Annotated in this window: 51 protein-coding genes and 1 pseudogene (1 of these 52 running past the window's edge); 36 read left to right on the plus strand and 16 right to left on the minus strand. The window is 51.9% G+C overall.

The genetic code is table 11. From position 1 onward, the window contains the following. Positions 1-132 precede the first annotated feature (132 nt). Positions 133-528: a NirD/YgiW/YdeI family stress tolerance protein gene (locus JJB97_RS07930; protein ID WP_238713491.1), complete on the minus strand. Its 396-nt coding sequence runs from the start codon at positions 526-528 to the stop codon at positions 133-135. 638 nt (positions 529-1,166) lie between these two features. On the opposite strand from JJB97_RS07930, the gene JJB97_RS07935 reads away from it, so the two are divergent. From JJB97_RS07935 to JJB97_RS07940, 3 genes are all read left to right on the plus strand, one after another. After that, positions 1,167-2,561, plus strand: a complete 1,395-nt coding sequence (locus tag JJB97_RS07935) for an MFS transporter (RefSeq protein ID WP_238713492.1) — start codon at positions 1,167-1,169, stop codon at positions 2,559-2,561. Between the two features lie 93 nt (positions 2,562-2,654). Then, positions 2,655-2,780, plus strand: a complete 126-nt coding sequence (locus JJB97_RS18555; RefSeq protein ID WP_263457906.1) for a hypothetical protein — start codon at positions 2,655-2,657, stop codon at positions 2,778-2,780. Positions 2,781-2,782: 2 nt separating this feature from the next. After that, positions 2,783-3,757, plus strand: coding sequence for a nucleoside hydrolase (locus JJB97_RS07940; protein ID WP_238713493.1), 975 nt, complete (start codon positions 2,783-2,785; stop codon positions 3,755-3,757). Positions 3,758-4,063: 306 nt separating this feature from the next. Here the strand turns inward: JJB97_RS07940 and JJB97_RS07945 are convergent, their stop codons facing one another. The 3 genes from JJB97_RS07945 to JJB97_RS07955 all read right to left on the minus strand — a co-directional run bounded on the left by JJB97_RS07945 (position 4,064) and on the right by JJB97_RS07955 (position 7,952). Continuing rightward, positions 4,064-4,846: an SDR family oxidoreductase gene (locus JJB97_RS07945; RefSeq protein ID WP_238713494.1), complete on the minus strand. Its 783-nt coding sequence runs from the start codon at positions 4,844-4,846 to the stop codon at positions 4,064-4,066. 833 nt (positions 4,847-5,679) lie between these two features. Next, complete coding sequence (gene gorA, locus JJB97_RS07950; protein WP_238713495.1) at positions 5,680-7,032, minus strand: glutathione-disulfide reductase; 1,353 nt, start codon at positions 7,030-7,032, stop codon at positions 5,680-5,682. 77 nt (positions 7,033-7,109) lie between these two features. Then, the gene (locus JJB97_RS07955) at positions 7,110-7,952 is read right to left on the minus strand and encodes a 23S rRNA (adenine(2030)-N(6))-methyltransferase RlmJ (RefSeq protein WP_238713496.1); all 843 of its coding nucleotides are present in this window, start codon (positions 7,950-7,952) and stop codon (positions 7,110-7,112) included. Between the two features lie 182 nt (positions 7,953-8,134). Here JJB97_RS07955 and prlC point away from each other — a divergent pair, with 182 nt between their 5' ends. The 4 genes from prlC to JJB97_RS07975 all read left to right on the plus strand — a co-directional run bounded on the left by prlC (position 8,135) and on the right by JJB97_RS07975 (position 13,069). Then, positions 8,135-10,177, plus strand: coding sequence for an oligopeptidase A (prlC, locus tag JJB97_RS07960; protein ID WP_238713497.1), 2,043 nt, complete (start codon positions 8,135-8,137; stop codon positions 10,175-10,177). An 8-nt stretch (positions 10,178-10,185) separates the two neighbouring features. Continuing rightward, on the plus strand, positions 10,186-10,947 hold the full coding sequence (rsmJ, locus tag JJB97_RS07965) for a 16S rRNA (guanine(1516)-N(2))-methyltransferase RsmJ (protein ID WP_238713498.1): 762 nt from the start codon (positions 10,186-10,188) through the stop codon (positions 10,945-10,947). 275 nt (positions 10,948-11,222) lie between these two features. Beyond that, positions 11,223-11,843 carry a carbonic anhydrase gene (locus JJB97_RS07970; RefSeq protein ID WP_238713499.1) on the plus strand — a complete coding sequence of 207 codons (621 nt, stop codon included), beginning with the start codon at positions 11,223-11,225 and terminating at the stop codon, positions 11,841-11,843. After that, complete coding sequence (locus JJB97_RS07975; RefSeq protein WP_238713500.1) at positions 11,840-13,069, plus strand: SulP family inorganic anion transporter; 1,230 nt, start codon at positions 11,840-11,842, stop codon at positions 13,067-13,069. Before JJB97_RS07970 ends, JJB97_RS07975 begins: the two co-directional genes overlap by 4 nt. Here the strand turns inward: JJB97_RS07975 and JJB97_RS07980 are convergent. Next, positions 13,066-13,338, minus strand: coding sequence for a hypothetical protein (locus JJB97_RS07980; protein WP_238713501.1), 273 nt, complete (start codon positions 13,336-13,338; stop codon positions 13,066-13,068). The genes JJB97_RS07975 and JJB97_RS07980 overlap by 4 nt on opposite strands. A 41-nt stretch (positions 13,339-13,379) precedes the next feature. Continuing rightward, positions 13,380-13,814 (minus strand): universal stress protein UspA, encoded by a 435-nt coding sequence (uspA, locus tag JJB97_RS07985; RefSeq protein WP_238713502.1) that lies wholly within the window; start codon positions 13,812-13,814, stop codon positions 13,380-13,382. Between the two features lie 411 nt (positions 13,815-14,225). Here uspA and uspB point away from each other — a divergent pair, with 411 nt between their 5' ends. Beyond that, positions 14,226-14,561, plus strand: coding sequence for a universal stress protein UspB (gene uspB, locus JJB97_RS07990; protein ID WP_238713503.1), 336 nt, complete (start codon positions 14,226-14,228; stop codon positions 14,559-14,561). A gap of 168 nt (positions 14,562-14,729) precedes the next feature. Here the strand turns inward: uspB and pitA are convergent, their stop codons facing one another. Further along, entirely contained in the window at positions 14,730-16,229 is a 1,500-nt protein-coding gene (gene pitA / locus JJB97_RS07995; RefSeq protein ID WP_238713504.1) for an inorganic phosphate transporter PitA, read from the minus strand. A gap of 226 nt (positions 16,230-16,455) precedes the next feature. Here pitA and JJB97_RS08000 point away from each other — a divergent pair, with 226 nt between their 5' ends. From JJB97_RS08000 to JJB97_RS08095, 20 genes are all read left to right on the plus strand, one after another. Beyond that, entirely contained in the window at positions 16,456-17,658 is a 1,203-nt protein-coding gene (locus tag JJB97_RS08000) for a BaiN/RdsA family NAD(P)/FAD-dependent oxidoreductase (protein WP_238713505.1), read from the plus strand. Positions 17,659-18,959: 1,301 nt separating this feature from the next. Continuing rightward, on the plus strand, positions 18,960-21,548 hold the full coding sequence (locus tag JJB97_RS08005) for a two-partner secretion domain-containing protein (protein WP_238713506.1): 2,589 nt from the start codon (positions 18,960-18,962) through the stop codon (positions 21,546-21,548). A gap of 882 nt (positions 21,549-22,430) precedes the next feature. After that, the gene (locus tag JJB97_RS08010; RefSeq protein ID WP_238713507.1) at positions 22,431-24,983 is read left to right on the plus strand and encodes a two-partner secretion domain-containing protein; all 2,553 of its coding nucleotides are present in this window, start codon (positions 22,431-22,433) and stop codon (positions 24,981-24,983) included. A 58-nt stretch (positions 24,984-25,041) separates the two neighbouring features. Further along, complete coding sequence (locus JJB97_RS08015; protein ID WP_238713508.1) at positions 25,042-26,694, plus strand: ShlB/FhaC/HecB family hemolysin secretion/activation protein; 1,653 nt, start codon at positions 25,042-25,044, stop codon at positions 26,692-26,694. A 15-nt stretch (positions 26,695-26,709) separates the two neighbouring features. Continuing rightward, positions 26,710-27,078, plus strand: coding sequence for a holo-ACP synthase (gene acpS / locus JJB97_RS08020; protein ID WP_238713509.1), 369 nt, complete (start codon positions 26,710-26,712; stop codon positions 27,076-27,078). Positions 27,079-27,099: 21 nt separating this feature from the next. Continuing rightward, positions 27,100-27,855, plus strand: coding sequence for an SDR family oxidoreductase (locus JJB97_RS08025; RefSeq protein ID WP_238713510.1), 756 nt, complete (start codon positions 27,100-27,102; stop codon positions 27,853-27,855). Positions 27,856-27,858: 3 nt separating this feature from the next. Beyond that, on the plus strand, positions 27,859-28,407 hold the full coding sequence (locus JJB97_RS08030; protein WP_238713511.1) for a hotdog family protein: 549 nt from the start codon (positions 27,859-27,861) through the stop codon (positions 28,405-28,407). A gap of 21 nt (positions 28,408-28,428) precedes the next feature. Beyond that, the gene (locus tag JJB97_RS08035) at positions 28,429-28,713 is read left to right on the plus strand and encodes a phosphopantetheine-binding protein (protein ID WP_238713512.1); all 285 of its coding nucleotides are present in this window, start codon (positions 28,429-28,431) and stop codon (positions 28,711-28,713) included. Positions 28,714-28,743: 30 nt separating this feature from the next. Next, the gene (locus JJB97_RS08040) at positions 28,744-29,904 is read left to right on the plus strand and encodes an aminomethyltransferase family protein (RefSeq protein WP_238713513.1); all 1,161 of its coding nucleotides are present in this window, start codon (positions 28,744-28,746) and stop codon (positions 29,902-29,904) included. A 144-nt stretch (positions 29,905-30,048) separates the two neighbouring features. After that, a complete protein-coding gene (locus JJB97_RS08045; protein ID WP_238713514.1) occupies positions 30,049-32,610 on the plus strand; it encodes a beta-ketoacyl-[acyl-carrier-protein] synthase family protein in 2,562 nt (853 codons plus the stop codon). A gap of 4 nt (positions 32,611-32,614) precedes the next feature. After that, entirely contained in the window at positions 32,615-33,835 is a 1,221-nt protein-coding gene (locus JJB97_RS08050; RefSeq protein ID WP_238713515.1) for a beta-ketoacyl synthase N-terminal-like domain-containing protein, read from the plus strand. Between the two features lie 10 nt (positions 33,836-33,845). Beyond that, on the plus strand, positions 33,846-34,820 hold the full coding sequence (locus tag JJB97_RS08055; RefSeq protein WP_238713516.1) for an ATP-binding protein: 975 nt from the start codon (positions 33,846-33,848) through the stop codon (positions 34,818-34,820). A gap of 22 nt (positions 34,821-34,842) precedes the next feature. After that, complete coding sequence (locus JJB97_RS08060) at positions 34,843-35,550, plus strand: ABC transporter ATP-binding protein (protein ID WP_238713517.1); 708 nt, start codon at positions 34,843-34,845, stop codon at positions 35,548-35,550. Continuing rightward, the gene (locus JJB97_RS08065) at positions 35,534-36,169 is read left to right on the plus strand and encodes a hypothetical protein (RefSeq protein ID WP_238713518.1); all 636 of its coding nucleotides are present in this window, start codon (positions 35,534-35,536) and stop codon (positions 36,167-36,169) included. The genes JJB97_RS08060 and JJB97_RS08065 overlap by 17 nt, the downstream gene beginning before the upstream one ends. After that, a complete protein-coding gene (locus tag JJB97_RS08070; protein ID WP_238713519.1) occupies positions 36,170-37,483 on the plus strand; it encodes an ABC transporter permease in 1,314 nt (437 codons plus the stop codon). Positions 37,484-37,532: 49 nt separating this feature from the next. Next, the gene (locus JJB97_RS08075; protein WP_399198297.1) at positions 37,533-38,276 is read left to right on the plus strand and encodes an outer membrane lipoprotein-sorting protein; all 744 of its coding nucleotides are present in this window, start codon (positions 37,533-37,535) and stop codon (positions 38,274-38,276) included. Further along, on the plus strand, positions 38,273-39,634 hold the full coding sequence (locus JJB97_RS08080; RefSeq protein WP_238713521.1) for a hypothetical protein: 1,362 nt from the start codon (positions 38,273-38,275) through the stop codon (positions 39,632-39,634). The genes JJB97_RS08075 and JJB97_RS08080 overlap by 4 nt, the downstream gene beginning before the upstream one ends. 10 nt (positions 39,635-39,644) lie before the next feature. Then, the gene (locus JJB97_RS08085; protein WP_238713522.1) at positions 39,645-40,583 is read left to right on the plus strand and encodes an ACP S-malonyltransferase; all 939 of its coding nucleotides are present in this window, start codon (positions 39,645-39,647) and stop codon (positions 40,581-40,583) included. Next, entirely contained in the window at positions 40,580-41,575 is a 996-nt protein-coding gene (locus JJB97_RS08090; RefSeq protein ID WP_238713523.1) for a hypothetical protein, read from the plus strand. The genes JJB97_RS08085 and JJB97_RS08090 overlap by 4 nt, the downstream gene beginning before the upstream one ends. 271 nt (positions 41,576-41,846) lie before the next feature. Next, positions 41,847-42,272, plus strand: coding sequence for a DcrB-related protein (locus JJB97_RS08095; RefSeq protein ID WP_238713524.1), 426 nt, complete (start codon positions 41,847-41,849; stop codon positions 42,270-42,272). Between the two features lie 190 nt (positions 42,273-42,462). Here JJB97_RS08095 and JJB97_RS08100 read toward each other — a convergent pair whose 3' ends face one another. The 4 genes and pseudogenes from JJB97_RS08100 to JJB97_RS08115 all read right to left on the minus strand — a co-directional run bounded on the left by JJB97_RS08100 (position 42,463) and on the right by JJB97_RS08115 (position 45,116). Then, entirely contained in the window at positions 42,463-43,512 is a 1,050-nt protein-coding gene (locus JJB97_RS08100) for an NAD(P)H-dependent flavin oxidoreductase (protein ID WP_238713525.1), read from the minus strand. A gap of 238 nt (positions 43,513-43,750) precedes the next feature. Beyond that, a pseudogene (locus JJB97_RS08105) lies at positions 43,751-43,825 on the minus strand (hypothetical protein); the annotation flags it as partial. A 3-nt stretch (positions 43,826-43,828) separates the two neighbouring features. Beyond that, on the minus strand, positions 43,829-44,386 hold the full coding sequence (locus JJB97_RS08110; protein WP_238713526.1) for a DcrB family lipoprotein: 558 nt from the start codon (positions 44,384-44,386) through the stop codon (positions 43,829-43,831). A gap of 64 nt (positions 44,387-44,450) precedes the next feature. Then, a complete protein-coding gene (locus tag JJB97_RS08115; RefSeq protein ID WP_238713527.1) occupies positions 44,451-45,116 on the minus strand; it encodes a 7-cyano-7-deazaguanine/7-aminomethyl-7-deazaguanine transporter in 666 nt (221 codons plus the stop codon). Between the two features lie 193 nt (positions 45,117-45,309). Here JJB97_RS08115 and tusA point away from each other — a divergent pair, with 193 nt between their 5' ends. Further along, positions 45,310-45,555 (plus strand): sulfurtransferase TusA, encoded by a 246-nt coding sequence (tusA, locus tag JJB97_RS08120; protein WP_238713528.1) that lies wholly within the window; start codon positions 45,310-45,312, stop codon positions 45,553-45,555. Between the two features lie 18 nt (positions 45,556-45,573). Here tusA and JJB97_RS08125 read toward each other — a convergent pair whose 3' ends face one another. After that, positions 45,574-47,763 carry a zinc/cadmium/mercury/lead-transporting ATPase gene (locus JJB97_RS08125; protein ID WP_238713552.1) on the minus strand — a complete coding sequence of 730 codons (2,190 nt, stop codon included), beginning with the start codon at positions 47,761-47,763 and terminating at the stop codon, positions 45,574-45,576. 75 nt (positions 47,764-47,838) lie between these two features. Continuing rightward, on the minus strand, positions 47,839-48,465 hold the full coding sequence (locus tag JJB97_RS08130) for a lysoplasmalogenase (RefSeq protein WP_238713529.1): 627 nt from the start codon (positions 48,463-48,465) through the stop codon (positions 47,839-47,841). A gap of 137 nt (positions 48,466-48,602) precedes the next feature. Here JJB97_RS08130 and JJB97_RS08135 point away from each other — a divergent pair, with 137 nt between their 5' ends. Then, complete coding sequence (locus tag JJB97_RS08135; protein ID WP_238713530.1) at positions 48,603-48,968, plus strand: DUF2500 domain-containing protein; 366 nt, start codon at positions 48,603-48,605, stop codon at positions 48,966-48,968. On the opposite strand, the gene JJB97_RS08140 is transcribed toward JJB97_RS08135, so the two are convergent. Both JJB97_RS08140 and rsmD read right to left on the minus strand, forming a co-directional pair. Beyond that, the gene (locus JJB97_RS08140; RefSeq protein ID WP_238713531.1) at positions 48,965-49,228 is read right to left on the minus strand and encodes a DUF1145 family protein; all 264 of its coding nucleotides are present in this window, start codon (positions 49,226-49,228) and stop codon (positions 48,965-48,967) included. The two genes, JJB97_RS08135 and JJB97_RS08140, sit on opposite strands and share 4 nt — an antisense overlap. Further along, complete coding sequence (gene rsmD, locus JJB97_RS08145; protein WP_238713553.1) at positions 49,218-49,814, minus strand: 16S rRNA (guanine(966)-N(2))-methyltransferase; 597 nt, start codon at positions 49,812-49,814, stop codon at positions 49,218-49,220. The genes JJB97_RS08140 and rsmD overlap by 11 nt, the downstream gene beginning before the upstream one ends. A 223-nt stretch (positions 49,815-50,037) precedes the next feature. Between rsmD and ftsY the strand changes: the two genes are divergently transcribed. From ftsY to JJB97_RS08170, 5 genes are all read left to right on the plus strand, one after another. Beyond that, entirely contained in the window at positions 50,038-51,636 is a 1,599-nt protein-coding gene (gene ftsY, locus JJB97_RS08150; protein WP_238713532.1) for a signal recognition particle-docking protein FtsY, read from the plus strand. A 2-nt stretch (positions 51,637-51,638) separates the two neighbouring features. Next, complete coding sequence (gene ftsE, locus JJB97_RS08155; RefSeq protein ID WP_238713533.1) at positions 51,639-52,307, plus strand: cell division ATP-binding protein FtsE; 669 nt, start codon at positions 51,639-51,641, stop codon at positions 52,305-52,307. Continuing rightward, on the plus strand, positions 52,300-53,361 hold the full coding sequence (ftsX, locus tag JJB97_RS08160) for a permease-like cell division protein FtsX (protein WP_238713554.1): 1,062 nt from the start codon (positions 52,300-52,302) through the stop codon (positions 53,359-53,361). The genes ftsE and ftsX overlap by 8 nt, the downstream gene beginning before the upstream one ends. Positions 53,362-53,621: 260 nt before the next feature. After that, positions 53,622-54,479 carry an RNA polymerase sigma factor RpoH gene (gene rpoH / locus JJB97_RS08165; protein WP_238713534.1) on the plus strand — a complete coding sequence of 286 codons (858 nt, stop codon included), beginning with the start codon at positions 53,622-53,624 and terminating at the stop codon, positions 54,477-54,479. 323 nt (positions 54,480-54,802) lie between these two features. Beyond that, a complete protein-coding gene (locus JJB97_RS08170; protein WP_238713555.1) occupies positions 54,803-55,906 on the plus strand; it encodes a branched-chain amino acid ABC transporter substrate-binding protein in 1,104 nt (367 codons plus the stop codon). A 186-nt stretch (positions 55,907-56,092) separates the two neighbouring features. Here JJB97_RS08170 and panM read toward each other — a convergent pair whose 3' ends face one another. Continuing rightward, on the minus strand, positions 56,093-56,479 hold the full coding sequence (gene panM, locus JJB97_RS08175; RefSeq protein ID WP_238713535.1) for an aspartate 1-decarboxylase autocleavage activator PanM: 387 nt from the start codon (positions 56,477-56,479) through the stop codon (positions 56,093-56,095). 410 nt (positions 56,480-56,889) lie between these two features. On the opposite strand from panM, the gene livK reads away from it, so the two are divergent. Next, on the plus strand, positions 56,890-57,671 hold the 5' portion of the coding sequence (gene livK / locus JJB97_RS08180; RefSeq protein WP_238713536.1) for a high-affinity branched-chain amino acid ABC transporter substrate-binding protein LivK. 325 nt of this gene lie beyond the right edge of the window; 782 of the gene's 1,107 nt are visible here — the first part of the coding sequence; the start codon lies at positions 56,890-56,892; its stop codon lies beyond the right edge, outside the window.

Raw genomic sequence — 57,671 nt, forward strand, 5'->3', positions numbered from 1 at the left:
TCACAGGTAAAGGGCAAAAAGTTAGCGGAATATGGCTTATCCGTCATGTCTCCCGGGATGGCTTCACCGATCATGTCTTTGCCCTGATGCATCTGCTGGGTTTTGACCTCTTGCAGGACTGGCGCGGCTGGATTAGCGTTTTTCGACGCGGTAGACCCGCAGTTGCCAGGGCGTTTGTTTTTTATCAAGCGTGCCTTCCACCGTGATGGTGTCTGACGGTGCGACAGCGGCCGCCTCCAGCACGGCGATGGGGATTGTGGCGCGAATTTGCCCGCTGCTGTCGCGCAGGAGATACGTATCGCTTCCCAGCTTTTGCGCCTGTATATCGCGCACTTGTACGCTGCTGGCGTCGGCCAATTGTTTGGCCTGTGCAAGGGTCGCCACGCGTGCAGCTTCAGTTTCACTGCGGCTGGCCTCGTGATTAAGCTGATGCGGGGTTGGCGTTTCGTGCGCCCCAGGCCCGGCGGCTTTCGCCGCAATAAGCGGGAGTAGTAACCCTGCTGCGATAATAGCTGTTTGCCTTTTCATTCTTTGCTCCTGTGCCATGTTGAGCATTAAGCCTGGCACATGGCGCTTATCCTTTGCGTATCCGCGTAATGCAATAGCGAAATTATTGTGGCTAAACACTGGTAGCAATACTGTGGGTATACAGTTAGCACAGGCGACAATTATTTATAACGGTCCGTATCGTTGGCCGGAGTGATGAAGGCGCCATGTTTAACGTCACAGCGATAACGCTTTTAGCCGTTTTATATATACATACGCAGTCGATGCCTGAAATTTCACAATCGTATAACTTAACGGCAAGGATGACGATAAAGCGCCGCCTGCCCGGCGGGCGTTTCGCCATTAACGCATCGGGTTAGGCTTGTGATATAACTTTTTGTTTTTAAAAACGTTAAGTGGGCGACAGGAGCCGGGGAATTAAGCGATGCGTGGGAAATATTAGTGCTTAATTATGATAATAAACGCGATTTATTCATACGTTACCCCTAATTTTAATGCTATTTCATTAACATATTGTGATCATATACTCAAAACTGATTATTTTCATTGCCAGTTCTACGTGAGTGGATAAAGATATTTTTCAACGCAGTAAGAATTTACGCGTGACGGAATGATTTTTTTAAAGATAAAACGGATATTCCAATACCAGGGAATTTTTAATGAGTATAAGTACTTCCGCTGTGCCGAACCGCGAGGTTGCGCATGCAGCCCAGGCACGCCTGGCGACGGATGAAGGACGCAGAGACTTCCGGCGCGCCACGTTTTCCTGCTGGCTTGGCACAACAATGGAGTATGCTGATTTTGCGCTTTATGGCCTTGCCGCCGGTATCATTTTTGGGGATGTGTTTTTTCCTGAGGCAACGCCGGTTATGGCGCTTCTTTCCAGTTTTGCCGCCTGGTCGGTAGGGTTTATCGCCCGCCCTGTAGGCGCGCTGCTGTTCGGCTGGATTGGCGATCGACATGGCCGTAAGGTTGTGATGATCGTCACGATTGCTCTGATGGGCCTGTCAACAACGCTGATTGGCCTGATCCCGGGCTATGCGACAATTGGCGTGTGGGCGCCCGCCTGCCTTGTTTTTTTACGTTTCGCCCAGGGGCTGGGCGCGGGGGCTGAGCTGTCAGGCGGTACCGTCATGCTGGGCGAATACGCTCCGCCAAATCGCCGCGGGCTGGTCTCTTCCATTATTGCGCTGGGCTCTAACAGCGGCACGCTGCTGGCGTCACTGATTTGGCTGCTGGTTCTGCAAATGGATAAAGCAAGCCTGATGAGCTGGGGCTGGCGCATTCCGTTTCTTGGCAGCATGCTGATTGCAGTCGTAGCCCTTTTCATTCGCCGCCACATGCGCGAAACGCCGGTGTTCGAACGCCAGAAAGCGCTGCTGGAAGCGCAGCGTCGCGAGGCGCTGGAGCGCGGTAATGCGGCCCGGCAATACGATAATCGCAGCTTTTGGCGGCGTACCCGGGCATTCTGGACGATGGTCGGCTTGCGTATCGGTGAAAACGGCCCGTCTTATCTGGCACAGGGGTTTATCATCGGTTATGTCGCAAAAGTGCTGATGGTGGATAAATCGGTGCCGACAACCGCCGTGTTTATCGCTTCTGTTTTAGGGTTTGCCGTCATTCCGCTGGCAGGGTGGCTGTCGGATCGCTTCGGGCGTCGTGTGACCTACCGGTATTTTTGCTTTTTGCTGATTCTTTATGCTTTCCCGGCGTTTATGCTGCTGGATTCGCGTGACCCAATAATTGTGATTCCTACGATCGTAGTCGGCATGTCGCTTGCGTCGCTGGGCATTTTTGGCGTGCAGGCAGCGTGGGGCGTGGAGCTATTCGGCGTTACAAACCGTTATACCCGCATGGCGTTTGCTAAAGAGTTGGGGTCGATTATTTCCGGCGGCACGGCGCCGCTGATAGCAGCCGCGCTGCTTTCCTGGGCCGGACACTGGTGGCCGGTGGCGGCCTATTTTATGTTGATGGCGACAATTGGCTTTGTGACCACTTTCTTTGCGCCGGAAACGCGCGGGCGCGATCTTAATTTGCCGGAAGATGCGATTTAACCGTTTTCGTCTGCACTTGGGGGTTTTTACGGGGCAGGAGGCACGCCAGGTACCGCGTATTTCTGGCGTTCAGGCCGTCAGGGCCGGTACCGAATGCGTGTTTTGCGGCGGCGGCTGGCGCTGGCCGGTTCTGCGGGCGTGGTTTACCGCCAGTGTGACGTAGGCGGCTGGCCGTCTGTTGGGAAAAAGCCGGAAGTTTATTACCAGAAGCTGTGCTGAATATGCGAATAATTATTGATTGCGATCCCGGAAATGGGATACCCGGCGCGAACGTGGATGATGGTCTGGCGCTTGCCCTGGCGCTGGCCGCGCCACAGATGAGCCTGGAGCTTATTACTACGGTGGCGGGAAATACGACCAGTGAAGTGGGCTATGCGGTAGCATGCGATATGCTTCGACAGCTTGGCTGTACTGTGCCGGTATGCCGGGGAGCCGCGCATGCGTTGCTGGAGCCTGCCGGCCCCTGGCGTGAACGGATGGATACATCGGTAGACGATGTGGGGTTGCGCTATCTCTGGCGTGGCGTAACGCCTGCGGCGAAGGCGAAAGTTAGCCCGCCGACGGCCGCGAATGCCATTGGCGAACTTATCTGTAATAACCCTGGCGTGATTACGCTTGTGGCCGTTGGGCCGCTGACAAATGTCGCAATGGCGTTACGTCTGTTTCCGGATATGGCGCAGATGGTGAAGCGAATCGTGATTATGGGGGGCGTATTTAATGTACCGGGCTATCTGAAAGATACCAATTTCGGTATCGATCCTGAGGCGGCGCACGTCGTGCTGACCAGCGGCGCGCCGATTACGGTTGTGCCGATGGATACCACCACCCAGACGCAAATGACGCATGCCGATCTTCAACGGCTGGCCGGGGTGGATAACCCGATTACGCGCTACCTGAATGTGACCATGCGCCCCTGGATAGACTATTCAATGCGTACACGCGGGTTGCCTGGCTGCTGGATCCACGATGCGTTAACCATTGCCTGGCTGCTTGATCCGACACTGTGTGATAGCGAAAGCGACTACCTTGACGTGGCGCTGGAAGGCGTGGCGCGTGGCGCGACCTGCCGCTACGGCAAGCTGAGGGTCAATGTAGGCGTTGCCGCTCCCCGCGGCGCGCCGGTACAAATACTTACGAAGGTTGATAATGCCCGGCTGCTGGCGCTGATTGAGCGTTACCTGCAAAAGAGAGCATAGCGCCCCATGTTTTCACTAATAACCGCTCTGTCGTAAGAAGACATCGCCGGAATTATCGGAATAACGGTTATATCGCGCCTAATGACAATGAGCGCTGCCGGGGCTGAATGAATGGCGAGGCAGTGCGTTCAGTTTCTGTTCATATTTCTGTCGTCCCCGGCCGCTCGCTGACTTTTATCTAAGTAAAGAGCGAAAAGCGCGTTCGGGGGGAGAGGAGCGCCCATCGGGAAATGCCCGGCTGCTTTAATAAACCCGTAGCGTATTTACCGGTTTTTTGACGCCTGTTGTTTGCGTTGCGTCTATTTTTTAGCGTACGGAGTAACCGCCATCCACAACCAGGATATGACCGCTAACATAGTCAGAAGCCCGGCTGGAAAGAAAGACAGCCGCCCCCATAAGATCTTTAGCCTCGCCCCAGCGTTGGGCAGGTATATGGTTGGTAATTAAACTTTTAAGTTTAGGATTGCCGTGAAGTACCGTCGTCATATCGGTTAAACAATAACCGGGCGCGATACCGTTTATTTGGATATTGTATTCTGAAAAATCATCAGCATAAGATCGTGTTAAACCCACTAAAGCATGCTTGGTAGCAGAATAACCAGGCGACCATCTGCCGCCAAAAAAGGATAAAATAGAACAAACGTTGATTATTTTCCCCTTTCGTTGCGGAATAAAAAATTTTATGGCCTCTCTACTCATTTCAAAGGCTGCGGTTAGATTGAGATTTATCATTGGATCCCAGTCGGTACGGTCAAATTTTAGCGGGTTGTTAATTTTACATATGCCTGCATTATTGATAAGTATATCGATCCGGCCGAATTTATTCATACAGCGGCGGAAGATTTTTTCCGCAGCGCCGTTCTCGGTTATATCAATACACATAAACTCGACGCTGACGCCGCTTTTTTCAATATGAGAAATATAATCTTCATCCGGTTCTTTGAGATCGACAATGAATAAGTTCGCACCCGCTTTAGCGAGGGCCGCAGTAAGCGCTCGCCCTAACCCGCCGCAACCGCCTGTGATGATAGCAACCTCTTTCTTTAGAGAGAAAAAATCCAGCGAAAAGTCATCAAATAATCCATGCATAACTATATCCTACAAATCATTTTGTTAGTAAAAAATTTAACGCAGCTTGCCAGACTAACTTGTGGTTAAATAATCCACTGAAATTGTGATGGCTTAGATAGTATTATTGCTATATCCGCCTGGTTGAGGGAAGTTTTAGCTGCATCAGGCTGTTAGTGCGCTATTTTCCCAAAATGATACGTGAAAATAGTTGTCTTTAAATCATAGAATTTATGAATTTAGCATTTTAACAATAAGAAGTTAACTTGTCTGTTTTAGTCAAAACGTTAAAAGTTACCCTAATGGTACCGATTTAACAGACGCACGGCATACAGGATAGCGACAGCGTTTAGTTTATTGCGGCTATCAGTGAACTTAATTTTGTTATCGCGGCGATATCTACCCGCCAGCCCCGTTTCATGGGTAAAAATTTATTAATGCGCTGTATCTGTTGAGTAAATAATGCCGTCAGGCAATTACGTTATCAGGCGTATCGCTGGGTCTGTTTCTCCATCCTGCACGGTAAAAAGCGCCGTTGATTTTTCGTTATAGCTTGCGGATAAACGGAAGTATGGGCATGTAAAGCGAAGGGGCCGATAGCGATGCGCCCGGTCAGGCGTCAGGCAGGAAAAAACGGGGCCGTCCGGCTCTGAGACTGCTGACAAACCCTATCCTGTCGCAGGCAGGAGGGATGAAAGACAATAAAAAATAAGCAAAATCAACGCATTGATTTTCGCCTGCTTACTACAAAGAAGGAAAAACTCCGTTTTTTCCTTCTTTGTCAACAATCCGAGGGGCCGTCCGACCCCTGGTTTTTAATTGCAATGAATAACGATAAAGGTTGCTACGCGCGGCTAGCGCATGGTCACAAACTCTTCTGCCGCAGTAGGGTGAATGGCGACGGTATTGTCAAAATCTTTTTTGGTTGCGCCCATTTTTAGCGCCACGGCAAAGCCCTGCAGCATTTCATCCATGCCAAAGCCAATCCCGTGAATGCCTACGATTTTCTGCTCCTCGCCCACGCAGATAAGCTTCATGCGGCAAGGCTGGCGATGTTGAGTGACGGCGGTATACATTGCGGTGAAGGCGGACTGGTATACCTTCACGGCCTCATCGCCGTACTGCTCGCGGGCCTGCGGCTCAGTCAGGCCAACGGTGCCAATCGGCGGGTGGCTGAATACCACGGTCGGCACATTGTTGTAATCAAGGTGTTCGTTTGGCTTATTGTTGAACAGGCGCTCGGACAGGCGACGGCCTGCGGCAACGGCCACGGGCGTCAGCTCAATATGGCCGGTGTTATCGCCTACAGCGTAAACGCCAGCTACGTTGGTCGCCTGATATTTATCGACGATAATGTAGCCCTTTTCGTCGGTTTTCACACCCGCAGCCTGTAGGTTGATACTGTCGGTTGCCGGTTCGCGGCCAATGGCCCAAATGAGGCAGTCTACGGTCTGTCTGCGGCCATCTTCCAGCGTTAGCGTGAGGCTGCCGTCAGTGTTTTTTACCACGGATTCGGGAACTGCCTGGGTATGCAACTGCGGGCCTTCAGCGGCCATGATCTCAACCAGCGTGTCGGTAATGATGGGATCAAAACTGCGCAGCGGCGCATGTTTGCGTACAAACAGATGCGTTTGTGCGCCCAGGGCATTCACCACCCCGGCAATTTCTACGGCGATATAGCCTGCGCCTACGACCGCAACACGGTCTGGCAGCGCATCAAGCTCAAAGAAACCATCAGAATCAAGACCATATTCCACACCCGGAATAGCCGGCCGACCAGGGCGGCCGCCGGTGGCGATCAGGATGTGATCGGCTGTTAACCTGTCGCCGTTAACTTCAATGGTATGGGCATCGACAAAACGGGCGAAGCCGTGGATAACGTCAACGTTGTTTTTACCTAATACCCTGTCGTATGAGGCGTGGATGCGGTCAATATAGGCGCTACGGCTGGCGATCAGTTTGCCCCAGTCGAGATGATTTAACGTAGCGTCAATACCATAGTCCGGGCCATAAAGTCGGATGGCTTCGGCAATTTGCGCTGCATGCCACATCACTTTCTTGGGTACGCAACCTACGTTCACGCAGGTGCCGCCCAGCAGTTTGGCCTCAATCAGGGCGCATTTTTTGCCATACATGGCAGCGCGGTTAACGGAGGCAATGCCGCCGCTGCCGCCGCCAATGGCGATATAGTCATAATGTTTTGTCATGGTCGTTACCTTGCATCAGTCCGTAATAACGTCATTATCGCCCATCCTACAAAGCGTGTAACGGGCTCAGGCGCGGCCTATTCCGGCACGAGCCAGCTAAGCGAAACATGGCCGGTACCGCCTGGCGCCAGTTTGCGGTGCAGCCAGGGAAGTAATGCCGCCATTTGTTTCTCCAGCTTCCACGGCGGATTAATCACAATCATGCCGGAGGCGGTCATGCCGCGTTGATCGCTGTCCGGGCGTATTGCCAGCTCAATTTGCAATATGCGGCGAATGCCTGTGGCCTCCAGCTCATGGAACATACGCTTAATTTGCTGGCGCAGAACGACCGGATACCATAATGCGTAAACGCCGGTGGCAAAGCGCCTGTAGCCTTCGCTGATGCCGGTAACGACGGCCTGATAATCCGTTTTCATTTCATAAGGCGGATCGATAAGTATCAGGCCGCGACGCGATGTGGGCGGCAGTTTCGCCTTCAGTTGCTGATAACCGTCGCCGCGCGCTACCGTGGCGCGTTTATCATTCTGGAATTCGGCGCGCAGTAGCGGGAAATCGGAAGGATGCAGCTCGGTTAACTGGAGCATGTCCTGTGGGCGCAGTAGCTCGCGGGCAATCAACGGCGATCCGGGGTAGTAACGCAGTTGGCCGCTGCGGTTAAATGCCGCAACGGCGTTCAGATAGGGCTCTAGCTGCGCCGGGGTATCGTCCTGCTGCCAGATGCGGGCGATACCCTCCAGATATTCACCTGTGCGTTCAGCCCGCGCGCTGGCAAGCTGATAGCGCCCGGCGCCGGCGTGAGTATCGAGGTAGAGAAACGGCTTTTCTTTCTCTTTCAGCGCTTCCAGAATCAGGCTCTGAACAGTGTGTTTGAGGACGTCGGCGTGGTTGCCGGCGTGAAAGCTGTGGCGGTAACTGAGCATGCGGGCTGCGTTTTCCAAAAAAGTGGGGGAACGGGTAGGGGGCCAGTATATACCCAAACGGCGCCGAGTTGCAGGCAGCCTGCCGCCGCGCCCGCCATTGAAATTCACTACACTAACCCCCATGCTACGACGTATTGTCACTGCATGATGCGCTAAACAAACAACATTTCAGGACCGAGCCTATGACGAATCCATTGTTATCTCCGTTTACTCTACCGCCGTTTTCGAAAATTCAGCCTGAACACGTGGTGCCCGCCGTGACCGATGCGCTAAAGGCGTGCCGTGAAAAAGTAGAAAGCGTGGTGGCGCAGGGCGCGCCCTATACCTGGGACAACCTGTGTCAGCCGCTGGCAGAGGTAGACGATCGTCTTGGCCGTATATTTTCGCCAGTCAGTCATCTGAATGCCGTCAAAAATAGCCCGGAGCTGCGCGCGGCCTATGAGCAGACGCTGCCGCTGCTGTCGGAATACAGTACCTGGGTTGGGCAACACGAGGGGCTGTACAGGGCATACCGCAACCTGCGCGACGGCGACAGCTACCCGACGCTCGACGTGGCAAAGAAGAAAGCCGTGGATAACGCGCTGCGCGACTTTGAACTATCGGGCATCGGGCTTGCGGCGGATAAACAAAAACGTTACGGCGAAATTGCAGCGCGCCTGTCTGAACTGGGTTCTGCTTATAGCAACAATGTGCTTGACGCCACAATGGGCTGGACAAAGCTGATTAGCGATGAGACCGAACTGGCCGGGATGCCGGAAAGCGCGCTGGCCGCCGCTCATGCTCAGGCGCAGGCCAAAGAGCAGGAAGGGTGGCTATTGACGCTGGATATCCCAAGTTACCTGCCGGTAATGACGTATTGTGATAATCAGGCCCTGCGTGAGGAAATGTACCGCGCCTACAGCACCCGTGCCTCCGATCAGGGGCCGAATGCGGGTAAGTGGGACAATGGCCCGATTATGGAAGAGATCCTGAGCCTGCGGCATGAACTGGCCCTGTTGCTGGGTTTTGGCAGCTATGCCGAAAAATCGCTGGCGACCAAAATGGCCGAAAATACCGGACAGGTGCTGGACTTCCTGACCGATCTGGCAAAGCGCGCTCGCCCACAGGGGGAAGCCGAGCTGGCCCAGCTTCGCGCTTTCGCGCAAAAAGAGTATGGCGTCCAGGCGCTGCAGCCGTGGGATATTGCCTATTACAGCGAAAAGCAAAAGCAGCATCTGTATAGCATCAGCGATGAGCAGCTACGCCCGTATTTCCCGGAAGACCGCGCTATCAACGGCCTGTTTGAAGTTGTAAAACGCATTTACGGTATCAGTGCGAAAGAGCGCAAGGACATTGATGTCTGGCATTCTGACGTGCGTTTTTTCGAGCTGTTTGATGAGCAGGGCGAACTGCGCGGCAGCTTCTACCTTGATCTTTACGCCCGCGAGCATAAGCGCGGCGGGGCATGGATGGACGACTGCGTCGGACAAATGCGCCTGGCCGACGGTTCGCTGCAAAAGCCGGTCGCCTACCTGACCTGTAATTTTAACCGCCCGGTCAATGGCAAACCGGCGCTGTTTACTCATGATGAAGTGATCACGCTATTCCATGAGTTTGGCCACGGTCTGCACCATATGCTGACGCGTATTGAAGCTGCCGGCGTGGCAGGCATTAGCGGCGTGCCGTGGGATGCGGTCGAACTGCCGAGCCAGTTTATGGAAAACTGGTGCTGGGAGCCGCAGGCGCTGGCCTTTATCTCCGGTCATTATGAAACGGGCGAACCGCTGCCGCAGGCGCTGCTTGATAAAATGCTGGAAGCCAAAAATTACCAGGCGGCCATGTTTATCCTGCGCCAGCTTGAGTTTGGCCTGTTCGACTTCCGTCTGCATGCTGAATTTGATCCGACGCAGGGGGCGAAAATCCTTGAAACGCTGCGTGAGATTAAAAGCCAGGTGGCGGTCGTGCCAGGGCCTGCCTGGGGGCGTTTTCCGCATGCCTTCAGCCATATTTTCGCTGGCGGCTATGCCGCGGGCTACTACAGCTATTTGTGGGCCGATGTGCTGGCGGCGGATGCTTATTCGCGGTTTGAGGAAGAGGGTATATTTAACCGCGAAACCGGGCTGTCGTTTCTGGAAAATATTCTTAGCCGCGGCGGTTCCGAAGAGCCGATGGCGCTGTTCAAACGTTTCCGTGGACGTGAGCCGGAACTGGACGCGATGCTGGCGCACTACGGTATTAAGGGCTGATACCCCACGTGAAGATCTGTTTGATTGATGAATCAGGCGCCGGTGACGGCGCCTTAGCTGTTCTGGCCGCCCGCTGGGGGCTGGAGCAGGATGCGGATAACCCGATGGCGCTGGTATTAACGTCGTCCCATCTGGAGTTACGCAAGCTTGATGAGCCAAAACTTGGCGGTATATTTGTGGATTTTGTCGGCGGCGCGATGGCGCACCGGCGTAAATTCGGCGGCGGACGCGGCGAAGCCGTGGCGAAAGCGGTAGGCGTCAGGGGCGACTATTTTCCGGATGTTGTGGATGCCACGGCGGGCCTTGGGCGCGATGCGTTTGTGCTGGCTTGCGTGGGGTGTCGCGTGCGAATGCTGGAGCGCCATCCGGTCGTGGCTGCGTTGCTGGATGACGGCCTGACGCGTGGTTATGCCAGCCCGGAAATCGGTGGCTGGCTGCGCGAGCGTCTGACGCTGATTCACGCTTCGAGCCTGTCGTCGCTGCAAACCCTTCGCCCGCGCCCGCAGGTGGTGTATCTCGACCCGATGTATCCACATCGCCAGAAAAGCGCGCTGGTAAAAAAAGAGATGCGCGTGTTCCAGACGCTGGTAGGAACGGACGGGGACGCCGATGGGCTGCTGGCGCCGGCGCTGGAGCTTGCGACAAAGCGCGTGGTAGTTAAACGCCCCGATTATGCTGCGCCGCTGGCCGGGCGGGTAACGCAGTCTGCGGTTGTCACTAAAAATCATCGCTTTGATATTTATCCGGGCACGCCAGACCAGCCTGTATGAGCGTCGATTATCCCGCAGGATAAATTTAATTTTCTTTATTGTATTATGGTTATTTATGTGGTTATTTTCGTTATTTGTACTTTAAATTAATGCTCGCGCAGGGAAGTTATTATTTTTCAGTCTATTGCTTTGCTTTTGCGACGGGCGTTTACTGGTTTTCGCATTCCCCTTTTTCCTCTGTTCTTATATTTCATAAGTATTCTTTAAGAATTTCTTAAGAAAATCCTTTTACGTTGATTCAACTTTGTTGCTTAACAGATAAAAGGACGCTTATCGTGAACCCCGTTGAAACGCTTTTTGCCCGTAACAGAAGCTGGGCCAACCGACACGTAGCGGGCGATCCCGCTTTCTTCCGCCGTCATGCTCAGGGGCAGCAGCCTCATACATTGTGGCTTGGGTGCTCTGACAGCCGTGTCGCGCCCGAACTACTGACAGGCTCGCGTATCGGTGAGCTGTTTGTACACCGCAATATTGCGAACATGATTGATGAAAATGATGAAAGCCTTATGAGCGTCATGCTCTATGCCATCGATGAACTAAAAGTGACCAATATTATCCTGTGCGGCCATTACGGCTGTGGCGGCGTACTGGCTGCGTTAAAGCTGGGAAAGCCGGTTAACCACTCCGGTAATCCGCTGACGCGTCGCGTCAGCGCGCTGCGCCAGGGGCTGGAAATGGATATTTCAGGTTCTGGCGGCTGCCAGAGCCATGCCGATGTGGCCGACAGGTTGGTAGAAGCGCACCTTCGCATACAGTTTGCGCGCCTGCATGCTTTGCCGGTTGTGCAGGAAGCCTGGGCGCAGCAGCAGCCGCTGACGCTATGGGGCTGTGTATTCGATATCGGTTGCGGCCATTTGAAAGAGCTGATGCGCATGGATGGGAGGGATGATAAATGAGTCTGGCGGGTGTTCGTAGCGATGTACTGGCCGGTATTATTGTTTTTCTGGTTGCGCTGCCCATGAACCTGGGGATAGCGCAGGCGTGCGGGTTGCCGCCTGTGCTGGGCGTTGTCACCGGCGTGACCGGGGGACTGATGGTTGCGGTTCTCAGCCCGTCGCGCTTTGCCGTGAGCGGGCCTGCGGCCGGACTGGTTACAATTATACTGGCGTCTGCGGCGCAGTTGGGTTCGTATCCGCAACTGTTGACCGCCATTGTGTTGGCAGGCGGTATACAACTGTTGATGGGGTGGTTAAAGGCAGGGCGCTGGATTGCACTGGTGCCGGGTTCGGTGATTGCCGGGATGCTGGCCGCAATCGGCATCATGCTGATAGTTCAGCAACTGCCCGTGGCGCTGGCGTTTGATAAAACGCACGGGCAGTTTTCGTTCCTTTCGCTGGCGTTGACCATCGTGTCGCTGACGATTTTGTTTGGCTGGGATATGTCCGTTGTGAAGCGCCGGCGTATGTTGAGCATGATTCCGGGGCCACTGCTTGCCGTGGTATGCGCAACGGCAGTTCTGTGGTTGGCGGCGGATGCCCGGAGCACGGTAAAAACGGTTATGCTGCCGGAGCTTGCGAGCGTAACCGCGTGGCAGGCGGTAATGAATCATCCTGACTGGCAGAGCGCGCTGATGAATCCGCGCGTGTGGACCGTCGCGCTGACAATTGCACTGGTGGCCAGTCTTGAAACGCTGCTGAGCCTGGAGGCGCTTAAGAAACTGAAAGATCAGCGCCCGGAACCGTGCGCAAATCGTGAATTGTACGCCCAGGGCGCAGGCAATATTCTGAGCGGCCTGTGCGGCGGGCTGCCGGTAACGTCGGTGATAGTGCGCAGCTCAGTAAACGTTAACGCTGGCGCGCGCACTCGCCTGTCGGTATTGATCCACTGTCTGCTGCTACTGGCGGCTGTAGTATGGTTTAGCGGGATTATCAGCCTGATTCCGATGCCGGTACTGGCGGCGATTCTGATTGCGACCGGCTATAAGCTGGCAGCGCCGAAGGTATTCCTGCAGCAGTGGCGGCAGGGATTATTCCGTTTTGTGCCGTTTCTGATAACGCTCTTTGGGATTATAGTTGTGGATATGTTGAGCGGCATTGCGCTGGGTTTTGTTACTCAGTTACTGTGCAATATGTTGGCGCGCTCCGCCAGCAGCTCGCCGCTTCGTCGGAAGAAAGCCAGCTAAATTGTGTGAAGCCGTTCGCCGCGTTCTGAAAATAAAAACGCCTGATAGCAGGCGTTTGAGACGGCCGACAAACCCCATCCTGTCGTGGACAGGATGGATGAAATACAATAAAAAATAAGCAAAACCAAAGCATTGGTTTTCATCTGCTTACCACAAAAAAGGAAAAATCCCCCCGTTTTTTCCTTCTTCGTTAGCGCTTGCTGGTTTAGCGCGTGCAAACCCAATAAAAAAGCCAGCCAGTAGCGTACGGGCCGGCTTTCGGGCATCACACTAAGGTTGCCTCTGCATTGCCTTTGGCGCGTTTTCTCCGTTAATCTTCTTCGTCACGCAGCGGTACAATCAGCATATCAATATGGACTGTGTTGATAAGCTGGCGCGCAGACGACATCAGCTTGCTCCAGAAATCCTGATGGTGACCGCAGACGACGAGATCAACATCATATTTTTTTATCGCATCAACCAGTACCTGCCCCAGATCGCCGCTGCCGCTCAGGGTTTCGGTAATCGGATAGCCTGCGCCGGTGGAGAGTTCGGTCAGCGCGCTGTGGGTTTCTTCAGAGATGCGCTTTTGCATATCGCCCAGGTTAACGTCAATTAATCCGGTATAAAGATCGGAATAGTTTACATCAACATGAATCAGTGAGATTTTGGCGTTGTAAGGCCGCGCCATCGATACCGCTTTGTCTACCAGCACCTTGCTTTCCGGCGACAGATCGACGGCGATGAGGATATGTTTGTAAGCCATAGTGTTACTCCTTCCATAAGATGTCGATGACCAGATGGAGCGGATTGCGACTGCTGCTTTTATGCTGACTTCGCGCCCGCGCTCTGCGTACCTTATTAGCTATAACGCAATTCTACGTAAGGACTTAATTATAGTTAAATTTTTCGTAATATGGCGTGAATGCGCATTCATGCTAACCCCTTACCCGCAGGCTGCGCAAACCCGGCGTATGCTGTTTTTGATATGTGGCAAAAAAATTCACTCATCTCCTACACTATGAGAAGGCGGCGGCGTAACAGACGTCGCCGTAAGCCGACAGAACCTGTAGCCATGCGTCGGCTGGTTTTATCTGTCGCCTGCTGCTGAAGTGAGGCGGGGTATGTGGAAATGCCCTGGCGCGCGGCATTGTGGGCAGAACCGGGGGGATGACGTATGATCAGCACTATCGCGCTGTTTTGGGCTTTGTGTGTTGTTTGTGTTGTGAATATGGCGCGTTATTTCTCATCATTGCGCGCGCTGCTGGTAGTTCTGAGGGGCTGTGATCCACTGTTGTATCAGTACGTTGACGGCGCCGGCTTTTTTACCTCCCACGGGCAGCCAGGCAAGCAAATACGCCTGGTTCGCTATATTTACGCGCAGCGTTACCGCGATCATCATGATGATGAATTTATCCGCCGCTGCGAGCGGGTCCGTCGCCAGTTTATCCTGACCAGCGCCCTTTGCGGGCTGGTCATTGTCAGCCTTGTAGCGTTGATAATCTGGCGTTGACATTCAGTTATATAAAAGCGTGTGGTGTGAGTTTATCGGCACGTTAAAGCGGGGGAATAAGTACGTTGATTTTAGGCTGTTAACCACAAAGAGGGCAAAACCGCGGTTTTGCCCTCTTTGTTATTACCCTGTGGCGAGCCGTTATGCTCGCCATTTTTCAGTCTTCGCTTAGACCAGGTGCAGCGCCAGCCAGTACAGCCCGCTCGACAGGCCAATTGCCGCTGGCAGGGTGAACACCCAGGCCATCAGGATACTGGTGACTGTTTTACGCTGCAGGCCGCCGCCGTCCACGATCATCGTGCCCGCCACAGAGGAGGAAAGCACGTGGGTGGTGGATACCGGCATACCGGTATAGCTGGCCACGCCAATAGAAACAGCCGCGGTCATCTGCGCCGACATACCCTGTGCGTAGGTCATGCCTTTTTTGCCAATCTTTTCGCCAATCGTCGTCGCCACGCGGCGCCAGCCAATCATGGTGCCAATGCCGAGCGCCAGCGCGACCGCCATAATGATCCAGACCGGGGCATATTCAATGGTAAGCAGCAGGTCATTTTTCAGCTCTTTCAGATAGCGCTTATCATCAGCTTTCGCTCCCGGCAAGCTTGCCGCTTTATCGGCGGTGTCGGAAATGCACAGCAAGAGGCGACGCATGTGGCCACGCTCTTCCACCGAGAGGCTGTTATAGCTTTCCAGCCCGTTGAGCAACTGGCGCGAGCGTTCCAGCGCATGCATCGCGCGTGCGGCATCGCAGTGGAAGTCGTGCGGTTTATCCGCGTTGTTTTCTTCCGGCGTCGGAATGATCGGATTCATATCAATAACCTGGCTGAGCGCATCGCGGTGCTGCTGAAAATACAGCTCAACGTTATTAATAGCGTCGCGGGTGCGCGCAATGTCGTAACCGCTGGCGTTCATGTTAACGACAAAGCCCGCAGGCGCCACGCCGATAAGTACCAGCATGACCAGACCAATGCCTTTTTGCCCGTCGTTAGCGCCGTGGGAAAAACTGACGCCGATGGCGGAAAGGATGAGAGCGATACGTGTCCAGAACGGCGGCTTTTTCTTACCGTCTTTCTTTTCACGCTCGGCCGGTGTGAGATGAATACGACGACGCTTTTTGGTGCCGCTCCAGAAGCGGCGCAGCAGGAAGATCATGCCGCCGGCAATGACCAGGCCGACGACGGGAGAAATTATCAAAGACGCAAAGATACCCATTACTTTCGGGATATTCAGCGCCTCCACAATGGAAGTGCCGGTCATCAGAGCGTTAGTCAGGCCGATGCCGATGATAGCGCCGATAAGGGTATGAGAACTGGAAGCCGGCAGGCCGAAGTACCAGGTGCCGAGGTTCCAGATTATCGCGGCCAGCAGCATGGAGAAAACCATAGCAAGCCCATGCGCTGAACCGACATTGAGCAGCAGGTCGGTAGGCAGCATATGGACAATGGCATAGGCAACGCTCAATCCGCCAAGCAGCACGCCGAAAAAGTTAAATACCGCCGCCATGATAACGGCAAGCTGTGACCGCATCGCACGGGTATAGATAACCGTCGCTACGGCATTTGCGGTGTCGTGGAAACCGTTAATGGCTTCGTAAAACAGAACAAAAACCAGAGCAAGTATTAATAGAAGCCCGGTATAGAGATCCAGGCCAGCAAAAAGATGTAGCATAGACGTTACGCCATTTTATAAGGACATGAACGCGGCGCATTATCCGGGACAATGCGGGTATGGGCAAAGTGAAATATAAACTTTTTTGGCATTAACTTTGGATAATGTCATTAGCTAAAATAATTTATCTTTATATTTCAGTGTATTGAACGTAGGTAAGGTATTTGTCGCTGGTGCGTTCAGCGCGTAAACCTTACAATCCGGGCCTCAAAAGCGGGGGCTTAGCGTGGAAATGTTTGATGTCATTATTGTCGGCGCCGGCGCCGCAGGACTGTTTTGCGCCGCTCAGGCGGGCCAGCAGGGGTTAAACGTGCTGCTGCTTGATAATGGTAAAAAGCCGGGGCGCAAAATCCTGATGTCCGGCGGCGGGCGCTGCAACTTCACAAATCTTTATATCGAGCCTGCCGCGTACCTGAGCAACAATCCGCATTTTTGTAAATCAGCGCTGGCGCGCTACACCCAGTGGGATTTTATTGACCTGGTGGGGCGTTATCATATTGGCTGGCATGAAAAAACGCTCGGTCAGCTTTTTTGCGACGAATCTGCTCAGCAGATTGTCGATATGCTGTTGAGTGAATGCGATAAGGGCGGCGTTACTGTGCGTATGCGCAGTGAAGTACTAAACACTGAGCGTAGCGAAGCGGGCTATCGTCTGACGCTAAATGGCGGCGTGGTACACGCGCCCGCGCTGGTGATTGCCAGCGGGGGGTTGTCCATGCCCGGCCTGGGGGCATCGCCGTTTGGCTATAAAATTGCCGAGGCGTTCGGCCTGAACGTGCTGCCAACGCGCGCCGGGCTGGTGCCGTTTACGCTACATAAACCGCAGCTTGAGCAGTTGCGGACGTTATCGGGCGTATCGGTGGAAGCAATGGTGAGCGCTGAAAACGGCGTTAGCTTTCGCGAAAATATTCTTTTTACTCACCGCGGCCTTTCCGGCCCGGCGATTTTACAAATCTCCAGTTACTGGCGACCGGGCGAGAAGGTGATAATTAACTTGCTACCGGACCAGGAGGTGGATGCGTTTTTGCAGACTCGGCGTGCCAGCAATCCTGACCAGAGCGTGAAAAACGCGCTGTCTCAGCTATTGCCAAAGCGTCTGGTGGACATTCTACAGGTTACCGGCGATATTCCCGATATCACGTTAAAACAGCTCAGCCCTCGCGATCGGGTCGCAATCGCGCAGCGATTGCACGGTTGGAAAGTGCAGCCGAATGGCACCGAAGGGTATCGTACTGCGGAAGTGACGCTTGGCGGCGTTGACACGCGCGCGCTTTCTTCGCGCACGATGGAAGCGCGGGACGCGCCGGGGTTGTTTTTTATTGGCGAGGTGGTGGATGTAACCGGCTGGCTTGGCGGCTACAACTTCCAGTGGGCATGGAGCTCCGCCTGGGCGTGTGCGCAGGCGTTAGGTGCGCGTAAGCGCGACTAAATGGGTTCGACAATAATATTTTCCGTAAATCCAGCCATAAATTATCCCTTCACCGTTAAGCATTTTCTGGCATTTCGATGATGCCAGGAAATGTCATTACGCATACGTAAAGCACGATACACAAAGCTATCGCCCGTTACGTCTTACGCTTGCCGAAGCGAGCTTAAGCGCGAAATGGTTTTTTAGCGTACCGGCATAACGAAGGTTCAAATAGTCGCCGGAGCGATAAACATTTTGAAAGCATGCGTGGCGACGATGGTGTGCGTTTTTCGTTTTGTTATGAATATCTCTGGCTTTATGACCCGGGGCAGTCGACGCCATTGCGGCGCCCGGTGTTTTGCCGGCGGTTGGATTCTGCTTATTGTTGCCAGACTCACTGGTTGCTTACAGGCATAGTTAAAAAAGCAGCACAGGTGTTTACCTGATATCAATATAAAGATTATTAAATTATTGTGATCTCTGTCAGGTTGATAAGTCGGTTTGAGAAGTATAGCAATACTAAAATCACTGAATTTATATTAAAATAGTTCGGAACGTTCTGTATAATATTTTTTTAATGAAAGAGAAAGTGGAAACTTATATTCTGTGCTGCGCTGAAACTCAGACGATTACTTGCTTTTTTTAAATGAAAATGAATTAGTAATCTTTGTGGGTTGTGTTGAAATATTTTGTGTTTTCGTTGAAAACTAATAATAGCACGATCTTTATAGTAGGCTTAATAATTCCAGTAAAAATAACATGCCGATTGACATAGCGCTATGTCCGGAATTAGCCAGATGAAATAACAAATTGCTTGTTATGTTACAATTATATAACAAATGGGAGATGGAGTTTTCCCTGCGTAAGCGCTACATGCCTTATTGGCTGGGCTTTATGTGGCGTTGACTTTACTTTTCTTTAAGGGATGGCATTTTTTTGTTGTGATGATGTTAATTTTGCGTGTTGAATAAATATGTATTTTGTTTGTGCAACTACTCTGTTACTTATGGAGAATAAAGGAAGGTGGTTTTAATAATGGCGTTAATTATCCACCTGTTTTTTCCTGAAACTATTAATAACAATATGATTTATTAAATCGCCTTGTATATATACGTGGTATGAATCGTATAATTTCTGACTTTCTATATATTCTTAACGCCTTCCATTCGTATTTGCTTTGTGTTATTGATATAAACAACGGGCTTGTTTTTGTGAACTGTATTAAAGTTAATATAGTTTTCGTTCTGAATAGTACGCCCGGATAGCATCGGTGAAGCTGATAACCACCCCCAAAAGATGTCTGATTGTTAGCCGGAAATATTATGGTGACGCGTCCTGTGACATCTGTTTTTTATACTAAAGGAAATTTGTATATGCAGAAACGGAAGTGTAAGGTTTTAAATTTTAACCCTATCGCTGCAACTATTATTCTGTCCCTGCCTGTCGCGGCACATGCTGATATCGTTATGAAAAACGGTAGCGCCGCTATGGCTAATGGCGTACCGGTCATTAATATTAATGGCGCCAATGCGAATGGCATTTCACACAATGTTTATGACCGACTCAATGTCGGTAAAGAAGGTTTGGTTTTCAATAACAGTAAAGATGGCGTCACTTCCCAGTTAGCAGGGCAAATCGCGGGCAACAGCAACCTTTCGGCTGGCGCCGCGAAAGTGATTCTCAATGAAGTCACTTCAAATAACAGAAGCACCTTAAATGGGATGATGGAAGTCGCAGGTGATAAGGCACAACTTATTATTGCTAACCCTAACGGTATAACCTGTGATAGCTGTGGCTTTATTAACGCCGATAAAGCCACGCTGACAACCGGAACACCGGATATGAAGAATGGCCAGCTGCAGGGATATTCGGTTAACGGCGGCACTATCGCCATCAATAACAAAATGGCGAGCGATTCCCCGACTTCAATACTGGCGCGTTCCGTTGCTGTGGCTGGCGAGCTGCGCGCTTCTGGTCAGGATTTGACTATCGTGACTGGAAACAACTACGTCAATACCAGCGATCAGGTAACCGGTTCGGTAACCGCCAGAGGTGGAAGAAATGCCTATAGCCTGGACGTGGCCAGGCTGGGGGGGATGTATGCGGGTAAAATTACGCTGGTAAGCACCGAAAGCGGCGTAGGGGTGCGAAATCAGGGAATTATCTCTGCCGGTAAGGATATCCTGCTGGATGCTAAAGGCAACCTGCTCAATACCAACGCGACCCTGCAGGCAACGGGTAATATCGGTATTAACCTTACCAACGGCATCAATAATGTTACAGGTAAGATCCTGAGTGCAAAATCAATTTCAATTGATACCAACCGTAATAGTATTGATAACTCACTTGCCGGTAATATTATGGCGACGGGTGATATAGGGATCAGCAGCGGTAACTTTAACAACAGGAATGGTAAACTTGCGGCGTCCGGCACTTTAGGCATCAATACTAACAACAATACGCTGACAAACTATGGCCAGGGTAATACGGTGGGTATAGAAGCTGGCGTCGTATTATTGCAAACGGGACAACTTAATAACGAGAATGGTCAGATCAAGGGTTATTATGTTGGCACACAGTCCGCAAGCGTGAATAACAGCAACGCTATTATCGATTCTGTTGGCGATGTCGTCATGTTGAGCAATGGCGACGTGAATAATCGCGGCGGGTTGATTCGTTCTGGTAGTGGTAAGGTGCAGATTGATGCTACCAGAGGGCGTTTAACAAACAGTAGCACCAGAACGGCCGATCTGGACAGTGAAGATTCTAAAGGCATTGTCGCTGGTGACGGCGGTATTCAGATAGCCACGAATTATCTTGCCAACAATGGGCAGATCCAGTCCTCCGGCGATATCGGTATTCAGAGTAATTCGCACATCTCTAACCGGTCGGGAAAAATCATGTCTGTGAAAAGCGTGGCAATTAAGTCTAATACCCTGGATACAGGCACAGGTTCTATTACCACTGAAGAAGGCGGTATTCGCCTCGAAACAACGGGAGCGCTGCAAAATAATATTGGCTGGATTTCTTCACGAGATGATTACGTTCATATCCAGGCTCAGCGCATTGATAACGGTGGTATAATTACCGCTGGCTCCGATATTAATTTGATCTCAGGGTCGAACGTTGATAACAGCTATGGTTTAATTTCCGCCGATCGCAATGTAACGGTCCAGGCGAAAAATAACCTGCAGAATAATAACGGATTGCAATTTGGTAGTGTTAATGGTCGGTACCTCGGCATGGTTGGCCAAAAGGGCGGCATCATCGGGCGGGATTCAGTTGAGATTTCTGCACAAAATGTTTATTCAGAAAACAGCCGCATAATTGCGAATTCCGGAACGCTGAAGCTGAATTCGGATAATAGAATCAATAACCGTAATGGACAATTAGTAGGGCGTGGTGGTTTGTCTTTGGTAGGTAAGCAATTGTCTAATAACTACGGTACTGTATATACAGCTAACAATGCAGATATTAACGTCGAATCATTAGACCTGGCAGCCTCTGGTACTGTTATTAACAACAATGCTAAAGGGCTTATCGTTGCAGATAACGATCTTAATCTCAACGTTAAAAATAGCTTCAGGAACTACGGGTGGATTACCGGCGGTAACAGCGCTAATGTAACTTCGGATAATATTATCTATAACTATAATACTATCCACTCTAAAAATGCGGTTACTGTAGGCGCCAGTTCCGTTTACAACTATAAGGACCTGGTAGGTGAGAAGTCTTTAAATGCGACAGCCCGAAATACCATTTACAATAGCGGCAATTTGTTTAGCTATGGTTTAGCGGATATTAAGGCTAACCGCCTTGAGAATACTGCTGCGGGTCTGCTGGGAGGACGTGAAGGTACGCAAATAGAGGCCTCCAGCCAGACTAATCGCGGTAGAATAGTCGGTTTGTAAGCTGCGTTAGTTAACAGGCAGCACGACGCTGCTGCCTGTTATGCAACGGATGTTGCGAGCAACCCGTGTCTTCTTTACTTACCGTAACGCAATGCGGGCTTTTAAGGGGGAAGTCACGGCTTGTCAGGGCAGACGTTGTACTGGTGTACTAAAGAAGGCGTTAAGCCGTTTAAAGCAATGTATGCCGCTGACAGATTTAGTGTGTAGCCATAGCGGTATTATTAGGGCAGGCGTTCGTCGTGACTTTGACGGGGCTGCATCGTATGGTTTCTTATGATTAACCCCGTTTGGCATGGCTGGCAGTGGAGTAGAGCCATTCATTTTCGTTTCCCCGTATTGAGCAATACCGGATACGTTATTGTTTATGCTCTGCAAAGCGAATTATTAAATAATATTAATGTGCCCGTCAGTAAAGCCACATTCTGACTATGCATTTAAAACATTCAGGAGAACTTATCAAGATAATAAAATAATAACTATCAGCGCTAATTATATTCGTAAAGGATATCGATGTAATAAAGAGCCTTTTAAATATAAGGTTAAAAGGAAAGTTAAAGTTACGCTGATATGTTTTTACTAATGCCGCTAGTATCTTTACTATATATATTAGTAATTCACGCTGATTACGCTTGAAGTTTTCATTAAATTAAATGGCATTGTGGTGCCGGGGCCGCTTTTTTATAGTCAAAATTCTTAATTTGTGTTATTTATGTGTGTATTATCAATCAACGTCAGGGAGAATGCCTGTTTTGTAGTGTTCTTTCTGGTTGACTTTACAATTACAAATCGCGTCAGAAAGTTTAATTACTCTGCTGCGAGGATTTATTGTGGTTGTAATAGCGAGTGTAGTGCATGTATTAATTTCACTAAAGGTCAATGGAAATGAAAAAACGGACGTATAACTTTTTAAAAATTAATCCTATAGCGGCATCAATTATTTTATCGCTACCCCTTGCTGCACATGCTGATATAGTTATGAAAAATGGCGCTTCCGTGATGGCGAACGGCGTGCCGGTCGTAAACATCAACGGAGCCAACGCTAACGGCATTTCGCATAACGTTTACGATAAGCTGAATGTAGGGAAAGAAGGTCTGGTTTTCAATAACAGCAAGGACAGTGTCAACTCCCAGTTGGCAGGGCAAATTGCGGGTAACGGTAATCTTTCGGCAGGCACTGCAAAAGTCATTCTGAACGAGGTTACTTCAAATAATAGAAGCAATCTTAACGGAATGCTGGAAGTGGCGGGTGATAAGGCCCATCTTATCATTGCTAACCCAAGCGGCATCACCTGTGATACGTGCGGGTTTATTAACACTAATAAAGTCACCCTCACTACGGGTACGCCTGACATGAGTAATGGCGAGCTGAAAGGCTATACCGTGAGCGGCGGCGATATTAAGGTTAATAATAAACTGACGAATGATTCTCCCACTGCGATCCTGGCGCGTTCTGTCGCGGTAACTGGCGAAATCCGTACTCCGTCTGATTTAACTATTATCACGGGCACGAATAAGGTTGATACCCAGGACAATGTAACGGCACCGGTAAATGTTAGCTGGTGGGATAGCCTGTGGAAAGAGCAGTACGGTGTGGATGTATCAAAACTTGGTGGTATGTATGCCGGCAAAATTAAGCTGGTCAGTACCGAAAAGGGCGTTGGGGTCAGAAACCAGGGGGTTATTTCCGCTAACAGCGAATTGCAGATTAATGCTAACGGCCAGTTAATTAACTCCAATGCGAGTTTACAATCTTCTGGTAACCTTGATATGCAGCTTGCGGGCAGCCTTGATAACGTTACCGGCAAGATTTCCAGTGGCAAAGCCATTAATATTGATACCAACAAAAACACCATTAATAATTCTCGCTCCGGCAATATTCTGTCTTCTGGCGATATTAATATTGGCAGTGGATATCTTGACAATACCAACGGTAAGATTGCAGGTGCAGGCACTGTAGCCATTAATACTAATAAGGAAAGGTTAAGAAACTACGGTAAGGGCAGCAAAGTTGGCATTAGCGCTAATGTAGTTCTGCTTGACACAGGGCATCTTGAAAACTCTAATGGCCAGATACAGGGCAATTATGTTGCAACGCAGTCTAGCTATGTAAATAATAATAATGGTATGATCGACTCTTATACTGACGTTGTCATGTTGAGTGAAGGTAATACCGATAATACCAGCGGCCTGATTCGTGCAGGTGAAGGTAAAGTTCAGATTGACAGTAGCAGGGGTACGTTGTGGAATAATAAAACCCGGACGCCAGCCGTTGATACCTCTGACTCAAAAGGTATTATTGCCGGTGACGGTGGTATTGAAATAAAATCCAACAAACTTGACAGTAACGGTCAAATCGTTTCTTCCGGTAATATCAGTATCCAGAATTACGACCATGTTTCAAACCGTGGCGGGCAAATTAACTCATCGAATGCTATCTCTATTTCGAGTAAGTCTCTGGATACAGGTACGGGTGCCATTACTGCAATGAACGGTGATGTTAAAATCCTGGCGTTAAATGGCGCCGTGGAAAACAGCATCGGCTGGATTTCCAGCAATGATGGATCTGTAAACATCACAGCCCAGCGTGTTAATAATCAGGGTGGGCTGATTGCCGGCGGTCTGGACGTAAATATCTCGTCTGGCTCAGAAGTTAATAACAGCTATGCATTAATTTCTGCGAAGCGCGACGTTACTATTAATGCCAGAACGGATGTTAAGAACGATCATGGGCTGCAGTTTGGTGCGGAATATGGGCGTTATCTCGGTATGTCTGGCCAGGTAGGCGGCATTATCGGTCAGAATGCGGTTACTATTACCGGTGAGCGTATCCATGCCGATCAAAGCCGCATCATTGCCAATAATGGCGTTTTGTCAATGAATGCCATTGATAGAATTAATAACACTGATGGTCAGTTAGTTGGCCGGGGCGGCGTAGTTATTGATGGCGGCTGGCTGCAAAATAACTATGGCACTATCTACTCTGCGAAAGATACAGATATTAAGGTTAAATGGTTAGATATGGCCAGCTCGGGAGAAATCATTGACAACAATGCGAAAGGTATTATCTCCTCTGATAATAACCTGAAGCTTAATGTCTCTGACAATTTCACAAACTATGGCTGGATCACTGCAGGTAATGACTTGACATTAACCTCAAACAGGACCATTAATAACCACAACACTATTTCCGCAGGGAATACGGTTAACATCAATGCTAATTATGTTAATAATTTCAAGGACATAGTGGCTGATAAAGCGCTTAATGCAACAGTGGCGGACAAGATTTATAATACCGGTAATCTGTTCACTAAAGGCACGGCCAATGTTCAGGCCAGACACATTGAAAACAGGCCTTCTGGTTTAATCGGCGGGCGTGAAGGTACAACTTTAACGACCTCAAAGCTTGACAACAGGGGTTCAATCGTTGGTCTGTAACCGACATTAAAATTAAAGGCGGCAGCCAATGCTGCTGCCTTTTAAATAAAAAATTAATATGAAAAATGAAATTAAGTTACTGGCACTGATTTTAATTTGTTTTAGTACACTGCCGGTTAATGCCCAGGACGACTTAAGCCGTTTTGTTAAGACCCAGGAAGAAATTGATAAGAATACGCGGCATGAAAACCGGGTGTCTAAAAAAGATGTATTTGCAGATAAGAAAGCTGACGGCCCCGGTGAGTTGGTTTTACCGAAGGAAGAGAATTGCTTTGTCATAAATAATATTATACTTGAAGATGATTTCCTGCAGGACAGGAAACTCAATAAGTTACTTTCTCAGGCCGATGGCCAGTGTGTCGGTAGCGAGGGAATTCGGGTTCTGGCAACCTATGTTCAGGATTATATTATTAATGCCGGGTACGTGACGACGCGTGTTGAGGTACCCGATCAGGATTTATCGACAAAACAGCTTCGTTTACGTATTGCAGCGGGAAAGATTAATAAAATTCTCATTACGGGCGGCAACGTCAGGCAGTGGATACTACCTTTTAATCAGGGCGATATCCTGAATTTGAGAGATATAGAACAGGGGTTGGAAGTGCTTCAGCGGATCCCCGGCGTTGATGTTAAAATCAATATTGCTCCTGATGAAAAAATTAACTACAGCGATATTGTTATTAATATGGCGCCAGGGAAAAAGTGGAACCTGCGCACGTGGATGAATAGCTGGGGCGATAAAAGTACCGGTAAGGTACTGGCAGGCGTTGCAGGATATCTTTATAATCAGGCAAGAATGAACGATATTTTTTACACTTCAGTATCGTCTGATGCCTCACGTGGCGACGGTTCATATAAGAACGTAAGCGTTTATTATTCGGTGCCGTGGGGCTACTGGGATTATGAATTATTTTTTAGCAACAGTAAAACCAGCCAGGGCCTCAATATTGAAAAATATAAATTTAACTATGTAGGAAAAAACCGTTATTTAAGCTTCAAAGGCGCCAGAACATTTTACCGCGATCAGAATAAAAAACTTAGCGCCAGCGTGGAGCTAATCAAAAGAGACGTTGCTTACAGGCTTGATGATATAGAGCTGGCGCTACAAAAGCGGGATATGTTCAATACAAAACTGGCGCTACGTTATAAGCAGAATTTCCCGGGAGCCATGTTGGATGGCGCGCTATCCTACCAGCGATTTGTGCCGTGGTTGGGGGCTAAGTATACGCCTGATATGGCGTCGGGGGATGTAAGCCAGCAGAGTCATATTATTAACCTGGATGTCAATTACATTAAGCTATTTAATATTAAATCGCTTAATGGTTATTATGATATGAAGTTTTCGGCGCAGTATTCTCCTGACGCATTAACGTTGCAGGATCAGTTTTCCATTGGCAATCGCTGGAGCGTGAGAGGGTTTGAATACAGCGGCGGGCTTAATGGCAATAAAGGCTTTTATGTACAAAATAACGTCAATTTCGCTACCGGGATCCCGGGGCTGGAGTGGTATGCCGGCGTGGATTATGGGCAAATTGCAGGCGCTGCTAAAGGTGCGTATAGTGATAATAAACTGATGGGGGCTGCAACCGGCTTTAAAGGTAATATAAAATCCTTCTCCTATGATGTTTCTTTATCTACGCCTCTGCTCTACCCTGACGAGTTGGAGGTGGATAAGGCCACTGCCAGTTTTAATGTATCCTGGCAATTATAACTGGTAGGGATGATAATGTTTGTTGGTACGGATATTGTAGAGGTGAATCGCATCAGGGATGCGATTCAACGAGGGAATATGGATTTTCTGCGGCGTGTTTTTACCGAACGGGAAATTTTAAAAATTCGGCTGGAAAATCCTGACTATGAACGCGCGTCCGGTTTTTGGGCAGCGAAAGAATCGATCGTTAAAGCGGTTGGGCTAGGGTTTCGTAACGGTATCCTTTTTCATGATGCTGAAGTCACACATGATGAATACGGTTGTCCCCGGTTTCTGCTGACGGGAAAACTTAAAGAAATACTGGAAGAAAGAAAGTTAACCAAAATAACGCTCAGTATTTCACACTGTCGTACACATGCAGTGGCTGTTACGATTATTGCTTAATAAAGGAATAAGAGCATTAATATGTATAAATATAACGACCTTATCGGCAAGGATGTGCTTGTCACCGGCGCCAGCGGGGATATCGGCCAGGCGATATGCGCAAAATTTCTGGAGCAGGATTGCCGTGTATATGCGCTCTATAAGTCAAACGTCAGCGAACTTGAAACGCTTAAGAGCAGCCACGAACGGGGAAGCAATCTTCACCTGTTGCAGTGCGATCTGGCGGATAGCGACGCGGTTGCCGGGCTGTGCCGCTTTTTGACTGAAAAGGTGAAAAAGCTGGATGTGCTTATCAATAACGCCGGTATCGTTCGCGATAGCCTGTTTGCCTCAATGAGCGTCGAAGATTTCACGACCGTCATTGATACTAACCTTATCGGTACATTTAAGCTGACAAAGGAACTGTTAATGTTGCTGCGCTCATCAGACAGCGCGGCGATTGTCAACGTCGCCTCTATTGCCGCCATTATTCCCAGCGTGGGCCAGAGCAATTACAGCGCTTCTAAAGGCGCGCTGCTGGGCTTTACGCGCACGCTGGCGGCGGAACTTGCGCCGCGCGGCGTGCGGGTTAACGCGGTAGCGCCCGGCATGATTGAATCCAGAATGGTAAAAAAGGTGTCCCGTACCGTGGTGCGTGATGTGCTTTCTTCCATTCCGCTTAAGCGCCTGGGAAAATGTGATGAAGTCGCGAACGCCATTGTGTATCTCAGTTCTTCGGCGTCCAGTTATATTATCGGCCAAACCATCGTCATTGATGGCGGCTTAGTGATGCGGTGATGTATGTCTAAATATGTAATTCCATCCAAAATTTTTCTGGAGATGGGCGGCTGGCGGCAGCCGCTGATTATGGTCGACAGAATTACCGACTTTAAATATGGCGAGAACGGTAACGTTCAGGTCATTAAACATATAACCTATAATGAACCTTATCTTCTGGGACATTTTCCGGAAGATCCCATCATGCCGGGCGTCATGATTTCGGAGATTTTTGGGCAGGCAAGCGAGTATTTCTCTTTCCTTTGCGATATCTGCGATATCTGGCAGAGCCAGCAGGGAGAGGAATTAAAATCGTTGCGTGATATTTATGCGCGTTTGGGCGATGAAAAGATGCGCGAGATTATTCGTACCCGCCGCAGCCAGGTGCGTGGCGTTCTGGCGTCGCAAAACCTTAAATTTAAAGACATTGCTTATCCCGGGGACACGATTGAAGTCACCAGTAAGCTTGCTTTTTCTGACAGCAGCGGTTTTATGCATTACGCGGTGTCGGCGCATGTGGGCAAAAAGCTGATTAGTCAGGGAACAATAATTAATTTTCGGGAAGTTAAATAAATTACACATGGAGCGGAATACATGAGTACCATTAAAGAAAATATTGAAGAACGTAAGGCCGTTTTATATACCATTAAGACGGAGATTATTCAGCGCCTGAATATTCAGAAAGACGTAAACCAGATTGATGATGATACCGCGCTATTTGGCAATGGCCTGAAGCTGGACTCCGTAGACGCCACAGAAATTCTGGTGTTGCTGGATAAAGTTTTCGGTATCCAGGTAAGCGAAAGCGATGATCCTTCTTATATGAGAAGCATCAACAACCTGGCTTCTTTCGTGATTAAAAATCGAAAAAAACATTAATTTTCAATTTAACTTTCAATAGGTTCTGATATGAGCGCGCTTAATAAATTACATACAGCCAATAATGCGAAAATGGGCGTTTATAACGGTAAAACAGTACCGTCTTTACTGAATACTCCGCAAGAGGAATATAAAGCGGTGCGTGAAACGGCGCTGCTGGTTGACTACTCCCATATGTCTATTGTCAGCGTGATGGGCGATGATGCCTGGGCGCTGGTCAATCACTTGTGTTCTGCCGATGTTTCAATCATTCGCGATGAGCAAGGTATGTACTCACTGGTGCTCAATGAAGACGGCACCGTCTGGGGCGATGTGTATGTATTGTGCACCGATGAGGGCTATTACATACTTTCTGAAAACCTGCCTGCGGACGAAATTGTTGCGCGCCTGAACGCTATTCTTGAAAATGCAGATGAGCTCGACATCGAGGAAACGCCGGAAATCAGCGTGATGGATGACCAGAACTGGGGAGCGGTACTGGTCGAAGGGCCTTACTCCTGGGAAGTGCTGTCTGATATCTATGGCTTTGACATCATCGGCCTGCCGTACCACGAATATATGAATACCGATGACGGCCTGATGGCGTTCCGCTGCGGTAAACATGGTGAATTCGCCTATCTGCTGATCGGCGATCGGGATGCCCTGGCGAATGTCTGGACGCAGTTGCTGGAATGTGGCGAAAAGTTCAACCTCAAGGCCGGCGGCCTTAGCTATCAGGATATTGTGCGCGTTGAAAACCCATGCTGGGAAGCTTCAATCTATGCCGATTATTCCCGCAGCCCGGTTGAGTTGCAAATGCAGTGGGCCGTACAGTACGACAAAGAAGATTTTATAGGTAAAGATGCGGTTGTCGCGCTCTCCGGCGAAGGTTCATCGCGTAAACTGGTCGGTATCGTGCCGGTTGCTGAGTGTCAGGGGATTGCCTCTGATGATAAAGTGCTGGTTGATGGCGTAGAAGTAGGCACTATCGTGAAGGGCGTTTATTCCCCTGCTCGTCAGTCGTTTATCGCTCTGGCATTGATCGACAGCGAATATGCTTACTCTGATATCGATGGTTTTTCTGTTCAGACGCAAAATGGCCCTGTAGCAGCGAAAACAAATAGTGTTCCGTTCCTTTATAACTTCAGTATGCTGGTTAGCCCTACCGAGCACAGTTATATCGATGCCGCTAAGCCTAAGAGCGCGCTGTAATATTTTTACGTTGATAAGTTGCTCGTTTGACAGCGCCTGGTTTGAAACACAACGCAATAACGCGTAATTGTGTATCAGGCCAGGCCTGCGCCGTATTGTTCTTACTATTCCCGGCGCCAGAAATAATAATTTAATGGATTAGAAATGAAGACGAACAGGAAAAGAGTTGTTATTACCGGTATGGGAATTTTATCCTCCCTGGCCGATAGCCTCGGTGGATTTAAGCAGGCGCTGTTGAATAAAACCTGCGGTGTTGCCGACAGCGAACGTTTCTCTAAATGGTTTGATAACGCGCGTGCCGCTGAAGTATTACACGATATAGATTATTCAGATATCCCGGCCGATATTGTTGAAGCTCTCGATAATGCCGCGCTGTGGGCTTATAAAGTCAGTAAAGATGCGTTGCAGCAGGCGGGCCTGGAAAAGAATACAGCCTGCCTGGATGAAACGGGCATGATTGTCGGCGTCTCGTCTGCGGGAACGGAAGCCTTCCTGCCGCTGTTTGAACAGCGTATTCAGGATTTTTCTCTAAAAAAAGCCATGTATTCCGGCGGTTTTGCTTCCTGCTGCTCCAGCGTTTCGACGCTACTGGGCCTTAAGGGCGGCGTTGAGCTGGTGGCGACGGCCTGTACTGCCAGCCCTAACGCGGTTGGCATGGCGTATGACTATATCCAGAACGGCAAGAGTAAAACCATGCTGGCAGTCGGTACCGAACCTATCTATCTGCCGACGTTTGCCGGTTTCTACGCGCTGAACGTCATGCATGAAGATTCGTGCACGCCATTTTCCGGGCATTCAGGTATGTCTATTGGCGAAGGCGCAGGTGCGGTAGTACTCGAAGAGTATGAACATGCGGTTGCGCGTGGGGCGACTATTTACGGTGAAATCCTTGCCTACGCGACCTCCTGCGACGCCTATCACGAAACCGGGCCCGATCCGCGTGCAGGCGGCGCCGTGCAGGTTATGCTCAAAGCGATGCAGAATGCGGGCGTAACGCCTGAGCAAATTGACTATGTGAACGTACACGGTACGGGAACGGAGGCTAACGACCGTATCGAAACGCTGGCGATGAAGAAAGTGTTTCCTGATGCGGAAAAGATGCCGGTAAGTTCCACGAAATCTTTCTTTGGCCATAACATCGGCGCCGCGGGTATCGTCGAACTGATTGCCTGCCTGGTGACGCTGCCGGAGAAGAAGCTGCTGCCGACACTGAAGTTCGGCGTTCCGCGCCCTAACTGCGATCTGGACTATGTGCCGAACGCATTTCGGGAGAAGGATGTCGGCATCTTCATGAAAAATAACTACGCATTCGGCGGTAATAACTGCTGCATGATCGTTAGCATGCGTCCCGGCGCTACGCCGCAAACCACCTATGATGCTAAGCGCGTCGCCATTTCTGGCTTCGGCGCGGTGTCGGCTATCGGCCATACCTTCAACGAGATACTGGAGTATATCTGGGCCCGCGATAAGCAGCCGGTGGCGCTGAGCGAAGTGAAATTTTATGACGATACGCTGGAGGAGGCGCATGAACTGCTGGCAACGCTGACTGAAACGCGCCAGTTTGAAGCCCTGCTGGGCGGGGAATTTACCATTAACGACAGCGCGCTGCCGGAAAATGACGTTAACTTTAAAACCTTCCAGGTGACGAATCTTGAGCCTCGCAAGCACCTGCGCCGCTTCGATCCGCGCAAGGCAACCCGCGGCGGCACATTTGCCTTGATCGCGCTGGCTGAAGCGCTGGGCAGCGCAAAGCGTAAAATTAAAAAAGACGGCGACGAGCTGGGTATGGTGATGGGTATGTCCCGCGGCCCGCAGGAAACGACGTATAAATACCTGCAAAGCCTCAAGCCCGATCCGCGTAAAGTGCGCACCTCGGAATTCCCCGGCTCCCTGATGAACTCAATCGCCACATTTTGCGGTATCTCTGAGGGCATTAAAGGTTATACCACCACGCTTGCGACCGGTGAAAACGCCGCGCTCGGCGCGCTGACCTATGGGTATGAGATAGTACGCCAGCAGCTTCAGCCTCAGGTGCTGGTGGGCGGCGCGGACGAATACTTCCCGTCGATGTCGTTATATATGGATGCGGTTACGCAGAAGATCCACAGAACCGCCGAAGCATGTGACTACCAGATTTACGGCCAGAACCCGAAAGGCTTCGTGCCGGGCGAAGGCGCCTGCATGCTGCTGCTTGAAGATCCTGACGCAGCCAAGGCGCGCGGCGTAGACGTTTTGGCCGAAATTGCCGGTTATGGCAAATCTAACAGCAACAGTTATTTTGACGCTACGCAGTTGAGTGAAAAAGCCGAAGCAATGGCGCTGGCCATTGCCCGGGCCTTTGCCGATGCCGGTATTACCGCAAAAGAAATTGATTTGGTGTGTGGCACCAGCAACGGCGCGGATGCCAGCACGCAGGTAGAGCTGGAAGCCATCTGGCAGACGTTTGGGCAGGCAAACCCCCGGGTGCCCGTGGTGAACTACAACGCGTATTTCGGTTTTGTGGAGTCGTCCGCAGGTCTGATGAACCTGGCGGTGCTGGTAGATTGTATTAAGAAACAGGCCGTACCGGCTATTCCGTACACCGAAGCGTTTTGCGACGAACGCATAAACTTCGTGAGCGCGCCGCTGCAAACTACTCTTCGCAACGTGCTGCTGACAGGCGCAACAGAAGGCGGCAACTACTACGCATTCATCATCAGGGGCTGACTTTGTGGAAAACGCGACGATTCTTTCGGGCTACAGCGTGCGCCTGGCCTATGCCGAAGACAGCGAGGCGTTAATCGATAACCTTCGCTGCGGCGGGCGCGTTGAAAAAACGTACTGGTTTGACACGGACGCAGTAGCCATTCGGTGTGGATTAAAAGGAAATAAATTCACAGCCAGATTACCCATTAAAAATGATGATGTGTTTGATGGGATCTGCGAGACGATCGATCGCGCGCTTGACAAGGCAATGCTGGATAAGCGTTGCCTTGCCGGGGATAACGTGCGGGTCTATCTGACCGGGCTTGGGCCGCGCGTGGATGTTATTGATTATGCGGCGTTTTATGACCATAACGATATCGAAGACGTTACCCTCACAAAATCCGTACAGAATCTTCATGCGTCTAAAATGTCGCAGGATAAGCTGGCTGCGGATATTGCGAAGCGCTACAGCCTTAAAACGCTACCGCCGAATATGCACTGTACCAGCAATTCTTCGCTGTCCGCCGTACACCTGGGGTGCCAGGCTATCGGCAGCGGCGGCGTCGATGTAGTGCTGGTGGTGAACTGTTCACAAATCAAAACGCAGGATATCTATTTTCTTGAGAGCCAGTCGATGCTTGATAGTGTAGAGGTACAACCGTTTGGCGAGGACAGCAAAAGCGTGCTGTTTGCTGAAGGATTCTGCGCGGTGGTGCTGGAAAGCGCGCGTCATCGAGCCGCGCGTCAGTTGGCAGGCGGTATTCGCCTTACGTCTACCTATGCGCAGATTAGCGCCGGGCGCAGCAATGATGCGGCGCAATTGAGCGCTAATCTTCTCAAAGTGATGAATAAAGCGCTTGAAAAGGCGGGAGTGGGGTGCGATAGCCTGTGTGCCGTTATTCCACACGCTAACGGTTCTGAAACCAGCGACAAAGCCGAGGCGTTGGCGATCGCCTCCCTGCTGAGCGAGCAGTCTGTGCCTGTGCTTGCCTATAAAGGCCAGATTGGTTACACCACAACCGGTTCCGGCATCGTTGATTTAATTATTGGTCAACATACTCTAAGCCACGGCGAGTTGCTGTCACCCGTAGGGACAATGGCTATTCGTGAAAACGTAGCGCAGCACGTGCTGTTGAATAAAGGTGTGGTGAAGCACAATAAGCATCATCTCTTAAAAATGGGGCTGGGCGTCGATGGCTCCATCGTCGGGATGGTGATGTCCGATACCAGTGCAGTAAACGGATAGGGAAATCAGGATGTATTTATCGACATTCGCCATGGCTGAGCCGGATGAAAGCGTTTGTTTTTTTTATCCGGGTTGGCTGAATGTGTGGGAATCCCACATGTATAACCGGTCGTTAAAATCGACCGGCGCCCACGGCTGGGGATTTAAACGCTTTGGCACTACGCAGGAAGGGTATGCCAGAGAGATAATCCGCACGCCGCTTTATAAAAAATACCTTGATGTAATGGATCAGGTCTGCGATAGCGCGCTACAGCAGATGAATGCTAAAGCACGTATGCAATTGATGAAAGCGCGCACGGCGTTTATTTACGTTGATGCGTGGGGGGAGTCCGGGCCGTTCGAGAATATCTCCAGTGCGTTGCATACGGCCATGATCGACACCTTGCCGAAGAACCTGGTAAAGAAATTCTCGGTAAAAGATTTCACTTGTAAAATTCGCGGTGAAAAGCAGTCTCTGGTGCAGGCAATGAAAGTCGCTCAGGACTATCTTGACTGGGATATCTTTGATTTTGTGGTGATTTGTGCCGCTTACCGCGCGGTACCGGTGCTGGTGATGTCTGAAGAGGATATTCCTCGCAGCAGGCGCGAGCGCCATAAAGATATTAAAATGAACCTCTGCGTTGAGCGCGTTGGCTGCTTTATTTTCAGCAACCGCGAGGGCGGAATGCAGGTGGAGTGCGGCGGCTATATCACGCCGGCCAACGATGATGCGCTGCGCGCGAGTCTGCTGGCAGCCGGTAACGATATCGACCTGTTTGCCTATACCGGCTTGCGCAAGTGCGAGCCGGTGCAGGCGCTTATCGACCGCCGCCATACGGCCGCGCCGCATGCGGTTAACCTTGTGGATATGTACGGCGCCAGCGGCTGTCTCTCTCCGGCGCTGGGCTGGGTTTATCTGACGCAGCATGCCGGTTCGTCGGGAAAAATGAGAACGCTCGTACCCGATAATTTTGGCGGCTACGCCTGTTTTGATACCCGATATTAGCGCCAGATTATGGAAAGACATTATGGCAAATAACATTAAGGAACTGCCGGCAATACTGCTGATGAATATTTACAAAAGCTATGGGCTGGGCGAGAACAAAGTCGATGCGCTAAAAAATATTAATCTTGAAATTGCAAAAGGGGAGTTTCTCGCGCTATGCGGCCCGTCAGGTAGCGGAAAAAGCACCTTGTTGAATATCCTGTCCGGCATTGATAAACCCAGCGCCGGAACGGCGATATTTCTTGATAAAGCGCTTAACGATCTTAATGAAAATCAGCTTTCCGTTGTTCGAAGCCGTCACCTTGGATTTATTTTCCAGTTTTTTAATTTGATTCCGGTGCTCAGCGCGTTTGATAACGTTTATTATCCGCTGATTCTTAACGGGAACTACAACAAGAAAACGGCGAAGCAGCAGGCGCTGCATTATCTTGAAAGCGTCGGCATTGGCGCGCTTGGCGAACGTAAACCCGGTCAGCTTTCCGGCGGCCAGCAGCAACGCGTGGCGATCGCCCGTGCGCTGGCCCATGAGCCGCAGGTGGTGGTGGCCGATGAGCCGACCGGCAACCTGGATCTGGCGACGGGTGAAGCCATTTTGGATCTGCTGATGAAAATCAACGAAGAAACAAAAACCACGTTTATTGTTTCGACGCACTCCACGCAGCTCAAGGATCGCGCGCGGCGCGTCATAGAAATCAAGGATGGGGAAATAATCTATGACTCGGTTCAATAAGTTTGCGTTGGCGCTGGGGATGGCGCTGGCTTTCTCAGCGGCAGCGGGCGCGCCGGAAGTAGAAACCGTATTGCAAAGGGGATTCCCAACACAGGCGAGCGAACTGGTAAAAACGACCAATAAGCTGCACAGCGAGTACAAAAAACAGAATAATGTGTCGTCACTGGTTTTTTATTCTTATGGAATGCTGCGCCTGGCGAACCATTATAAATCCGTGAACGATGTGGTTAACGCCTCTGAATACGCCAAGCTGGGCTTTTTCTGGCTTGATGAAGCTGTGGATTCTCATGAAAACGACGCGCGGGTACGCTACTTACGCATGCGCATTGACGCCTACTTACCAGAGGAGCTGGGCCGCTGCGTTGTTGCGTTAAATGACGCGAATATTTTGCTCAGGCAAAAGGAAACCTGGAGTGACGAAATAGTGGCGCATATTAATTTCATGCGCTACCGGGCGCTGTTGAGCTGTAAAAAAGACAAGCAGGCGGCCGGGTTGCTGGAGGCTATGAAAAACGGCGGCGCCGTTCAGGCCAGATTGCTGGCGCTGGGCAACGGCACGCCGGAATGGGACGCCAGCGAAGTCACTCAGATTGTTATGCCATTGGTGAAGGGTGAATAAATGACGAGTGGGATGTTATTAACCGGCATCGCCGTTTTACTGATTGCAGGGTTTTTACTCTGGTGTGTGGTTTGTAAAACGCAGGATGTGAAGTTCGCTTTTTTGAATCTGTTTCGCCATAAGCGGCGCTCGTTCTCCACTATCGCCGCCATTATACTCGGAGGGGTTGCGATATTTCTGTATGGTGGTTTTATTAATTATTCGTTCTGGATACTAAAAGAGCAGACGGTCAGAACCAATATTGGACACTTGCAGATTTACGATAAGAGCTATTTCGAGACCTCGAATAAAAGCAAAAGTATTATCAATAATTACGATGCGCTGAAGGCGGATATCCTCAATGACGGCGATCTGGCGGAATATATTTCGACCATTTCCGGTCAACTGGAGTTTACCGGTGTGATATCGCAATATGAAAACGAGACCTCCAGCTATTTTTCCGGATTAGGCGTGGAGCCGCTACCGGCGCTGAAGCTCGGTTCGTTCGATAAGCTGATTTCCGGCAGCGATCTTTCGCGTATTAAGCAGGATGAGGCTACGCTGGGCAGCGGCCTGGCAAGAACGTTGAACGCCCGCTATGGAGACTGGCTGGATGTGTTGGTTGTCAACGCACAGGGGGGACAGGGGGCGCTGTCGCTCAGGCTGCGCGGTATATTTGAATCCGGCATTAAAGATTATGACGATGTGGCGATGAAGATCCCGCTGCAAACGGCGCAGCGTATGATGAATACCAATGGCGTGAGCAAGTTTGTGATCCTCTTAAAAAATGATGCCGACCTGCCGGAATTTACTGCAAAGCTTGAAAAGTTTATCGCAGATAAACGCCTGCCGCTTATCGTTAAAGACTGGAAAACGCTCTCCCTGTTTTATCAGCAGGTCGAAGGGCTGCTGTCGGGGATCTATTTCTTCATTAAAACGATCGTTGCGCTGATTGTGATTTTTATGATCGGCAACGCAATGACGATGAATATCGTGGAGCGCACCCGGGAGATAACCACGCTCAGGGCGATTGGCCTGCGGCCCGGCCACGTTACCCGGCTTTTTCTGCTGGAAGGCATCTTTATCGGCGTTGTCGGCGCGCTGGGCAGTTTGCTTATCGGCTATGCCATAGCCTGCGTCATTAATCTTAACGGGATTGCAATGCCGCCTTCGCCGGGGCAGACCCAGGGCTACACCGCATTTATTAAAACCAATAGCGTTGAGCTTATCTGGATAACGCTGGTTTTACCGGTGCTTACGGCATCGCTGGCCTCGGTGCTGCCTGCGGTACGCGCAGCGAAGCTCAATATTTCGGACGCATTTAAATTTGTATAAGGAAATCAGCATGAAAGTCCGTATCGTTTTGTTGTTGCTGCCTTTTCTGATGCTTGTCGGGCCAGCCCGGGCCGATACTCAGGATGCGCAGGCGCTGGAAATTATCCGTCGGGCGGATGAAGTGCGTTCGCCGAACAAACCGTTTCGCTATACCGTGACCGTACAGGAATACAAATCGGGCGCCGTTCAGCCGACCAATAAACAGGTGCTGGACGTATCGATGCGTTTTCTAAAGCCTGAGAACGGCATGCCGGCGGACGCCCGTTCGCTGGCGCGCTTCATCTATCCGCCGCGCGATAAAGGCAAAATACTCCTCTCTGACTGGTATGATTTGTGGCTTTATACGCCGGATCTTCGCCGCCCCATTCCCATTTCCCGTTCGCAGCGGCTGCTGGGGCAGATCTCTAACGGCGATGTCATTGTCACTAACTTTGAATATGCCTATAACGCAACGCTTCAGGGGGAGGAGACCTGCGCGAACGCTACCTGTTATCGTCTGGCGCTGGTGCGAAAATCGCCGGAAGTGACTTACCCGAAAATAACCTATCTGGTGGAAAAAGATAGCTATCGCCCGTTTAAAGCCGTGTATTACTCGCTGGATGACAGGCCGCTTAAAGAGGTGACTTACCACGATTTCAAACCGCTACTTGGTAAAGTGCGCCCGGCTAAAATTGTCGTGACCGATACGCGTCACGGTAGCGGCTATTCCGTAATGGAATACAGCGACGTCAGGTTTGAATCCCTGCCGCTGTCAAATTTTACCAAGGAATATATTCAGCGGGGTGGCAATTGAGGTATTTGCCTGTACTGCCTGGACTGCTGGCGCCTTTGCCGTTACTGGCGACCTGTCTGTCCACGCCCGATGTGGTGGTATTTGGGCAAATGTCTTATGTAAACAAACGGCCGTCGCTGTGGAAGATCGACGGTAAAAACCCCTATACCGGCCGCAATACGTTTAACGACATTGCCGTAAAATACGCGGACAGTTGCCAGGTGATTGAAAACAAACTCAACGTGGATATAGCGTTGTACGGGCTGGCCTACTATTCATACCGTGACGCCGGAGCGTTTGAAAAAGATGACAACCGCACGCGGGTGCTGCTTGACCGGTTTCGGGTTTCTTACAATGTATCCTCCAGCGTCAGGCTGGATGTAGGGAAAATCCGTACGAAGCAGGGGCTTTTTTATCTTAAATCCCCATCAAATCTGTTAGCAGGATATTACGCCGGTTTCAAAACGACACGTATTTACGATCCGTCCATGAAGCAGAGCTATTTTGAATCATTCTGGGGAGCGACGCTCGCGCAGGATACGCAAAATTATTCGCTCTCATTAACCGTTGCGCCGAAACTAACCGATATTGATAAGCGCTACGAATCATCCAGTAACTGGTCGGCATCGAGGCGCGCGAATGCGCGCGAGCGTTACCTGTTGACGTATACGGACTACCGTATGGATAAGCATACGCCCTCGGTGAATCTGTTGCTCGGCGACGCCCGTTCTGTTGCGATATCAAACAGCTATTACTGGACGCCGCAGTTTGTTATTAACGCCGGGATGGCATGGCACGATCGCCAGCAGTGGCGACACATGGATGGGGATAAAGCGCGAATGGTGGAGCGTTACGCTTTTCCTTCCGAACTTTACGGCATTCGTAAAAAGAACGGCGTGGAGCTGGCGCTGGGGATGCAATATACCACCGATCGATTCAGCCAGCTTGGCCTCGAATACTATTTTCAGAGCGAAGGGTATTCTTCCGGACAATGGCGTCAGCAGACGGATTTAGTGAAATTCCTGAATCAGCGAACTAATTACGCGCCGCTGGATCAAGCGTTTGACGCCTACAAGTATCTGATGGCGTCGGAAAATTATAATGCTTCCAGTAAAGGTAGCCTGCTGGGCAAGCATTATATTAACGGTTGGGCCAGTTTACTGTTGGCGGATCGCTCCGTGATACAGCCTTATGCTGTGCTGAATATGGTTGATGCCAGCGCGATGCTGGGCATTCATTATAACAAGCCGCTCGATCGGCTTGATAAAAAACTTGACGTTTATACCGGGGTATATACCGCTCTGGGCAGCAAACATTCCGAATTCGGCCTGTTTGGCGAAGCGGTTGGAACTTATTTAGGCTTTAAATATCATTTTTAAGGTTTTTAATATGGATATTAAAACAGCATCAGTTGCCTTAATTTTTGCCGGGCAGGGTAATCCCACTATTGGGATGGGCGCCGACCTTTGGGATATTAACAACACGACGAAAGCAATCTGGGACTGCGCCAGCGATATTTCCGGCACGGATATACGCCGCGTTTGCCTGAAAGGGCCAATGAACAAACTGGTGCAAACAACAAACCAGCAGGTCGCCGTTACGGCCATTAACGCGACACTTTATGCGCTTTGCCGCGACAGGCTGGACGAGGCGCGTATTACAGGTTCCTGCGGCCACAGCGTGGGTGAGTATGCGGCCCTGTATGCGGCGGGTGCCGTAACGCTGGACGATCTTTTCCGCATGATTCACTTTCGCTCACGGCTGATGGATGAACTGAGCAAGGTGAATAAAGGGGCCATGCAGGCGGTTAAAGGCATAGATTATTCGTCTATGGCCGCCCTGATTGCCGATTCGGGGATCGGGGTTGATATTAGCTGCGATAACAGCCGTCGCCAGCAGGTCATTGGCGGCACGGTCGTTGCGTTGCGTGAGATGACTGAGGTACTGATGGCGCAGGGCATTGAAACAACTAAGCTTGGCGTCAGCGGCGCGTGGCATACGCGCCTGATGGACGACGGCGTACAGCAGATGCGCGATTTCCTCGCGAATATTGCGATTCAGACACCGCAGCACGAAGTCCTGATGAACGTCACTGGCGAGCCGGTGACCGACCCGGCAGAGATTAAAGAAAATCTGGCGCTGCACTTAACCCATACCGTGAAGTGGACGGCCTCGATGATGCGCTTTTTAAGCCAGCCGTCGCCGGTGACTTTTGTTGAGGTAAGTAATAAAGCGTATCTTGGGCATATGCTTAACGATTTTGACGGCTTTTCACCGACAATGGCCCTGCATTGCAGAAAATTATCAGATACTCATGGTGATTTATGATTCCTGATTATTTTAAATTTATTCGCTTCCAGGACAGGAAAGTATTGCCTTTCTTTTACCTGGTTATGTGTATCGTGCTGGGCTTTTTCTGGAAGAATAATAACTTTTCCATCACGCCTGGCGATAGCGGGATTATTGCTGTGATATTGGGGGTGACGCTATTTAACCTGATTTACGAGTTTAAGCCATACTGGGCCTATAGCTGTGTTATCGGACGCGTTGATGTAGACTACTTTGCAGACAAACCCTGTCCAAAAGCGCAGACGTTTTTCACCCGCCCCACGATAGTCAGCCTGCTTCTGATGGCCATATACTGGCTGCTGGTGAAAATATGCCTGATGTTGCCCTCCGCTGCCTGGGGGACGGTTTGCCTGTTTGCAGGCGCGCCGCTGCTGGCATTTATCGTATTGCGTATGCTCAGGCCGGCCTACGTTAAGCAGGTACTGTCGTCGGCTCCCGGCAAAGTGCGTTTCAAAAGCATGTATCAGTACGTAAGCATCTTTATTGCGCTGACGACGGTTGTGAACGTGTTATCAGTAAGCCCGTTAAAAGAGAGTGCGGATTTCTCATTAGGAAATGGCTACTTTACAGCAAACCTGATGGTGGCGATGCTGATACTGTGCATTATTGTTTTGGCAATCAACCTGGCCTTTGCGCGTTTATCAAAGCGCTATATCTTTCTGGGGCGTATCTTCTTAAAAGAAATTGATTTTTCTTTTTTAAGCGGGTTGCCGCTTAACGCATTGCGTGAAAAAAAGTTGTTTGTCCGGCTGTTGGTGTTGCTGGCGGTACTGGTTATCTGGATTATGCTGGTTAGCGCGTTGCTGGCGTTAATGAATGCGCCTGCAAACTTTGAGGCCTATTTTTTACTCTGCTTCCTGCCGTGTATTGGTTATTATTTTCTGCATCTTTACTGGTACTGGCACGATGAGTTTTTAACGGCCTGCGATATGTACCTGCGTTATGAAGAGTCGAAGAAACGCAATAATTAGCGAAATAAACTGCCGTAATCGTTGCCCGGAAACTGGGCAACGTTATTTATTGATAAACGTTCTGAAAAATTATTATTTTTGTTTCATTCAGAAGTTTATAAACAGAGGCCAGAAAGATAGCGCATTGATTAAAAATTAATTTTTATTAGAAAGTTTAAAATTAAAGCGTCCGGATGTTATTATTTCAGCAAATTACGCTGTCTTTGTTGCATGTTATGTAAAACCTCAATGATAATAACCGCCAATAAAGGATGTGTGTAGGGAGAAAAGAATGGAACAAAACAGTGTCTGTCCTGAAGGAACGCTTTGCCCGCCGCAGGGCGCCGGCGTGCAGACGATTAACGTTGTAGTCGCGCAGGGCCTTCAAAATGTTACGGTTACACGCGACAGATTGCAGCCGGGAGCGGGGCTGGAAGGCTATGCGTCAGGCCAGTTAGCTATACTGCAGCAGAAATGCAGAGAATTCAATTTAATTGAAAAAAGCGCGTTTACCGGCGCGCCAGCGTTTCCAAACGTTCTGAAAATGATATTTACCTTTCTTGCCGCGCCTGATGTGACGGTATGGCAATACCTTCTGGTGGCGCAGAAAGATGATGAAAACGCCATGCTGTTCACGTCGATATACGCCAGTCAGCAAATGATGGAAAGTGAAAGTCCGCGCATAGATTTTTGTGTGAATAACTTTAAACTCGCCTGATTCAGTTATGCCGATACGCCTTCTGGCTCTCATCAGAAGGCGTGATTTTTTTGCACGCGCCTGGCAGCATCCATGCAGGTTTAAGGGTGACCGTTAATCCACACGGGCGAAAAGCCATTTGGGGTTTTTCAGGACCGGGGTTAACGTGGATTTTACATAATAACGATAGTGTTAAGGCGCTACGGCATCGTTATATTTGCCGCTGTGCGGAGCGGATTTCTTCTGCCAGCGTCGCTACCAGCCGGCCGGCCGGCATGGGTCTGGCGCGCTGCGCGCCAGTGCCCGCCCAGTGCGCGGCGTACTCCTGGCAGTTCTGTTGGCTGGCAATGCGGTGTAGCGCTTTTGCCAGATCGTAAGCCACTGGATAATCGGCCATTTCTTCTTGATCCGGCAACAAAGTTAGCCGGTTGGCGATGCCGCGCGCCAGGCGGCCGGACAGGGTGCGGGTAAGTACGGTTCGACGCGCCCGCTCGCTGGCGAGCGTAGCGCGATAGCCCTCGTCTGCGGCAGACTCCGGGCAAAGAATGAATGCTGTACCGAGTTGTGCGGCTACGGCGCCTGTAGCCAGCGCAAGGGCGATATCTTCGCCATCCATCATTCCTCCCGCCGCTATGACCGGCACATCGGTTACCCGGCGAATAGCCCGAACCAGTTCCCGCGTTGACAGTCGCTCATCGCGCGCCTGCGGGTCGAATATACCGCGATGGCCGCCGGCTTCTTCGCCCTGCGCCACGATAAAATTGATACCGACGCTGGCAATCAATTCGGCTTCGCTAACGCAAGTTGCGCAGGCCAGCGTGATGATGCCCACCTGATTAAGGGCTAACAGCGCTGCGCTGTCCGGCAGGCCGAAATGGAAACTGACTACGGCGGGCCGCTCGGCCAACAGCACATCCAGCATCCCGGCGTTGTTAATAAAGGTGCGATAAATTTCGTGTAGCTCGCAGGGCGGCTGCGCCCCAAAGCGCATAAACTCCGGGCGAAGGCGTTCAATCCAGGCGGATTCCCGCGCTGTATTGCGCAGCGCCGGGGCATGGCAAAAAAGATTTACGTTAAAAGGCTTATCGGTCAGTTCGCGGGTGCGGCGAATCATTCTCTGTGCCTGGTCAGGCGAGGATGCGCCGATGCCGAGAGAACCAAGCGCCCCGGCGTTACTGACCGCAGCGGCCAGTTCCGGAGTGGAAACGCCCGCCATCGGCGCCTGGATAAGGGGAAGCGGGGTGAGAAATGAAGCTGTCATAACGCTAACTCTTTATATGAGGTAAACCTGTTATAACAGCAAACTAAAATGTTAAGAAGTGGTAAAATTAACGGCTGCCTGGCGAAGCAGGCAACCCGAACCGTGCCCCGGGCTGGTGTGAAAATGCGCGATAACTTCCCGCTATAGCGCACGCTCCGTACTGACAACGCTTACCCGATGCCGCGCGCATAATCACGCATTGCGTTTTAGCCAGTGGCGCGCTACGGCAGACGGCTTTTTTCGGGCGACCAGGGCCAGGTAGAATCGCCAGTTTGCTGCCGCCTGCGGTGGTCTCCATCCAGATTTTGCAGACAACTTACTTCACGGTAAGCGTATTGATGATGCGCTCTGCTTCGCTCTGCGCTTTTTGCTGGTTATCGGCAGGCAGAGTAAGCTGCATTGTCAGCAATTTGCCGTCTACTTTGCCGAGGATAACCGAGGACCATGCGGTCTGGCCGCGGGCGGAGATGATGCTGTCAAACTGCTGCAACGCGTGGCCTTTTACGTCAATGGCTTTATTGGTGACAACCTGGAGCTGCGGGTCGCGGGTGCGTTGTTGTTCTTCAAGGCGCTTTGCCAGCACGTCAAGGGAGGCATTTGTCGCATCGCCGACAATAACAATAATGGCTTTCTGGCCGGTTGGGTCGGAATAGACGTGCATATTGTTCGCCTGAGTGCCGACTTTTCCGCTCTGGTCGGACATATCCGTCGGCAGGGAGAAGTTCAGTTTACCGTCCAGCAGGGTGACCGTTTTGCCGGATTTAGCGCTCTGTGCCTTACCGCTTTTCGCCGCTGTCGGCGTATTGCTGTTATCGCAGGCCGCCAGCCCGAATGCCAACAGACCGATGCCGACGTATTTTACCAGGTTGCGCATTGATTCTTCCTTACAGGTTATGGAGCCTTAACGGCTTCTCCTGCATCTTATCATAAGATGCGATTCAGACTGGCTGCCAGGCTTCGCCGTTCTGCGAGCGGGCCAGCCGCTTTAGCACGATATTCAACAACAGGCCGTAGGTGGGCAGAAAGAAGATTGTGCTGATAATTATCTTAAAGCAGTAATCCACCAGCGCGATTTCCACCCAGTGACGGGCCATAAACGGATCGGGGCTGCGCCAGAAAGCAATAAAGAAAAAGGCGAGCGTATCGCTGACGTTGCCAAACACCGTAGAGGCCGTTGGCGCAAGCCACCAGCGGCGGTTCTGACGCAGGCGATTAAACACATAAACGTCAAGAACTTGCCCAAGAGCATAGGCCATAAAACTGGCGCAGGCGATACGCGCGACGAATAAATTAACGTGCGCCAGCGCGCCCAATCCTTGCCAGCCCCCCATATAAAATAGCGCGGAAACCAGATAAGACACCGCCAGCGCCGGAACCATCACGGCAAAAATAATGCGCCTTGCCAGCGATGCGCCGAACACCCGTACGGTGAGATCGGTGGCAAGGAAGATAAACGGAAAGCTGAACGCGCCCCAGGTTGTGTGAAAGCCGAAAACGGAAACCGGCAACTGCACAAGATAGTTACTGGAAATAATCACCAGAAGATGAAACAGAGAAAGCCAGATAAGCGCGCTGCGGCGCTGGCGTAAGGAAAAAGCGACCATACTGAACCTTTTTTACAATGGGGTGAGGGAACCCAGATATACGTAGGCGAACGCGGTTCGCCGCTGAAAGCGCCGCATAATACTGTTTTGCGCCGTGAATGCAACGGTGAATTTATGCGCGATCGTTCGCCTTGCTTGCGTGGAAAATTGCGCGGCGTAAACTAATGCGGTTTTTCATCCACCTGAGAATGCTATGTCCGAACCTTTTGCACGCGCAGACCATACGCTGGATGCGCAGGGGCTGCGCTGCCCGGAGCCGGTGATGATGGTGCGTAAAACCGTGCGTGGTATGCAGGCCGGCGAAACGTTGCTGATTATTGCCGACGACCCGGCCACGACCCGCGACATCCCCGGTTTTTGCCGTTTTATGGAACATGAATTGCTGGCGCAGCATACGGCGTCCTTGCCATATCGCTACCTGTTGCGCAAAGGGCGCTGATTACTTCCTGATTAAACGTTACTTTTTACGCAACAGCCGCAGCGCGTTAGCGGTAACCAGCGCCGTGGCGCCGGAGTCCGCCAGCACTGCCAGCCACAGCCCGGTTAGCCCCATCAGCGTCGTTACCAGGAAAACGGCCTTCAGCCCAAGCGCAATGGCGATGTTCTGACGAATGTTGCGGTGTGTGGCGCGCGCCAGCCGCACCACCACGGCCAGTTCGCTCAGCCGGTTGTGGGTGAGCGCCGCGTCGGCGGTTTCCAGCGCCACATCCGTACCGCCGCCCATAGCAATGCCAAGCGTAGCGGCCTTCATGGCCGGGGCGTCGTTAATACCGTCCCCCACCATCGCCAGCGGCGCGCGGTTGTTGAGCGCGTTCACTTCCCTGACTTTATCTTCCGCCAGCAGCCCGGCGCGGAAATCCATCCCCAGCGGCTGTGCTACGGCGGCTGCGGCGCGTGGATTATCGCCGGTTAACATAATACTGCGGATGCCCAGCGCGGTTAGCTGTGATATGGCCTGCGCCGCTTCAGGACGCGGTTCATCGCGCAGAGCCAGTATGCCGACCACGCGGCTCTCGACCTGGAGCGCCGCCAGCGTTTGTCCAGACGCCTCTTCCCGGGCGATCAACTGCGCAATCTCCTGGCTCAGAAGGCCCTCGCGCAGCCTGCCGGGCGCGCTCAGACGCAGCATTTTTCCTTCCACGCGGGCCTCTACGCCGCAGCCTGTTAGCGTTGTTTGATCGTGGGCTTCGGGTATGGCAAGGCCGTGAGCGGCGGCGGCGGCGGCAATTGCCTGTGCTAACGGATGCGTGGAACCCTGCTCGACGGCGGCGGCCAGGCGCAGCAGCTCGTCATCATTCATGCCCTCAAGGGGGAACAGCGCGGTTACCTGCGGTTTACCGGCCGTCAGGGTGCCGGTTTTGTCAAAAGCGAACTGTTTCACGCGACCCAGGCGTTCCAGCGCCGCGCCGCCTTTAATCAGCGCGCCGCGCCGGGCTGCCGCAGCCAGCCCGGAGGTAATAGCCGCAGGCGTTGAGATAACCAGCGCGCACGGGCAGCCGATAAGCAATAGCGTTAATCCTTTATAGATCCACGGCGCCCAGGGCGCGGCCAGCGCCAGAGGCGGCACAACGGCGACCAGTAGCGACAGCCCCATAATAAGCGGCGTATAGATGCGGCTGAAACGATCGATAAAACGTTCTATCGGCGCGCGCCGCTCCTCGGCTTCTTCAATCAGGCGCAGAATGCGGTCAATCGCGCTGTCGCCCGGTTCACTGACGACTTCAAGCAGCACTTTACGATCGACGCTGGTGGCGCCCGCCGCGACTTTTTCGCCCCGGCAATGCTCTACCGGAACGGATTCGCCGGTCAGCGCGCTCTCGTCAAAACTTGCCGCGGCATCCAGCAGGCGGCCATCAGCGGGCAGGCGGCCGCCTGCGGCGACTTCAATTTTGTCGCCAGGGCGTAATTCGGCAAGCGCAACCGTTTCACGCTGGCCGTCGCGCAACCGCGTGGCGACTTCAGGGCGTAACGCCATCAGCGCCGTTACGCCCCGCCTTGCGCGGCTGGCCGCAAAGCCTTCAAGGCGTTCGCCGATAAGAAACAGCAGCAGCACCATCGCCGCTTCCGCCGTGGCGCCGATGAGCAGCGCGCCAACGGCCGCTACGCTCATCAGCGTTTCAATGGCAAACCAGGTGCCGGCGCGGATTTGGCGCAGCGCTTTACCGGCAACGGGCCACAGCCCTGCCAGCGTGGTAAAAATAAAGGCGATTTGCCCCGCAGGCGGCGAGATGCGGCTCAGCGCCCAGCTTATCGCTATCAGTACAATTAGCGCGCCCATCGGCAGGTTTTCACGCCAGCCCGACGGCGCAGGCGCTTTTTCACCGCCAGCCAACAGCGTATAGCCCGCTTTTTGGACGGCGCTTTCCACGGCGTGGCGTACGTCGCTGCGTGCGTCAACAATCAGTTTTTCAGTGGCGAACAGCACCTGCGCGCAGGCCACGTCCGGAAGCTGGCGCACGGCGTTTTCCACTTTACGGGCGCAGGCCGCGCAGTCCATCCCGCGAACCTGCCAGCTATAGCGGGTGGTGTTTTTGGGCGCAGGCGTTTCTTCTGCAACAGGGGTGGGCTGACCGCCAGGCTGCGTCGCCAGCGGGCGTAGCGTCGCGCGTTCGAAACGCGGCGTTTGATTCAGTGTGGGATTTGACATCATAGCCTCCGGCAATGAAAACTGACATTGCCGGAAGGTTACACTCTGGAGTGGACTCCAGAGTCAAGCGCTAATCTACAGATAAAGCGCGCGAACAATCAGGAAATGCCCGCCAAAGTAACAGGCGGCGGCAATCGCGCTGTCGGCCTGAAAACGGCGGCGATAGTGGCTGATAAACCCGATAATATTGCCGAGCAGCAGCAGCGATGCGCCCGCAAAGCCGGAAAATGCGCTATCGGTTGGGCGCATAAACCACTGTTCCGCCGCCAGCCACACCATAACCAGCGTCATACCGATAAACGTGCATACAGGCCAGCGGTACTCATCAAGCCGTGACCAGATGATGGCGATCGACAGCGCGCCAATAATGAGCAGCGTCAGCGGCAGCGGCCAGAAAAATGTGAACGACATACCGCTGGCAAACCAGATGGTATAAAGCAGGTGCGACAGAAAATACGCCCCGATGGCGTAAAGCATGCGCTGCTGCGGGAATTGCGCAAGCGCATCGCCCACAAGGCTTGCGAACAGCCCCGCCAACACCAGATAACCGGCGGCGCTGAACATCGGCGCCTGCCAGGCCAGCAGCAGCAGCAGTAATAGCGTGACGGGTTTAAAGACCCAGCGTTGCCATGCGGGACCGCGACAGGAGGCATCCACGTAAAGCCAGCCGGAAAAGAAAACAGCGATAAACGACCACAGCATGATAAATTCCTGAATCCGTTATTCTTACGCATGCGCCGGGCATGCAGCCTGAATTCAGTCTAGTGGGCAACGCAGCCGGATGACAATGCTTCTTCGCGCGCGCTATGATGCGCAGCACGGCAACGGGAGTCAGGATAATGAACAAGCCCCCTTTTTTCTTCATCGTTATTGTGGCGCTGATTGTGGTTTTAGCGTCGTTTCGCTTTATGCACCAGCGCCGGGTAGAGGCCGAAAACGATGCGCAACCGCTGGCGAGCCGCAGCGTGGCGGTGGCAGCGAAGCGAGAAACGCCGGCAAACGACCGCCGCTCGCGCCAGCGTGAAGTCACAGGCGTAGAGGATAGCATGCGTTATGAAGTGCAGTTTCGCCCGTTAAACGGCGGCGCATTGATGCGCTTTCGCGTCAGCGCCGCGCAGTATCATGCGCTGTCCGTCGGGCAGAGGGGAAGCGTCCGGTATCGCGGCAGCCGCTATGAGGGCTTTATTCCCGCGCCCGCGCCTTAGCGCTTTTGCTGCTTTTGCAAAGCCAACAGCTCAAACACGCCAAAGACGAAAATGCGCAACTCCTGCGCCTTGCTAAGCGGCGCGGCGCCTTTCGCCTGCGTGGATTTGAGCAACGTTAACTGCAGGCCGTGCATCAGAATAGTAAACGCCATCGCCACGTTAATAAAAATATTCAGCGGCCTGGGAAAAGGCTGGAACAGATTTAGCAGCATAAACGCCCAGACGCCCAGCATCAGCAGCCGCCCCAGGTTAATCAGCATGGTTATTCTCCTGCGTTTGGCGGATATAAAGGCGGCTTGCGACCTGCCCGGCCGCCTTTTCTCTGTATAAAACCCAGCTTTGCGGCACGGCTGGCGCCGCGGCTTCCACTTCGCTTTCTACATAAATAAGCGCTCCGTTAGCCAGCCAGCCGTGGCGCTCCAGCAGGCCGAGCGTCTCCTCCAGCAGCCCTTTGCGAAACGGCGGGTCGATAAATACGATATCGTGTGGTTCGCCGGATTGCGCCAGATATGCCAGCGTATCGGCGGCGATAGCCTGGCCCCGGGTTGCGCCAAGCGTAACAAGATTACGCTGTAACTGTCGGGCAACCAGGCGGTCTTTTTCCAGCAGCGTGGCGGCGCTGGCATAACGCGACAGCGCCTCAAGCCCAAGCGCGCCGCTGCCGGCAAAGCAGTCAAGGCAGCGGGCGTCAACGATATAGGGCGCCAGCCAGTTAAACAACGTCTCGCGAACTCTGTCTGTGGTGGGGCGCAACCCTGGGCTATCCGGAACAGGAAGCTTTCGGCCGCGCCACTGGCCGCCGATAATGCGGATCTGGCCGCTGCCGCCGCGCTGGTTTTTTTTCATCATGCTTATTACTGGAAGAAAGTTGGCGGCTATTCTAACGGCGAGCGCGAGGCGAAGAAAGTAGGGGCTGTGTTATGAATGCCCGCTATTAACACAGGGGCTTACGCCGATTGCGGCACAGTGATGCCGCGACGGGAAAGTGTTAGACTAAGCCATTATTTTCAGCTCGTGCGGCATAAGGACGTAGCTGCGCGATGAATAACAGCGAGGAGCGTAGTCGCCAATGGCAAAAGAAAAGAAAAAGGGCTTTTTTTCCTGGCTGGGTTTTGGCCAGAAAGCGCAGCCTGATGAGTCAGTAACAACGCAAATTCCCGGGCAGGACAGCCCGGAGCAACCGGCTGCTGACGATGCGGCGACGCCCCATACGCAGGCTGAATCGGACGCCTTTGCAAAAGATATCGTCAACATTAGCCAGCAGGCGGTTGAAAGCGAGAAGCGCCAACAGGAAAGCGCGCGTAATGCCGACGACAGCGTCGCCGGGCTGCAGGCTGACGTCTGGCAGGCGGTGCAGGCGAGCATCGTTGAAGAAGAGGCTGTCGTTGCGCAGGAAGAGCTAAAAGCGCAGGCCGCCCGCGCGGCCCGGCAGGAGGAAGAGGAAAAACGCGCGGAACAGGCGCGTATCGCGCAGGAAAATCGCCGCGCTGAAGCGCGTAAACAGGCTGATGAAGAAGCGCGTATCGCGCAGGAGGCCGTCCTTGCCGCTGAAAAAGCCGCCTTTGCCGCAGAACAAAAGCATCAGGCAGAAGAGGCGGCCCGTCATGCGCAGGAGGCGAAGCGCGCTGAAGATGAGGCAACGCGAACGCTTAAACAGGCTGAAGGCGAGAAAGAACAGACCCCGCCGAATGACGCCGACGCGTTAGCGACTCACGCTTGCGCCCCGGCGGAACAGGAAAAACCGACAAAAGACGGCTTTTTTGCGCGCCTGAAGCGCAGCCTTATTAAAACCAGACAGAACCTGGGTTCCGGATTTGTCGGCTTGTTCCGCGGCAAGAAGATCGACGACGACCTCTTTGAGGAGCTGGAAGAACAATTGCTGATTGCCGACGTGGGCGTGGAAACCACGCGCAAAATTATTCAACGCCTTACAGAAAGCGCCTCCCGCCAGCAGTTGCGCGACGCTGAGGCGCTGTACGGTCTGCTAAAAGATGAAATGGGCGGTATCCTGGCGAAGGCGGACGAGCCGTTAAACATTGAAGGCCGCATGCCGTTTGTCATCCTCATGGTCGGGGTAAACGGCGTAGGGAAAACCACCACTATCGGTAAGCTGGCGCGCCAGTTCCAGCAGCAAGGCAAAACGGTGATGCTGGCGGCAGGCGATACCTTCCGTGCCGCGGCGGTAGAACAGCTTCAGATCTGGGGCCAGCGCAACGATATTCCTGTCGTGGCGCAGCATACCGGCGCAGACTCCGCCTCCGTGATTTTTGATGCTATTCAGGCGGCGAAGGCGCGCAATGTGGATGTGTTGATTGCCGATACCGCCGGGCGTTTGCAGAATAAATCACACCTGATGGAAGAGCTGAAGAAAATCGTGCGCGTGATGAAAAAGCTTGATGAAGACGCGCCGCATGAAGTAATGCTGACTATCGACGCCAGCACCGGGCAGAACGCCATTAGCCAGACAAAACTGTTCCATGAAGCCGTGGGGCTGACCGGCATTACCTTAACTAAACTGGACGGCACCGCCAAAGGCGGGGTGATTTTCTCTGTCGCCGATCGGTTTGGCATTCCGATTCGTTATATCGGCGTTGGCGAGCGTATTGAAGATTTGCGTGCGTTTAACGCGGGCGACTTTATTGAGGCACTTTTTGCCCGAGAGGATTGACAATGATTCGCTTTGAACAAGTCAGCAAGGCCTATCGCGGTGGGAGGCAGGCGCTCCAGGGCGTGTCGCTACACCTGCAACCGGGAGAAATGGCGTTTCTGACCGGCCATTCCGGCGCGGGGAAAAGCACGCTGCTCAAGCTTATCTGCGGCATTGAGCGCCCGAGCGCGGGCAAAGTCTGGTTTGGCGGCCATGACATCAGCCGCCTGAAAAGCCGTGAAGTGCCGTTTTTACGCCGGCAGATCGGTATGATTTTTCAGGATCATCATCTGCTGATGGATCGTACTGTTTACGATAATGTGGCGATCCCGCTTATCATCGCCGGCGCCAGCAGCGACGATATCCGTCGCCGCGTATCGGCGGCGCTCGATAAGGTTGGGCTGCTTGATAAAGCGAAAAACTTCCCTATTCAACTCTCAGGCGGTGAACAGCAGCGCGTGGGCATCGCCCGCGCTGTGGTGAACAAACCGGCGGTATTGCTGGCGGATGAACCTACCGGCAACCTGGATAATGCGCTGTCGGAAGGGATTTTACGCCTGTTTGAAGAGTTTAATCAGGTGGGCGTGACGGTATTGATGGCGACCCACGATCTGGCGCTGATTTCCCGCCGCCCGTATCGGGTATTGAACCTGAGCGATGGACACCTGCATGGAGGCCATTGTGATGATTAAACGCAACGCGATAAATCGCATCAAACGTTTCAGTAACCGCTTTGATAAAAATAACCGCGTAGGGCGAACCAAAGACGCTATTCGCGGCGCGGCGCGGCGCGGCAGAGGAAATGCGCCTTCAGCGAAAGCCGGCGGGCGTAAAGGAACCGTTAACGAGCAGTTTCGCTATGCCTGGCAGGGAGCGCTAACCGATCTGCGCAGCAAGCCGTTCGCTACGTTTCTGACCGTAATGGTCATCGCTATCTCTCTGACGCTGCCCAGCGTCTGCTATATGGTTTACAAAAACGTCAGCCAGGCGGCGGCGCAGTATTATCCAACGCCGCAAATCACCGTTTATCTCGATAAAACGCTCGATGATGACGCAGCGCAACAGGTGGTCGGCCAACTTCAGGCCGAGCAGGGCGTGGCGAAGGTCAACTATCTTTCGCGTGATGAAGCGCTGGGCGAATTTCGCAACTGGTCAGGTTTTGGCGGCGCGCTGGACATGCTGGAAGAAAACCCGCTGCCGGCGGTTGCGGTCATTGAGCCGAAAATCGACTTCCAGAACAACGCCTCGCTCAACACACTGCGCGATCGCGTAGCAAAACTTCAGGGCGTGGACGAAGTGCGTATGGATGATAGCTGGTTTGCGCGGCTTGCCGCGCTGACCGGGCTGGTAGGGCGCGTATCAGCCATGATTGGCGTGTTGATGGTCGCAGCGGTGTTCCTTGTTATTGGCAATAGCGTCAGGCTGAGCATTTTCGCTCGCCGCGATACCATTAACGTGCAAAAGCTTATTGGCGCGACGGATGGGTTTATCCTGCGTCCTTTCTTGTACGGCGGCGCGTTGCTGGGGTTTAGCGGGGCGTTTTTATCGTTGATCCTCTCTGAAGTATTGGTTTTGCGCCTGTCTTCTGCGGTAGGCGACGTGGCGCGGGTATTTGGCACTAAATTTTCTATCAGCGGCCTTTCGTTTGATGAATGCCTGCTGCTGTTGCTTATTGCAGCAATGATTGGCTGGATCGCCGCCTGGCTTGCGACGGTGCAACATTTACGTCACTTTACCCCCGAGTAATAAATATCTGGTATAATCCCCCGCTGCTTACGGGAGTCCGTAGCAGAGGGGGCGTTGCGACCCCGCAACCTTCTTTCTGTCTGCGCTTTTTCATAGCTCTGTCACAATTTGTATGTAATTTTATTAACAATTAACACTGAACTTGTGGATAAACTCACGGTCTGATGATTAAGTGTTGAGTATTCTCGTTGCACAGTATCGGTTCGGCTTCGTTGCCTGATGGGGGCGAGTCCGAAACCAACAATAATGTGAGGATTTGAATGACTAAAGAAATGCAAACTTTGGCTTTAGCCCCGGTTGGCAACCTGGAATCATATATCCGGGCCGCCAACGCCTGGCCGATGCTCTCGGCTGAGGAAGAAAGGGCGCTGGCTGAAAAGCTGCATTACCAGGGCAGTCTGGAAGCAGCTAAAAAGCTGATTCTGTCTCACCTGCGCTTCGTTGTTCATATTGCTCGTAACTATTCCGGTTACGGCCTGCCGCAGGCAGACCTGATTCAGGAAGGTAATATCGGCCTGATGAAGGCCGTGCGCCGCTTCAACCCGGAAGTGGGCGTGCGTCTGGTATCGTTTGCCGTTCACTGGATTAAAGCGGAAATTCACGAATATGTGCTGCGCAACTGGCGCATCGTGAAGGTTGCGACGACAAAAGCGCAACGTAAACTGTTCTTTAACCTGCGTAAAACCAAGCAGCGCCTGGGTTGGTTCAACCAGGATGAAGTTGAAATGGTGGCCCGTGAACTGGGCGTAAGCAGCAAAGACGTCCGTGAGATGGAATCACGCATGGCCGCGCAGGATATGACGTTCGACATGCCCGGCGATGACGACGCGCAGGACGGCCAGCCGATGGCGCCCGTGCTTTACCTTCAGGATAAAACGTCTAACTTCGCCGATGGCATTGAAGACGATAACTGGGAAGAGCACGCAGCCGACAAGCTGACTGTGGCCATCCAGGGGCTGGATGAGCGCAGCCAGCACATTATCCGCGCCCGCTGGCTGGATGAAGACAACAAATCCACGCTGCAGGAACTGGCCGATCGCTACGGCGTTTCCGCAGAGCGCGTGCGTCAGCTTGAAAAAAACGCAATGAAAAAACTGCGCGCGGCTATCGAAGCCTGAATGTAAGCCACGCCGCAAAAATGCGCCCCGGGGTCTGACGACGTCGGGGTGTTTTTACATCTGGTCCGTCTTCTGTTTTTCCTTTTGCTTTCTTCTGCCCAAAAAGGCATCTTCATTATCGTTTTTCATTATGTTATTCGCTGGTTGAATTTCTTATTTCAATTCGCAGGAAATAAAGTATTTTTAGCCGGGAGCTCTGTTCACGGTGGTTAAAATGGAGTTTTCCATTCGTGCTGCGCTTATTTTGCGTCGTTCAATGGAGATATATTTCAAACAGGATGGGAATGTGGAAATTAAACACCATGACAACGGAAAAAGGGAGAATGAAAATGACGGGTAAAGCCTTGCTGGCAGGATGTATTGCACTGGCAATGAGTAGTTCGGTTCTGGCGCGGGATATTAAGATCGCGGTAGTGGGCGCAATGTCTGGCCCGGTGGCGCAGTATGGCGATCAGGAATTTACAGGCGCAGAGCAGGCGATTAATGACATCAATGCCAGAGGCGGCGTGGATGGCAACCGACTGGTTGCTGTAAAATATGACGACGCCTGCGATCCAAAGCAGGCCGTAGCCGTCGCCAACAAAGTGGTGAATGACGGCATCAAATATGTGATTGGTCATCTTTGCTCCTCTTCCACTCAGCCGGCGTCTGATATTTATGAAGACGAAGGCATCCTGATGATTACGCCTGCCGCGACTGCCCCGGAGCTGACGGCACGCGGCTATGAACTGGTGCTGCGCACGACTGGCCTGGACTCCGATCAGGGACCGACGGCCGCAAAATATATTCTTAACCACGTTAAACCGCAGCGCATTGCAGTCATACACGATAAGCAACAATATGGCGAAGGCCTGGCGCGTGCGGTGCGCGATGGCCTGAAGAAGGGCGGCGCTGACGTGGTATTTTTTGATGGCATTACCGCAGGCGAGAAAGATTACTCAACGCTTGTGGCGCGCCTGAAAAAAGAAAATATTGATTTTGTCTATTACGGCGGTTACCACCCGGAAATGGGGCAGATGCTGCGCCAGGCGCGTGCGGCGGGTCTGAATACGCAGTTTATGGGGCCTGAAGGGGTCGCTAATGTTTCGCTGTCGAATATTGCGGGCGAGGCTGCTGAAGGGATACTGGTGACCAAGCCGAAGAACTACGATCAGGTGCCTGCCAATAAGCCCATTGTGGAGGCCATCAAAGCGAAGAAAAAAGATCCAAGCGGCGCTTTCGTCTGGACGACCTATGCGGCGATGCAGGCGCTCACTGCGGGGCTGAAGTTATCTGAAGATCCGGATAAAATCGTTAAATACCTTAAGGCGAATACCGTGGATACCGTGATGGGTCCGCTGGCCTGGAATGAAAAAGGCGACCTGAAGGGGTTTGAATTTGGTGTCTTTACCTGGCACGCTAACGGTACGGCGAGCGATGCGAAATAATGCGCAGCCGGGCGGCATGACGGGCCAGCCGGCCTGACCCGCCGTACGCGAATGCCGGTCAGGGCGTGCTCTGGCCGGCGTTTTTTATTGCTGAGGAAAACGCCCGCATGAAGTTTTGGCTCCCTCTGTGGCTTGTGGGTTAATCTTTTTTAAGGCAGGCCGGACGGCGCCCTGCTTTATGGCCTGTCAATCCTGCTTTTGCCAGCCGCCGGTCTGTGCGCGAAAACCTGACGCCTGCATAAAAGCGGCCATAACGCTTCGGTCTTCTACGCCAGTATCCACCATACGCCAGTCGTTGACGCCCGGGTTGTCGCGTATAAGTTCTTCCAGTAAATATCGCCCAACGCCGCGCCGGCGCGTGGCTTCCCTTACCCGTAGCGAATCCAGCTCGGCCTGAGCGCCGCGTAGCGTCATTTTAACAGCCGCCAGCAGGCGGTTATTAAACTTTGCGGCGTAAATACGGTGAGCGTCATCCATCGTCAGGGTTTTTGGCGAGTATTCAGGCCAGATTTTGGTGAGATCGAGAATGTCCTGTTCGCTCAGGCGGCGCAGTCGCACAATAGTCAGTTTCATAACGTGGCTTTATCGTTGGCAGGCTTAAAGTATGTATCCGGTTGTACGGATGCGTGGGTTTCTCATTGCGCCATTCTACAGGCGAATCAAGTAGTCAAACCCTTTAATAGTGGTTCATTAATCATAAAATATATTTTTTTATGGCGTACTCGGCTAACTTTTGATGATTTTTTAGCGCAAAATAACGATATATTATTCTGCGGTTCACGCTTTTTTTGTTTATCCGGATGCTAAAACAGCATAATATCCGTGTTTAATCGACTGAATTATATGTAATTGGCGTGGGGTCTGACGTTAAAAATGGCCGTAACGTTAGTCAGTTAGATAAAAATAACGCTGTTTATAAAAACAACAGCACGTTGTGAATTTAATAAAACCAATAACGACATCACGAATGGGGATGCTTCAGTATGAAAGCGAAAACACTGATTGCGGGCGTGGTCGCCCTCGCTGTTGCGCATGCGGCGGCGGCAGAAGATATCAGAGTGGCCGTTGTTGGCGCGCTGTCCGGCCCGGTTGCGCAGTGGGGCGAGATGGAATTTAACGGCGCGCGGCAGGCTATCAAAGATATCAATGAAAAAGGCGGGGTGAAGGGGAATAAACTCACGGCTCTGGAGTATGACGACGCCTGCGATCCGAAACAGGCGGTAGCCGTGGCCAACAAGATAGTCAATGACGGTATTAAATATGTGATTGGGCATTTGTGCTCATCCTCCACGCAGCCTGCCTCCGATATCTATGCCGATAAAGGTATTCTGATGATTACCCCAGGCGCGACCAATCCGGAACTGACCCAACGCGGTTACGACACCATTATGCGCACGGCGGGCCTGGATTCCGCCCAGGGACCGACGGCGGCGAAATATATTCTCGACCACGTGAAGCCGCAGCGCATCGCTGTCATACATGATAAACAACAGTACGGCGAAGGGCTGGCGCGCTCGGTGCGTGATGGCCTGAAACAGGGCAACGCGAATGTGGTGTTCTTTGACGGCATCACCGCTGGTGAAAAAGACTTCTCGGCGCTTTTGGCGCGTTTGAAAAAAGAAAATATCGATTTTGTTTACTACGGCGGCTACTACCCGGAAATGGGGCAAATGCTGCGTCAGGCGCGCGCGCAGGGCCTGGCTATCCAGTTTATGGGGCCGGAAGGCGTGGGCAACACTTCGCTTTCTAATATTGCCGGCGATGC

This window comes from Tenebrionibacter intestinalis (genome assembly GCF_016632365.1).
In the GTDB taxonomy this organism is placed as follows: Bacteria; Pseudomonadota; Gammaproteobacteria; order Enterobacterales; family Enterobacteriaceae; genus Tenebrionibacter; species Tenebrionibacter intestinalis.

What these genes read in the sequence shown, in the direction of transcription:
- JJB97_RS07940 (WP_238713493.1), top strand. Translation starts at nt 2,783, where the DNA reads ATGCGAATAATTATTGATTGCGATCCCGGAAATGGGATACCCGGCGCG.
- JJB97_RS07945 (WP_238713494.1), bottom strand. Translation starts at nt 4,846, where the DNA reads ATGCATGGATTATTTGATGACTTTTCGCTGGATTTTTTCTCTCTAAAG.
- JJB97_RS08135 (WP_238713530.1), top strand. Translation starts at nt 48,603, where the DNA reads ATGAACAAGCCCCCTTTTTTCTTCATCGTTATTGTGGCGCTGATTGTG.
- ftsY (WP_238713532.1), top strand. Translation starts at nt 50,038, where the DNA reads ATGGCAAAAGAAAAGAAAAAGGGCTTTTTTTCCTGGCTGGGTTTTGGC.
- JJB97_RS08055 (WP_238713516.1), top strand. Translation starts at nt 33,846, where the DNA reads ATGTATTTATCGACATTCGCCATGGCTGAGCCGGATGAAAGCGTTTGT.
- pitA (WP_238713504.1), bottom strand. Translation starts at nt 16,229, where the DNA reads ATGCTACATCTTTTTGCTGGCCTGGATCTCTATACCGGGCTTCTATTA.
- JJB97_RS08005 (WP_238713506.1), top strand. Translation starts at nt 18,960, where the DNA reads ATGGTGACGCGTCCTGTGACATCTGTTTTTTATACTAAAGGAAATTTG.
- JJB97_RS08065 (WP_238713518.1), top strand. Translation starts at nt 35,534, where the DNA reads ATGACTCGGTTCAATAAGTTTGCGTTGGCGCTGGGGATGGCGCTGGCT.
- JJB97_RS08085 (WP_238713522.1), top strand. Translation starts at nt 39,645, where the DNA reads ATGGATATTAAAACAGCATCAGTTGCCTTAATTTTTGCCGGGCAGGGT.
- JJB97_RS18555 (WP_263457906.1), top strand. Translation starts at nt 2,655, where the DNA reads ATGCGTGTTTTGCGGCGGCGGCTGGCGCTGGCCGGTTCTGCGGGCGTG.
- JJB97_RS08130 (WP_238713529.1), bottom strand. Translation starts at nt 48,465, where the DNA reads ATGCTGTGGTCGTTTATCGCTGTTTTCTTTTCCGGCTGGCTTTACGTG.
- JJB97_RS08075 (WP_399198297.1), top strand. Translation starts at nt 37,533, where the DNA reads ATGCTTGTCGGGCCAGCCCGGGCCGATACTCAGGATGCGCAGGCGCTG.
- prlC (WP_238713497.1), top strand. Translation starts at nt 8,135, where the DNA reads ATGACGAATCCATTGTTATCTCCGTTTACTCTACCGCCGTTTTCGAAA.
- JJB97_RS07955 (WP_238713496.1), bottom strand. Translation starts at nt 7,952, where the DNA reads ATGCTCAGTTACCGCCACAGCTTTCACGCCGGCAACCACGCCGACGTC.
- JJB97_RS08060 (WP_238713517.1), top strand. Translation starts at nt 34,843, where the DNA reads ATGGCAAATAACATTAAGGAACTGCCGGCAATACTGCTGATGAATATT.
- ftsX (WP_238713554.1), top strand. Translation starts at nt 52,300, where the DNA reads ATGATTAAACGCAACGCGATAAATCGCATCAAACGTTTCAGTAACCGC.
- JJB97_RS08045 (WP_238713514.1), top strand. Translation starts at nt 30,049, where the DNA reads ATGAAGACGAACAGGAAAAGAGTTGTTATTACCGGTATGGGAATTTTA.
- JJB97_RS08170 (WP_238713555.1), top strand. Translation starts at nt 54,803, where the DNA reads ATGAAAATGACGGGTAAAGCCTTGCTGGCAGGATGTATTGCACTGGCA.
- JJB97_RS07975 (WP_238713500.1), top strand. Translation starts at nt 11,840, where the DNA reads ATGAGTCTGGCGGGTGTTCGTAGCGATGTACTGGCCGGTATTATTGTT.
- JJB97_RS07935 (WP_238713492.1), top strand. Translation starts at nt 1,167, where the DNA reads ATGAGTATAAGTACTTCCGCTGTGCCGAACCGCGAGGTTGCGCATGCA.
- uspB (WP_238713503.1), top strand. Translation starts at nt 14,226, where the DNA reads ATGATCAGCACTATCGCGCTGTTTTGGGCTTTGTGTGTTGTTTGTGTT.
- rpoH (WP_238713534.1), top strand. Translation starts at nt 53,622, where the DNA reads ATGACTAAAGAAATGCAAACTTTGGCTTTAGCCCCGGTTGGCAACCTG.
- acpS (WP_238713509.1), top strand. Translation starts at nt 26,710, where the DNA reads ATGTTTGTTGGTACGGATATTGTAGAGGTGAATCGCATCAGGGATGCG.
- rsmD (WP_238713553.1), bottom strand. Translation starts at nt 49,814, where the DNA reads ATGAAAAAAAACCAGCGCGGCGGCAGCGGCCAGATCCGCATTATCGGC.
- JJB97_RS08125 (WP_238713552.1), bottom strand. Translation starts at nt 47,763, where the DNA reads ATGTCAAATCCCACACTGAATCAAACGCCGCGTTTCGAACGCGCGACG.
- JJB97_RS08040 (WP_238713513.1), top strand. Translation starts at nt 28,744, where the DNA reads ATGAGCGCGCTTAATAAATTACATACAGCCAATAATGCGAAAATGGGC.
- JJB97_RS07930 (WP_238713491.1), bottom strand. Translation starts at nt 528, where the DNA reads ATGAAAAGGCAAACAGCTATTATCGCAGCAGGGTTACTACTCCCGCTT.
- JJB97_RS08140 (WP_238713531.1), bottom strand. Translation starts at nt 49,228, where the DNA reads ATGCTGATTAACCTGGGGCGGCTGCTGATGCTGGGCGTCTGGGCGTTT.
- JJB97_RS08010 (WP_238713507.1), top strand. Translation starts at nt 22,431, where the DNA reads ATGAAAAAACGGACGTATAACTTTTTAAAAATTAATCCTATAGCGGCA.
- JJB97_RS08035 (WP_238713512.1), top strand. Translation starts at nt 28,429, where the DNA reads ATGAGTACCATTAAAGAAAATATTGAAGAACGTAAGGCCGTTTTATAT.
- uspA (WP_238713502.1), bottom strand. Translation starts at nt 13,814, where the DNA reads ATGGCTTACAAACATATCCTCATCGCCGTCGATCTGTCGCCGGAAAGC.
- ftsE (WP_238713533.1), top strand. Translation starts at nt 51,639, where the DNA reads ATGATTCGCTTTGAACAAGTCAGCAAGGCCTATCGCGGTGGGAGGCAG.
- gorA (WP_238713495.1), bottom strand. Translation starts at nt 7,032, where the DNA reads ATGACAAAACATTATGACTATATCGCCATTGGCGGCGGCAGCGGCGGC.
- JJB97_RS08100 (WP_238713525.1), bottom strand. Translation starts at nt 43,512, where the DNA reads ATGACAGCTTCATTTCTCACCCCGCTTCCCCTTATCCAGGCGCCGATG.
- JJB97_RS08030 (WP_238713511.1), top strand. Translation starts at nt 27,859, where the DNA reads ATGTCTAAATATGTAATTCCATCCAAAATTTTTCTGGAGATGGGCGGC.
- JJB97_RS08090 (WP_238713523.1), top strand. Translation starts at nt 40,580, where the DNA reads ATGATTCCTGATTATTTTAAATTTATTCGCTTCCAGGACAGGAAAGTA.
- panM (WP_238713535.1), bottom strand. Translation starts at nt 56,479, where the DNA reads ATGAAACTGACTATTGTGCGACTGCGCCGCCTGAGCGAACAGGACATT.
- JJB97_RS08095 (WP_238713524.1), top strand. Translation starts at nt 41,847, where the DNA reads ATGGAACAAAACAGTGTCTGTCCTGAAGGAACGCTTTGCCCGCCGCAG.
- JJB97_RS08015 (WP_238713508.1), top strand. Translation starts at nt 25,042, where the DNA reads ATGAAAAATGAAATTAAGTTACTGGCACTGATTTTAATTTGTTTTAGT.
- tusA (WP_238713528.1), top strand. Translation starts at nt 45,310, where the DNA reads ATGTCCGAACCTTTTGCACGCGCAGACCATACGCTGGATGCGCAGGGG.
- JJB97_RS08110 (WP_238713526.1), bottom strand. Translation starts at nt 44,386, where the DNA reads ATGCGCAACCTGGTAAAATACGTCGGCATCGGTCTGTTGGCATTCGGG.
- JJB97_RS08025 (WP_238713510.1), top strand. Translation starts at nt 27,100, where the DNA reads ATGTATAAATATAACGACCTTATCGGCAAGGATGTGCTTGTCACCGGC.
- JJB97_RS08070 (WP_238713519.1), top strand. Translation starts at nt 36,170, where the DNA reads ATGACGAGTGGGATGTTATTAACCGGCATCGCCGTTTTACTGATTGCA.
- JJB97_RS08115 (WP_238713527.1), bottom strand. Translation starts at nt 45,116, where the DNA reads ATGGTCGCTTTTTCCTTACGCCAGCGCCGCAGCGCGCTTATCTGGCTT.